Source organism: Schumannella sp. GW821-FHT10F01 (genome assembly GCF_058809295.1).
In genome coordinates, this window is record NZ_JBXASM010000013.1 from 1 (window position 1) to 55171 (window position 55171).

The following is a 55171-nucleotide window of genomic DNA, read 5'->3' on the forward strand; positions in this document are numbered from 1 at the left end:
GTGCTGCCGGCCGCGGACGAGCTGCGGGCGAACGGCATCGCCGACACGTGGCGCGCGCGGCTGGCGGACGACATCGCCGCCGCCCGCACGGCCGACCGGCGTGCGGCCCTCGCGACCGGACTCGGCGGCGCCGTCGTCGCGGCCTGCGGTGCCGTGCTCGCGGCCGCGGTGCCGGTGCTCGCACCCGGCGCCGCGCCCGAGCTCGTCGCCGTGATCGCGATGCTCGGGCTCGGCATGGCGGAGCCGCTCGGCGGCCTCGCGCAGAGCGTCCGGCGCGCACCCGCCGTGCTCGAGGCGGCCCGGCGGCTCGACCCGTTCGCGCGGCCGGAGCCGGAGCGCGACGGCGGCCGGCTCGACGAGCCGCTCGACCGGGTCGAGCTCGACGACGTGAGCCTCCGCTGGCCGGGCGCCGACGCCGATGCGGTGACCGGGATCGACGCGCGACTCGACCGGACGGCCTGGACCGTGCTCGACGGACCCTCGGGCTCGGGCAAGTCGACCGTGCTCACGGCGCTGCTCGGGGTGCTGCCCGCGCGGCGCGGCCGCATCGCGCTCGACGGCGTGCCCGCCGACCTGCTGGCCGAGGCGGCCGTGCGCGAGCACGTGTCGTGGTGCCCGCAGGACGCCCACGTCTTCGACTCGACCGTGCGGGGCAACCTGCTCGTCGCCCGGCCCCGGGACGACCGGCCGCACGACGACGAGCTGCGCGAGGCGCTCGGGCTGGCGGGGCTCGCCGGCTGGGCCGATCGGCTCGACGACCGGGTCGGACGCGACGGGTCGCGGATGTCGGGCGGCGAGCGCCAGCGCCTCGCCGTCGCACGCGCGCTGCTGCGGAGGTCGGAGCTGCTGCTGCTCGACGAGCCGACCGCGCACCTCGACGAGCCCACCGCCGACGCGGTCATCGCGGATGTGCGGGCGGCGACCGCGGACCGGATCGTCGTGCTCGTGTCGCACCGCGGTGCGGACCGGCGGGACGGGGATCGGGTCGTCGAGCTCGGCGGCGTGACCGTGACGGCACGCATCACCGAAGCCTGAGGAGGCGCGCCAGCGGGTTGAGCAGGGCTTCGACAGGCTCAGCCATCCGAAGCGGACTCAGGCGACCGGGGCGAGCTCCGCGCGGAAGCGGTCGAGCGCCCCGGCATCCGCCCCGGCGGCCTCGAGTGCCGCCAGCCCCGCGCCGACGACCGGCGGCGCCGTCACGTGCACCGGCACGGCACCCGGCGCCACCGAGCCCAGCCCCGCCGCGACCGCACCGTCGAGCGACGGCGAGCCGGCCGCGAGCACCCCGCCGCCGAGCACCACCGGGAGGTGCTCGCCGAGCATCCCGAGCCGGCGCATCGCCGTGACGGCCATCGTCACGATCTCGTCCGCCTGCTGCTGCACCGTCGTCGCGGCGACGGCGTCGCCGGCATCCGCGGCCGCGAGCAGCACCGGGCTGAGCCGATTGATCGCGTGCGACGGCAGGCGGCCGAAGTGGAACCCCTCGATCACGTCCTGCACGGAGGCGAGGCCGAGTGCGGCGGGGACGTCGGCGCTGAGCCGGGTGGCCGGTCCGCGTCCGTCGACGGCGCGGGCTGCGTGCCAGAGCGCGCGGTTGCCGAGCCACGCGCCGCCGCCCCAGTCGCCGGAGATGTCGCCGAGCGCCGCGAAGCGCGCCGTCGCCCCGTCGGCGCGGACGCCCAGCGCGTTGATGCCGGTGCCGCAGACCACGGCGACGGCGTCGCGCGAGAGGGTGCCGGCACGCAGCAGCGCGAACAGGTCGTTGTCGAGCACGTCGGGCCCGGATGCCGCGGCGCCCCAGTGCGCGAGCCGCTCGCGGGCGACGGCGATCTCGGCCGGCAGGTCCATGCCGGCGAGGTAGACGTGCGTGCGCAGCACCTCGACGTCGAGCCCGGAGAGCGCCTCCGTGCGGAGGCCGTCGAGCAGGGCCCGTGCGACCTCCCAGCCGACCGTCTGCGGGTTGCTGGCCGGTCCGCGGGCGTGCCCGAGCACGGCGCCGTCGAGGCCGACCGCGAGCACGTCGGTCTTGCTGCCGCCGCCGTCGACGGCGAGCACGATCGGGCGGGTCACGTCGCCCACGGAGCCCTCACCTCGCCCACGGCAGGAAGTCCGCGTTCGCCGCCAGCAGCAGATCCGTGAGCCGCTCGGCGCGGTCCACCTGCTGCACGAGCGGATGCGCCCACATCGCGCGGAGCACCCGGTCGCGGCCGCCGTGCACCGCGGCCTCGAGCGCAAGCCGCTCGTAGCCGGCCACGGCGGAGACGAGTCCTGCCTGGTCCGCGTCGAGCGGCGAGGTCAGCGGCTCCGCGACGATCGACCCGGCCGTCACGCGAGCGGGCACCTCGATCACGTGGTCGTCGGGCAGGAACGGCATCCGGCCGTCGTTGCGCACGTTGAGCACCTGCACGTCGCCCGCGTCGCCGAGGATCGACGAGATCACCTGGATCGCCGCGTCCGAGTAGTAGGCGCCGCCGCGCTGCTCGAGCTCGGCCGGCTTCTCCACGGTCGCCGGATCGGCGTACCGCTGCAGCAGCGCGGCCTCCGTCTCCATGACCGCCTCCGCGCGCGTGCGCTCGTGCAGCTGCTCGTCGAGCACGACGTCGTGGGAGTAGAAGTAGCGCAGATAGTACGAGGGCACCGCGCGCTGCAGCCGCAGCAGGTCGGCGGGCATGTGCACGCTCTCGGCGAGCGCGTCCAGCCCCGAGTCGAGCATCCCGGGCAGCACGTCGCGCTCGGAGCCGTCCGCGTCGCGCACGAGCACCCCGCGTTCCCAGGTGAGGTGGTTGAGCCCCACGTGATCGAGGCGCACGGCGCGGTGGTCGACGCCGAGCTCGGCGGCGAACCGGCGCTGGAAGCCGATCGCCACGTTGCAGAGCCCCACCGCGCGGTGCCCGGCCTCGAGCAGCGCGCGGGTCACGATCCCGACCGGGTTCGTGAAGTCGACGATCCAGGCGTCCGGCTTCGCGTGCCGGCGCACGATCTCCGCGGCGTCGAGGATGACGGGCACCGTGCGGAGCGCCTTCGCGAAGCCGCCCGGACCGGTCGTCTCCTGCCCGATGCAGTGCACCTCGTGCGGCCAGGTCTCGTCCTGCTGCCGCGCGGCCTGCCCGCCGATCCGCAGCTGGAACATGACCGCGTCGGCATCCGCGACGCCCGCGACGAGGTCGTCGGTGACGTGGACGGTGCCCGGATGCCCGGCGTGCGCGAACATCCGCTGCGCCACCCCGCCGACGAGCTCGCGGCGCACCGGGTCGGGGTCGATGAGCCAGAGCTCGTCGACCGGGAGCCGGTCGCGGAGGCGGGCGAACCCGTCCACGAGCTCGGGCGTGTAGGTCGAGCCGCCGCCGACGACGGAGAGTTTCATGTCAGCCTTTCACTCCGGTGAGCGCGATGCCCTCGACGAGGGCCTTCTGCGCGAAGAAGAACAGCACGACGACGGGCACCATGATCACGACGGTCATCGCCATCGTGATGCTCCAGTCGGTGCCGTGCTGGCCGCGGAACGTCGCGAGCCCGTACGCCACCGGCCACGACGCGTCGTTCTCCGACGTGTAGAGCAGCGGCCCGTAGTAGTCGTTCCACGAGTTGAAGAAGAGGAACAGCGCCGCGGAGGCGATGCCCGGCCGCGCCATCGGCACGATCACGCGCCACAGCACGCCGAGCTCGCCGCAGCCGTCCATCCGCGCCGCGTCGGCATACTCCTTCGGGATGGTGAGGAAGAACTGCCGCAGCAGGAAGATGCTGAAGGCGTCGCCGAGCAGGTTCGGCAGGATCAGCGGCCAGAGCGTGCCCGTGAGGTGGAGCTGGCTCCAGAGCACGTACACCGGCACCGCGGTGACCTGCGGCGGGAGCAGCATGGCCACGATGAGCGCCGTGAAGATGAGGCCGGAGCCGCGGAACCGGATCTGCGCGAGGGCGTAGGCGGCCGGCACGCTCGACACGAGCATGAACGCCGTCGCGAGCACCGCGTAGAGCGCGGAGTTGCCGAACCAGCGCGCGAGCGGCAGCTCCGTGAAGACGCGCAGGTAGTTGCCCCATTCCCAGGTCGTCGGCACGATCGACGCCGTCAGCGCCTGCGTGCTCGACATGAACGACGTGAGCACGACGAACACGATCGGCAGGATGATCAGCACCCCGATGACGGCGAGCGCGGTGTGCTCCGCGATCCAGACGACGAGGCGCGACGGCCCGCGGCCCGTGTCGCGACGGCGTCCCCTGGTACCCGACGAGCCGGCGCGGCGCGCGACCGCCGGCTCCGAGACCGCGGTCATGACGGCTCCGCCCGGAAGACGCTGATGCGGCGGATGGTGAACACGAGCACGACCGCGGTGATGACGAACAGCACGACCGCCATCGCGGAGGCGTAGCCGAACTGGTAGTTCGCGAAGCCGCGCACGTAGAGCCACTGCGTGTAGGTGAGCAGCGACGTGCCCGGATAGCCGAGGTTCGCCGCGGTGCCGCCGCCGACCGTCGCCTTGCCGGAGGCGACGCCGGAGGCGACCGCCGCCTCCGTGAAGTACTGCAGCGCGGCGATCACCCCGGTCACGACCGCGAAGCCGAGCACCGGCGCGATGCCGGGCAGCGTGACGTGGCGCACCTGCTGGGGCCCGTTCGCCCCGTCGAGGGACGCGGCCTCGTAGAGCTCCCGCGGCACGTCGAGGAGGGCCGCCAGGAAGATGATCATGATGTCGCCCATCACCCAGACGCCGAGGATGACGAGCGAGGGCTTCGACCAGTCCGGGTCGTTGAACCAGAGCGGCCCCCTGATCCCGAGGAACCCGAGCACCTGGTTCACCGGGCCGGTACCCGGGTTGAACAGGAACACGAAGGCCACCACGCTCGCCACGGGCGGCACGAGCGCGGGCAGGTAGAACAGCGTGCGCCAGAAGCCCGCGCCGGAGCGCACTCGGGACAGCAGGCCGGCGACGAGCAGCGCCGTCACGATCTTGATCGGCACGAGGACGACGACGAACCAGAGCGTGTTGAGGGCGGCGTCCGCGATCTGCGGATCCTGCGTGAACAGGAACTCGTAGTTGCGCAGCCCGATCCACTCGGGCGCCTGCAGCTGGTTGTAGCGGGTGAATGAGTAGTAGATCGACGCGAGCAGCGGGTACACGAAGAACACCGCGAGCCCGAGCAGCGCCGGCGTGAGCAGCAGGAGCGCCACCCGGCGGCGATGCGCCTCCGCCGAGCGGCGCCGCCGCGCCGGGGCGGGGCGGGAGGGCCCCGCCCCGGCGAGCGCCGTCGCCGGTCCGGCCGTCGGCGTGCCGACCGTCATCAGGGGCCCGCCAGCGCGTTGGCGTTGTCGATGTCGGTGTCGAGCTTCTTCAGGAGCTTGTCGAGATCGCCGCCGTCCTCCTGCCAGCTCACCCAGGTCTTGCCGAACAGGCCGAGGTAGCTCGCGCCGTCCGACGTGCCCGGCGAGGTGATGGTGTGCTCGTCCTTCGCCCCGTCGATGAAGACCTGGTAGTTCTGGTCCACCTCGAGGTCGGGCGACGACAGCGCCGACGTGATCGTCGGCACGTTCTTCAGGCCGTTCGCGAGCTTCACCTGCGCGCCGGTGTCGGTCGCCAGGTACTTCAGCAGCGCCCAGGCGAGCTCCGGATGCTGCGAGCCCTTCGCGATGCCCGCCACGTTGCCCGCGATGTAGGTCGAGCCGTAGTGGCCGTAGCCGTCGAGCACGGGCGTCGGCGCGACGCCGTAGGAGAAGTCGGGCACCTGATCGGCCAGGAACGCGGTGCGGTACTCGCCGTCGATCTCCATCGCGACCTGCCCGGTCTGGAACGCGTTGTCGGCGGAGAACTCCTGGCCGAGGCCGGAGGTGAAGGTCTTCAGCTTGTCGTAGCCGATGGCGTCGACGAAGTCCTTCTGCCACTGGAACAGCTTCTTCCAGCCCTCGGACGAGCCGATCACCGACTTCTGGTCCTGATCGAGCCATTCGCCGTCGATCATCGGCGCGAAGTGCTCCGGCGAGTTCTCGTAGAAGTCGATCAGGGGGTTGAAGCCGAGCGTCTTGATCGAGCCGTCGGCGTTGTAGGTCGTGAGCTTGAGGCCGTCCGCCTTGAGCTCGTCGAGGTTCTTCGGCGGCGACGTGATGCCGGCCGCGGCGAACGCGTCGGTGTTGTACATCAGCGCGCTGACGTCGGCCAGCGCCGGCAGCGTGCACCGGGTGCCCTGGTACTCCGTGTACTCGCGCACGGCCTTCGGGATGTCGTTCACATCGACCTTGTCGCGCGTGATGTACGGCCCGAGGTCGCGGAACGCGCCCGACGAGCAGAACGAGCCGACGATGGCGGTCGAGTACGAGAGTCCGACGTCGATGTTCTGCCCCGACGAGATGGCCTTCTGCAGCTTCTCGTCGTCCTGGCCGTCGTGGATCTCGACCTTCAGCCCGGGGTTTGCCTTCTCGAAGTCGTCGACGACGCCCTTGATCACGCCGGCCTCGCGGCCGGTGAAGAAGTGCCAGAGGCTCACCGTGCCCTCGAGCTTCGCGGGGGCCTTGTCGGCGATCGCGTCGCCGCCGCCTCCGCCGCTGCAGCCGGCGAGCACGAGCGAGGCGGTGATACCGGCCGCGAGCACGGCGCCGAGGCGCCGCACCCGGGTGCGCTGATGGACGTTTCTCATGGGGACTCCTGGAGTGGCGAGGTGCTGCGTGGGAGGTGGGGTGGTGCAGGAGCGGATCGGGAGGTCAGGGGGCGGGCGATGCGGCGGCCGCGGCGGGATCCGCGGACGGGTCGGCCGCGTCGAGCGCGCTCACCGTGTCGGCGAGGCGCTCGCGGAGGCGGTCGATGAGCAGGCCGCCCGCACCGCGGAGCACCGGGGCGTCGACGACGCCGGGGGCGACGGCCTCCGTCGTCCAGCGCGTCGCGGTGCGGAGCCAGCGGGTGGTCGCGCGGGCGAGCGCGGCGCCGCCGGCGATGCCGGTGGGGCCGTGGAGGATCACGAAGTCCGGGTCGGCGACTGCGAGCACGGGCAGCGCCGTGTGCCCGACGCGCTCCCCCAGCTCCGTCATGAGCGGATGCTCCGAGTCGAGCCCGCCGAGGGCGGCGAGCACGTCGGTCCACGTCCCCGCGATCCCGTGGCGCGCCGCGAGGGCCACGAGCGCGTCCTCGGACACGAGGTCGGCGATCACATCGGCATCCGGCTCGAGCTCGCGGGCGTCGGCGGGCACGGCGAGGTAGCCGGTCTCGCCGGCGGCGCCGGACGCGCCGGAGTGCACCCGGCCGCCGATGTCGAGCGCCATGCCGAGGCCCTCCGCGAGCCACAGCAGCGCGAACGACTGGGCGTCGCGCCCCGCGCCGGCGCGGCGCTCCGCCACCGCCGCGAGGTTCGCGTCGTTCTCGACCTCCACGCGCATCCCGAGCCGGTCGGAGAGCGTCTCGGCGACCTGCTCGCGCGGCCAGCCGGCGAGGCCGTCGGTGAAGATGAGCCGATCCGAGCCGTGGTCGACGGAGGCCTGCACGCCGACCGCGACCGACGTGATGTCATCCGCGTCGAGGCCCGCGGCGCGGGCGGCCCGCTCGACGGCGGCGCCGATGATGCCGACGGCGTCGGAGACGACCTCGTCGGGCGTCATGCGGTACTCGACGGCGGGGTACTCGCGACCGAGCGCATCGACGACGCGGGACCGGACGTCGACGAGCTGCACGTCGACCGCGACCGCGAGGTGGCCGTCGACGATCGCCTCGTAGACCACGGCGCTGGGACCGCGGCGTCCGGTCGACTCCACGCCCCGCTCGCGCAGCAGGCCGGCGCTCTCGAGCCGGCGGATGATCTCCGCGGCGGTCGGCTTGCTCAGGCCCGTACGGCGCGCGATCTCGTTGCGCGTCATGGGGCCGGAGTCGAGCAGCAGCGCGAGCGCCGCCCGGTCGTTGAGCACGCGGAGGTGCGCCGGGCGGCCGCGCCAGCTGTCGCTCATCGGGTGCCTCTCGGTCGTCGCGGGTGGTAGTTCCGGGACCCTACGCGAGCCGCGACGGAATAGGAAGGGTTGTTTTCTGTTTCTGTTACGGTTCTGTAAACAAACCTTCCCGATGGCGGTGGGCGGAGTACCGTGCTGGCGATGTCGATGACGATGGACGCCGGCGGCCGCGCGCGGCGGCAGCCCCTGACCGCGCTGGTCGCCGTGCTCGGGCTCGCCGTCCTGTGCGGATGCGCGGTGGCGCCCGCGGACTCGACGACCCCCGTGCGCACGGCCTCCCCCACGGCGCGCGCCGGAGCGCCCGGCCTCGACGACCCGGCCGAGAAGGACATCGCGATGCGGCTCGTGTCGAGCGCCGAGAACTCCTCGCTCGACTGGCAGGCCCAGTACGGCTACATCGAGGACATCGGCGACGGCCGCGGCTACACCGGCGGCATCATCGGGTTCACCTCCGGCACGCACGACATGCTCGAGCTCGTGCGGGCGTTCACGGCCGACCACCCCGGCAACGTGCTCGAGCCGTTCCTGCCCGCCCTCGAGGCCGTCGACGGCACCGACTCGCACGAGGGGCTCGGCGACCCCTACGTCGCCGCGTGGCAGTCGCTCGAGGACGACGCCGGCTTCCGCGCCGCGCAGGACTCCGAGCGCGATCGTGTCTACTTCGACCCGGCGGTGTCGCAGGCGAAGGCGGACGGGCTGCGCGCGCTCGGGCAGTTCGCGTACTACGACGCGATCGTGGTGCACGGGCCGGGCGACGACTGGCCGAGCTTCGGCGCGATCCGCGCCCGCGCGCTCGCGCACGCGACGCCGCCGGCGCAGGGCGGCGACGAGACCGCCTACCTCGATGCGTTCCTCGACGCCCGCGTCGCGGCGATGAAGGTGGAGGCGGCGCACGAGGACACGACCCGCATCGACACCGCGCAGCGGGTGTTCCTGCGCGCCGGCAACCTCGACCTCACGCCGCCGCTGGAGTGGAGCGTGTACGGCGACCCGTACCGCATCGGCTGATCGACGCCTGCCTGACCGACACCGTGCCTGAACGCGCGCCGTGCCGGCCCGACCCGCGGCTGAGCGCCCTCACCGGCTCGAGGCCGCCGCGCTGAGGTGATCCGAGGCTTCGTCGCCTAGCTTGTCAGGGTGCGCCTCCGCCGCCTCGCCGCCGCCGTCCTCGGTGCGCTGGTCGCCTCCGCCGTGCTGGCGGGGTGCGCGACTACCGGCGCGCCGGCGCCCTCGACGACCCCGACGGATCCCGCCGCCGACACCGTCGACCGGGGTCGCCTGCTGCAGTTCCGCCTGCCGTCGCTGGAGGGGCTCAAGGGCAACCCGAACGCGCTGAACCTCGCGCGGCACGGCGAGCCCGGCTCCCCGCTGCTGCTGTTCCTGCCCGCCACGAACGCCGTGCCGGCCGACTACCGCGCGTTCCTCGACACCGCCTCCGACGAGGACTACACGGTGCTCGGGCTGGACTACTGGAACATCGGCACCTCGCTCACGAACACCTGCGGACCGGACGCGGACTGCTACGACCAGTTCCAGCGCAACCGGTTCGACGGCACCCACGGCTCGAAGTTCTCCCGCATCACGGCGAACAACTCCGTGCTGTCGCGACTCAAGGAGGCGCTCGGCTACCTCACCCAGCACGACAAGCGCGGCGACTGGAGCACGTTCCTCGACGACACGTCGGAGACCGGCATCCGCTGGAGCGACATCGTGCTCGCCGGGCACTCGCAGGGCGGTGGGATGTCGGCGTTCATCTCGCACCACCACCGCGTGCAGGGCGTGCTGATGTTCTCCTCCCCCGTGGAGACCTACCAGGACGTCTCGGCGCGCTGGATGGACGAGCCGGGGAAGACCCCGCCGTCGCGGATGTACGGCTTCTGCCTCACGACCGACATGTACGCCGGGCGCATCCTGCCGTCGTGGTCGAAGCTCGGCATGGGCGACGCGGACCGGAACACGGCGACCCGCGCGCCGATCGGGTCGCATACGCTGCTGAGCTCGCGGGAGGTCGGCAGCCCGCGCGAGGCGCACGGCCAGTCCGTCAGCGACGGCGTGCCGCGCGGCGAGGGCGGCCTGCCGGTGTTCGAGCGCACCTGGAAGTGGATGCTGAAGCAGGTGCGCGAGCCGGCCTAGCCGCCGCCCGATCAGTTGAGCGCCGGAGTGTCCTCCGGGATGACGCCCGAGCCGTAGAGGTCGCCGGCGAGGTCGCGCAGCGCGCGCAGCGCCACGCGCTGCGTCAGCGGCCCGTACGAGATGCGGGCGACGCCGAGCGCCTCGTACTCCGCGGCGGCGAGATTGCCGGGCAGGCCGATCACGCTGAGCTTGTTGCGGCCGAGCCCCTCCACGAGCCGCTCGGCGGTCTCGCGGCTGATCGGGCCGGGAACGAAGACGAGCGAGGCGCCCTCGGCGAGGAACGCGCGGCCGCGCTCGATCGCGTCGGCGATGCTGTCGTCGAGCGGGCGGTCGCCGCCGCGCGCGATGGCGTCGGTGCGCGCGTTGAGCTGGAAGTCGACGCCCTCGGCGCGTGCCGCCGCGACGATGCTGCGCACGCGCGCGACCGACTCGTCGAACGGACGGAGGCGGTCCTCCACGTTGGCGCCGACGATGCCGAGCCCGATGGCGCGGCGGATGGTCTCCCCCGGCTCGTCGTAGCCGTCGTCGAGGTCCGCGGTGACCGGCAGGTCGACGGCGTCGACGACGGTCTTCGCGCCGGCGAGAGCGAGGTCGAGGGGCATGCCGCCATCGGCATATCCATGGCTGGCGGCGATCGAGTGCCCCGCCGTCGCGATGGCCTTCGTGCCCGGGAGGTCGGCGACGGCCTTCGCGGAGACCGCGTCCCAGACGTTGACGACACGGAGGATCTCGGGGGCCTCGTGGAGGGCCTTGAGGGCGGTTGCCTTCTCTGCAGTGCTCATGCCCCGACGCTAGCGAGGGTCGCCGACGCTCCGCCGGAACGCCGCTGGAAGGCTCAGCGAACGATCAGAGCACGCGGTCCGGGCACCGGTCGAAGCACTCGTCGGAGCACGGGTCAGGACGCCGCATCGGCCGCCGCCGCGCGCCACACCACCGACGCCGCGAGCCCGCCGCCGTCGGCCGGGTCCAGCCGCGCGGTCGCGCCGGAGGCTCGGGCGAGCTGCGCCACGATCGCGAGCCCGAGTCCCGTGCCGAGGTCGTCGTTGCGGCCGCGCCAGAACCGGTCGAACGCCCGCGCACGCTGCTCCGCCGTCATCCCGGGCCCGTCGTCGACCACGCGCGTCGCGATGCCGGCGCCGTCCGCCGCGACCACGACGCGGATGCGGTGCGCGCCCGCCGCGATCGCGTTGTCGACGAGGTTGTCGATCACCTGCTCGAGCGCGGTCGGCACGGCGAGCACGATCGCGCTCCGCGGCGCATCGGCCTCCACCACGACGCCGCGCTCCTCAGCGAGGGCGCCCCAGGCGGCGACGCGCTCCTCGGCGAGCGCCGCGGCGTCGACGGGCGAGGGGTCGGCGGCGTCCTCGGCGCGGCTCAGCACCAGCAGCCCCTCGACGAGCTCGTCGAGCCGGTCGAGCTCGGCCTCCGCGACCTCGAGCCGGTCGGCGGCGCCCTCGGGATCGACGCCGACGAGCTCGCGCGCCCGCTCGAGGCGCAGCCGCACCGACGTCAGCGGCGACCGCAGCTGGTGCGACGCATCCCCGGCGAACGAGCGCTGCTGCTGGAGCAGCCCGTCGATCCGCTCCGCCATGCCGTTGAACGAGCCGGCGAGCGAGCGCAGCTCCGGCGCACCGGAGCCGGCATCCGCCCGCACCGCACGATCGCCGCGCGCGAACCGCTCGGTGGCGTCGCGGAGCAGCCGGAGCCGCCGGGTGATGGAGCGCGACAGGATGAAGCCGATCGCGGCGGCGAGCAGCGCCGTCGTGACGCCCACGATCCCGAGGCTCCAGAGCTTGCCCGTCACCGCCTGCGTGATCTGGCGGTCGTCGTAGGTGACCCGCACCGCGCCGACCGTCGTGTTGCCGGAGATCACCGGCACGGCCGCGAACAGCAGCTCGCCGCCGAGCGTCTCGGAGAACCGCTCCCCCGAGGCCGGATCGCCGCCGAGCGCGGTCTCGAACTCCGGACGGGTGGCGAAGTCGTCGCCGACCGCGGCGTCGCCCTCGTCGCTCGTCGCGACCGCGACGCCGCTCGCGTCGACGATGACGAGGCGCGCGCCGCTCTCCGCGCTGTAGTTCTCCGCGAGGTCGCGCACCGTCGCGACGTCCGCGTCCGTCCCGGCCTCGAGCGCGGAGGCGGACCGCCCGGCGAGCACGAACGCGTCGCGCTCGAGCGTCGCGGTGAGCCGCTGCTCCTCCGTCTCGCGCAGGTAGGAGGCGAGCGGGATGTCCTGCACGAGCAGCGCGATGACCACCACGGCGATGAGCGCGGCCATGATCCGCCAGATCACGGCGCCGACCCCGCGCCCGCGGTCGCGCCCGGCTGCTGCACCTCGAAGCGGAAGCCGACGCCCCGCACCGACTGGATCCAGTCGGCCCCGCCGAGCTTGCGGCGCAGCGCGGCGACGTGCGCGTCGAGCGTCTTCGTGGCGCCGAACCACTCGGTGTTCCAGACGTCGCGGAGGATGTCCGCCCGCCGTCGGACGGCTCCCGGATCGGACGCGAAGTACCGCAGCAGCTCGAACTCGGTCGGAGTGAGGTGCAGCTCCTCGCCGGCAAGGGTCACCCGCCGGGCGCGGTCGTCGACCGCGAGCGCGCCGAGATCGGGGCCGTCCGGCTCCTCCGCCGCGCCCGCCGCGGCGGTGCGCCGCGTGACCGCGCGGATGCGCGCGAGCAGCTCGCGCATGCCGAACGGCTTCACGAGGTAGTCGTCGGCGCCGAGCTCGAGGGCGAGCACACGGTCGAGCTCCTCGCTGCGTGCGCTGATGACGATGATCGGCACGCCGCCCTCCGCGCGCAGCGCCCGGGCGACCTCCGTGCCGTCCATGTCGGGCAGGCCGAGGTCGAGCAGCACGATGTCGGGCGCGCCGCCCGCGGCCGCGGCGAGCGCGTCCGCGCCCGTCCCGACGCGCGTCACCTCGATGGCGGCCGACTGGAGGGCGTCGGCGATGCCGGCGGCGAGGGAGGAGTCGTCCTCCACGAGCAGGGCGTGCATGGGACTCATCATCCGGGGTCGGCGGCGTGCACCCCCGCGATCTTGGACGTTTCTTGGATATCCGAGGGGCCCGTCTTCGACGCCGGGTGCCTAGCGTCGGAGACATGAAGAAGCAGCTCGCCATCGCAGCCGGCATCGCCGGTGTGCTCGCCCTCGCCGCGGGCGGCGTCGCCGTCAACGCCGCCACGCTCAACGCCACCCAGACCAGCGACCTCGGCCGGGTGCCGGGCGTCGTCGTCGACGACCGCGGCACCGACTCGCCGACCTCGTCGCCCTCCGCCTCCTCCGACCCGAGCTCCTCTCCGACCGCGGAGCCCGGCGACGACAACCTGCCCCGCCACTCCGGCCAGGACGACGGCGCCGGCCACGACGTCGGCGACGACAACCTCCCGCGCCACTCCGGCCAGGACGACGGCGCCGGCCACGACGTCGGCGACGACCACGGCGGACAGTCCGGCAGCTCGGGCTCCGGCAGCTCGGGCTCCGGCAGCTCCGGATCGGGCTCCTCGCACTCCGGCGGATCGGACGACTCCGGTCACGGCGGCGGACACGGCGGCTCCGGTCGGGACGACTGAGCGCCGTCGCCCTCCGATCGCTCTGGGACGGCGATCGGGAGGCACTTCAGGAACGGCCGGACGCAGGGGCGTCCGGCCGTTCCGTCTGTCCGGAGCGGGGACGGTTCAGGCGTAGAGCCGGAGATCCGCCACGCTCCACCAGCTGCCCGACGCCGAGGTGGTGGTCACCCGCAGCCAGCGGGCGCTCGTCGTCGGGACGTCGACCCGGGTCAGCTGCCCGGCCCCGGTGCCCGAGGACAGCGACGTCCACGTCGTCCCGTCCGAGGACGCCTCCAGGCTCCAGCCGCGGGCGAAGTCGCCCGTGCTGTCGCCGCTGTCGATGGCGACCTGCCGGAAGCCCCGCGTCGCGCCGAGGTCGACCGTGAGCGACTGACCGGGCTCCTGCGAAGCACCCGTCGAGAACCGGGTCGAGGCGTCGCCGTCGACCGCGAGCGCCGCATCGGTGCCGATCGACGACGTCGCGGTCGCGCCGGCGATCGACACCGGGTGGAGGTCGTCGACCAGCGCCGCGGACGCCGCCCAGGTGAAGGTGGCGAGCGATCCGCCGGGCAGCGTGTACTCGAACGAGCGCCCGCCCTGGGCGACCGCGAAGGTGCGCGGGGCGTCGTTCTCGTTGTGCACGACGAGCGCGGTCGAGCCGTCCGGGTTGCGGAACGCGACATCCGTGATCTGCCCGTTCCAGCCCGTCGTGCCGAAGCTCGAGCTCGCGATGCGCACCGCTCCCGGCTTCACGAACTTCGACAGGTGCCCGATCGTGTAGTACTCCGCGTCCCTGCGCACCGAGCCGTCCGCCAGGGTCGTCACGACGCCGCTGCAGGTGTCGCAGCCGCCGAGGTGCGGCCCGCCCTGCTCGTCGAGCGCGAGGTTCCAGTTCGCGGTCGACTTGGCCCAGTTGCGGGTCACGCCGACGGTGATGGTACGGGCGTGCCACTTCAGCGTGTCCGAGAACACCTGCTCGGGCGGGTCGCCGGCGCCGTGCGAGCCGGAGCACTCGGTGAACCAGATGCCCTTCTGCGGGAACCGGTCGTGCAGCGCCGTCTGCGCACTCGGGTCGCCCGAGTAGCAGTGGTACGCGGTGCCGGCGATCCACTTCGCGGCGGACGACCGCAGCAGCTTCGCCGGGTAGTCGGTCTCCGGATCCTGCCCGGCGGGCGTCGTCGCGATGTCGCCGGGGTGCGTCGACCAGTTGTGGTCGTAGCCGAGGATCTTCGTGCGCGGGCTCGCGAGCTTCAGCAGCGGGCCGAGGTACGAGATGACCCGCGCCTCCGTCGCGACCGGCATGTCGGTGCCCGGGTACGCGGACGGCGCGCGGTTCTGCGGCTCGTTCTGCACGGTGATGAAGTCGACCGGCACGCCCTCCTTCGCATACGCCTGCGCGAACTTCGTGAGGTAGAGCGCGTAGGAGGCGGCGTAGGCCGGCGAGTCCTTGAGCTGCCCGCCGACGAGCGAGCCGGAGGTCTTCATCCAGGCGGGCGGGCTCCACGGGCTCGCCACGATCTTGAGCTGCGGGTTGAGCTGCTTCGCCTGCCGCAGCAGCGGGAGGATCTGCGCGCGGTCGTGCTGGATGCTGAAGTGCCGCTGCAGGAAGTCGGTCGACCCGGCCGGCACGTCGTCGTAGGTGTAGTGCTGCGCCGCGGCCGTGAAGTCGCTCGATCCGATCGGCTGGCGCAGCAGGCTCATGCCGATGCCGGTCGTCGGGTCGAACACGTCGCGCATGGTCGCGTCGCGCGTGGCCGTGTCGAGGCCCATGAGCACGGCGGCGGAGGAGTCGGTCAGCGCCGCCCCGAAGCCGTCCATGCTCTGGTACGAGGTCTCCGGATCGACGACGATGGTGGCCGCCGTCGAGCCGGACGTGGTGAAGGCGACGGGCGCCTGCTCGGTGAGCGCCTGGCTCCGATCGAGCGTGGTCAGCCAGACGCGGGCCTGGGGCGCGGTGGCCGGGGAGGACGGTGCCGACGGGGTCGCCAGCGCGGGTGCGGCGGCCAGCGCGCCGGACACCGCGAGGGCGGCGGCGGCGAGCGCCGCGACGGTCCGCGGACGGCGCGCGCGGTGCGGGGATGCGGGGTGCGGAGCGGTCATCATCGTCGACGCCTTCCGGGCCGCGCGCCGGTGCGCGGCCTCTACTCTGGGGAGACCGCGGGGCGAGGTCGCACCGCGGCGAGGTGGCCCCATGGTGCCACACTTGCTTACTGGATTGTAAGTATTCGGGCGGACCTCCGCGCGGATCGACGGCGGCAGGCGACCGCAGGAGGAGGCCCGCGTGAGCTCAGCGTCCGGCCGCGTGCCCGCCGCGGCCCAGGTGCGGCGCCCGCGCGCCCGCACGGCCGAGCGCCGCGAGGAGATCCTCCGCGCCGCGATGACCGTGTTCGGCGACCGCGGCTTCCGCAACGGCTCGCTCGCCGAGATCGCCGAGATCGCCGGCATGACGCACGCGGGCGTGCTGCACCACTTCGGGTCGAAGGAGGGGCTGCTGCTCGCACTCCTGGACTACCGCGACGCGAGCGGCGTCGCCGACCTCGAGGGCGGAGCCCCGCAGGGGGCGGCGTTCCTCGACCACCTCGTGTCGACCGTCGCGCGCAACGAGGGACGGCCCGGCATCGTGCAGACCTACGCGGTGCTCTCCGGCGAGGCCGTCACGGACGACCACCCGGGCCGCGACTACTTCCGCGGGCGCTACGAGGGGCTGCGCGGCATGGTCGAGCGCGCGCTGGCGGATGCGGCCGGCGCGCCCGCCGATCGCGAGGACGTGCGCGAGGGCGCGGCCGCGATCATCGCGGTGATGGACGGCCTCCAGGTGCAGTGGCTGCTCTCCGACGGCGCGGTCGGGATGACCGGCGCCGTCGAGCTCGTCATCGAGTCCATCGTCGAGCGGATCCGGTCGCGGTGAGGGTACTGGTGGCGTCGTCCGCGCTGCGGGGCGCCATGCCGACCGCCGTGCAGGACGAGGTCGCCGGCTGGTTCGAGTCCGCCGGCCCCGTGATCTTCTACCTCTCGGTGTGGGGCCTCGTCTTCGTCGGCACGGCGCTGCTGGTCGGCATCGTGCTGCCGTTCCTCAGCGGCGACTCCCTCCTCTTCGCCGCCGGGATCGTGGCCGCCTCGAGCGACCGGCTCTCGATCGTCGTGCTCGCCGCCGGCGTCGGCATCGCCGCCGTCGCCGGCGATCAGGTCGGCTACGCGCTCGGCCGGCGGCTCGGGCGCCCGTACCTGACGCGGCGGCGCGGGCGGTTCGCGCGGGCCGCGATCGCGCGGACGGAGCGGTTCTACGCGCTGTTCGGCTGGTGGTCGGTGGTCATCGGTCGGTACATGCCGTGGGTGCGCGTCGTCGTGCCGCCGGTGGCGGGCATCGCGGGGATGAGCTGGCTGCGCTTCGCGACCGCCAACGTCGTGGGGGCGCTGACCTGGGGCGTGCTCATCACCGTCGCGGGCTATCTCGTCGGCACGCTGCCGGTCGCGCGTCCCGCCGTCTACGCGGTGGCCGGCGTCGTCATCCTCGCGTCGCTCATCGCGGGCGTGCGCGCCTGGCGGCTCGACCGCCGGACTCGCCCCGCCTCGATGGCTGAGTAGCGCCGAGGGACGAGGGACGAGGGCGCGTCGAAGCCGGAGGACTCCGCGCCTACCGCCGCCGCCCGGTCCACTCCAGCAGGCGCTCCACGGGCCAGGTCGTGACGATCCGCTCGTCCGCGATGCCCGCGGCCTCCGCCCGGCGTGCCCCGTAGTCGATGAGCCCGAGCTGCCCGGGCGCGTGCGCATCCGAGTCGATCGAGAACAGGCAGCCCGCCTCGAGTGCGAGGGCGATGAGCTCGTCCGGCGGATCCTCGCGCTCCGGCCGCGAGTTGATCTCCACCGCGACGCCGGCCTCGGCGCAGGCGGCGAACACCGCCTCCGCGTCGAATTCTGACGGCGGGCGGGTGCCCCGGTCCCCGGAGACGAGCCGGCCGGTCACGTGGCCGAGCACGTCGACGTGCGGGTCGGCGATGCCCCCGAGCATGCGCCGGGTCATCGTGCGCCGGTCCGCGCGGAGCTTCGAGTGCACGCTCGCGACCACCACATCGAGGCGGTCGAGCATCCCGGGCTCCTGGTCGAGCACGCCGTCCTCGAGGATGTCCACCTCGATGCCCGCGAGCAGCCGCAGCCCGTCGTCGCCGCGGCCGGCGAGCTCGTCGAGCTGCTCGCCGAGCCGCTCGGCGCTGAGCCCGCGGGCGACCCGGAGGCGCGGCGAGTGGTCGGTGATGGCGAGGTACTCGTGGCCGAGCGATCGCGCCGCGTCGACCATCGCGGCGATCGGCGTCGTGCCGTCCGACCACTCGGTGTGCGCGTGCAGGTCGCCGCGCAGCCGCGCGCGGAGTCCCGTCGGCGCGGTGACGCCGGCGCGCTCGCGCAGGTCGGCGAGGTAGTCGGGCACGCGGCCCTCGAGCGCCTGCCCGATGACCGTCGCGGAGGTGTCGCCCACCCCGGCGATCGACCGCAGCCGGGACGGATCGCGGAGCGCGGCATCCGGTCGTCCCTCGATCGCCGCGGCCGCCGTGCGGAACGCCTTGGCGCGGTAGCGCGACGCCCGCTCGCGCTCGAGCAGGCTCGCGATCTCGAGCAGCGCCTCGCGCGGGTCCATGCGCCGACGGTACCCCGCCGCGCGACCGTGTCTCGCGCCCTTCTGTGCATTCCGCACCCGTTCGAAAGGGTGCGGAACGCACGGACGGGCGCGGAGCGGAGGCCGGGGTCAGGGCGTGCGCTGCGTCTCCGGGGTCGCGCCACGGCTCGTCGCCGCGAACCAGCCGACCAGCCCGCCGTCGGCGCGGATCACCTCGTACGGCCCGCAGCGCCAGACGGTCGGCTGCCAGAGGCCGCCCCCGGCGTTCGCGGGCTCGGGCACCCAGTCGGCGGTGAGCGACGGCATCCCGTGGCGCTGCCCGGTCGTGCAGCCGACCGGCTCGGTCGCGGGCGTGTCGACCCGGATGACGGCGTTCGTCTCGTCCGTGGTCGCGAGGTTGCGCAGGTCGGTCGCGTCGTCGGGGATCCACGACGGCATCGGGACGCCCGACCAGCCGCGCTCGGCGTCGGCGCGCGTCGCGAACGACTCGCGGTGCTGCTTGTGGAGCGCGTCCATGACCGGCGTGGCGAGCACGAGGGCGGCGACGGCGAGGCCGATCGCGACGAGCGCCGCGACGATGGCGATGAGACGGCCGCGACGGCTCGCGGGGCGCGCGTCCGAGGAGGGACGGAGGGGTGCTGAGGTCATGCGACCAGTCCAGTGCGCCGCAGGACGGACGGCGTCGGCCGCCCGCGCGATCCGGCTCCCCCGGCAGGATGATCCGGGCCGGGTACCGGCGCCACGACGCCGGTCGGCGAGCCGTCCGGAAGCCCGTCCGCGACCCGTCCCCGACTGGCGATCCGGGCTCGCGAAATGATACGTTTCAACCGCGCGGGCCGCCGCCGGCGCATCCCTCGACGGAGAGGCTGCGATGGAGCACCACGAGCGCGCGCTGGCGGCGTACGCCGACCGTGCGTCGCGGCGCCCCGAGGTGCTCGGCGTGCTGGCCACCGGCTCCGTCGGCCGCGGCACCGAGCGGCCCGACTCCGACATCGACCTCTACCTCGTCGTCACCGAGGACGCCTTCGCCCGCGCCGTCGCCGAGCACCGGATCATCTACGTCGATGAGGAGGGCGCCGACTGGGATCACGGCTACTTCGACATCAAGGTGATCACCCCGGCCCTGCTCGACGACGCGGCCGACCGCGGCGACGAGCCGATGCGCGACTCCCTCCGCATCTCCCGCGTCATCTGGGACCGCGGCGAGCGCCTCGCCGAGCGGATCGCGGCCGCCGCCGTGCTCTCCGACCGGGAGTGGGAGGGCCGCGTCGCCGCGCAGGTGCCCCAGGTCTGGCTGCACGCCGGCTACTTCCTCGAGTGCGCCGCGCGCGACGGCGACCCGTTCCTCGCCGCGTCGTCCGCCGTGCACGCCGTGACGGCCGCGCACCGCGCGATGCTCGCGCTGCACCGCACGCTCTACACCGGGCCGAAGCGCCTCCGGGCGGACGCCGCCGCGCTGCCCGGCCTGCCCGACGGCTGGCTCGCGCTGACCGACCGGGTGCTCGCCGAGCAGACGCCCGAGGCCGGCGCCGAGCTCATCGCCGTCGTGAACGACGCCGTGCGCGACGCAATCGGCGGCGAGCCCGACTTCGACGCCGCCCTGTCCGACTTCGTGCTCGACAACGAGCTCGCCTGGCGCACCCGCGCCGCCGTCCCCGAATACCGCTAGGAGAGCGATGGACACCGTCACCGCGACCGGCCTGCGAGCCGACCGCCGCACCGACTCCCCGTACACCTCGTCGACGACCCCGTCGCTGAGCTGGCGCGCCGAGACCGACGCCGCCGGATGGCGCCAGTCGCGCGCCGAGCTGCAGCTGACGACGCCGGCCGGCACCGCGACCGCGGAGGTCGACGGCGACGCGTCGGTGCAGGTGCCGTGGCCGTTCGCCCCGATCGCGCCGCGGGCCCGGGTGAGCGTCCGGGTGCGTGTGGAGGGCGCCGACGGCAGCGCCTCCGAGTGGTCAGCCCCGCTCGAGCTCGTCGGCGGCACGCTCGCCGACGGCGAGTGGAGGGCCGCGTTCATCGGACTCGACGACCCGGAGCCGAAGAAGCCGGCCGAGCTGCGCAGCACCGTGACGGTGCGCGACGGCCTGCGCGCGGCGACGCTCTACACCACCGCGCACGGCGCGGCGCAGGTGCGGATCGGCGGCGCCGCGGTCGACGACCTGCTGCTGAAGCCGGGCTGGACGAGCTACCCCTGGCGGCTGCTGCACGAGACGCAGGACGTGACCGCGCTCCTCTCCCCCGGCGAGCACGAGCTGCGGATCGAGCTGGCCGGCGCCTGGTGGACGGAGTCGTTCGGCTGGACCGGGCAGGACGCCGGCTTCTACGGCGACCGCCCCGCCGCCGCGCTGCAGCTGGTGCTCGACTACGACGACGGCTCGAGCGAGACGGTCGTCACCGACGCGAGCTGGGAGGCCGCGGGCGACGGTCCGCGCACCGCCAGCGGGATCTACCACGGCGAGGACGCGGATGCGCGCCGCACCGCCTCCGACTGGCGCGCGGTGCGCGTCGACGAGTCGGACCTCGTGCCGGTGCCGCGCAGCGGCCCGCCGGTGCGCGTGACCGAGACCGTCGCCGTGCGCGACGTGATCACCACGCCCGCCGGGAAGACCGTGCTCGACTTCGGCCAGAACCTCGTCGGACGACTGCGCATCCGCGTCGCCGGACCGGCCGGCACCGAGATCACCCTGCGCCACGCGGAGGTGCTCGAGCACGGCGAGCTCGGCACCCGGCCGCTGCGCGCGGCCCGGGCGACCGACCACTTCACGCTCGCGGGCACCGGCGACGTCGAGGACTGGGCGCCGGAGTTCACGTTCCACGGCTTCCGCTACGCCGAGGTGTCGGGCTGGCCCGGCGCGTTCGACCCGGCCGCCGTCACGGCGGAGGTCATCGGCAGCGACATGGAGCGCACCGGCTGGTTCTCGTCGTCCGATCCGCTGCTCGACCGACTCCACGAGAACGTGGTGTGGGGCATGCGCGGCAACTTCCTCTCCGTGCCGACCGACTGCCCGCAGCGCGACGAGCGCCTCGGCTGGACCGGCGACATCCAGGTCTTCTCGCCGACCGCGAGCTTCCTCTTCGACTGCGACGGCTTCCTCGCGAGCTGGCTGGAGGACGTCGCGCTCGAGCAGGCCTCCGACGGCGGCATCGTGCCGTTCGTCGTGCCGAACGTGATCGACCGGGGCGTGCCGGCCGCGGCCTGGGGCGACGCCACCTGCGTCGTGCCGACGGTGCTCTACGAGCGCTTCGGCGACCTCGAGGCCCTCCGCCGTCAGCTGCCGTGGATGGAGGCCTGGACCTCCGTGCTCGTCGAGCGCGCCGGCGACCGGATGCTGTGGGAGGACTCGTTCCAGTTCGGCGACTGGCTCGACCCGGACGCCTCGCCGCACTTCCCGGCCGACGCGAAGACCGACAAGGACATCGTGGCGAGCGGGTACCTCTACCGCTCGGCCGACCTCACCGCCCGCGCGGCGGCGACGCTCGGCGAGACGGCGATCGCGGAGCGCTGGGCCGACGTCGCCCGGCGCGTGAAGGCCTCCTTCCTGCGCGAGTACGTCACCGACGCGGGCCGGATGCTCTCGGACGCGCAGACCGGCTACGCGATGGCGATCCACTTCGGCCTGTACCGCGACGACGCGCAGCTCCAGGCGATGGGCGACCGGCTCGCCGCGCTCGTGCGCGCCGCCGGCTACCGCATCGGCACGGGCTTCGTCGGCACGCCGGTGATCGCCGACGCGCTGACCGTCACCGGCCACGTCGCGGAGGCCGGGCGCCTGCTCACGCAGACCGAGAACCCGTCGTGGCTCTACCCGGTCACGATGGGCGCCACGACGGTATGGGAGCGCTGGGACTCGATGCTCGAGGACGGCACCATCAACCCCGGCGAGATGACCTCGTTCAACCACTACGCCCTCGGCGCCGTGGCGGACTGGATGCACCGCTCGCTCGCGGGCCTCGCCCCGGCGGAGCCCGGCTACCGCGTGCTCGAGATCGCGCCGCATCCGATCTCCGGCCTCGATTCGGCGCGTGCCGAGCACGTGACGCCGTACGGCCGCGCGAGCGTCTCGTGGCGCATCGAGGGCGGGCGGATGACCGTCGGCGCGGTCGTGCCGCCGAACTCCTCGGCGCGCGTGACGCTGCCGGGGCGGGAGACCGTGGAGGTCGCCGCCGGCACGCACGAGTGGACGGTCGACGCGCCGGACCTCGGCGGCGTCCCGGCGGCGCCGACCCTGCAGTCGTCGCTGGCGGACGTGATCGACGACCGCGAGGCGTACGAGCTGGTCCGCGACACCGTGCTCGAGCTGTCGCCCGACGCCGTCGCCCACTGGAAGCACGTGAAGTGGACGCCGGGACGCCCGTTCCGCGACGCGCTGCCGATGCACCGCCACTCGGACGTGGTCGAGCGGGTCGAGGCCGTGCTCGGCGACCTGGCGGAGCGCCGCGGCCGCTGAGCGCCGCGCGCGCCGAGGGCCGCAGCACGAGGAGGGCCGGGACGCCGAGCGTCCCGGCCCTCCTCTCTGTCCGCCGGACACGACGCAGACGCAGACGGCGCCCCGAGGGAGTGCTTCCCTCGGGGCGCCGTCGGCGTCCGCGTCGTGCGCGCTCAGCCCTTCACGGCGCCGCTCGTCAGGCCCGCCACGATCTGCCGGTTGAAGAAGATGTAGAGGATCAGGGGCGGGATCGTGATGAGCAGGATGTCGGTGAACAGCAGGTTGTACTGGTTCACCGATCTGCTCTGGAATTGATACAGCGTGAGCTGCACGGTCGCGTTGTCGTCGCCGGGCAGGAAGTACAGCGGCCCCGCGAAGTCGTTGAACACCGCCACCGACTGCACGACGATCACCGTCACGATCACCGGACGCAGCAGCGGCAGCACGACGGTGAAGAAGAGCCGGAGCACGCCGGCGCCGTCGATCACGGCCGCCTCGTCGAGCTCCTTCGGGATGGTCGCCACGAACGCCCGGAACAGCAGGATGCAGAACGAGAGCCCGAACGTCGCCTCGATGAGGATCATGCCGGGCAGCGTCTTGAACAGGTGCAGCCCCTGCAGCACCCAGACCGTCGGCACCACGGCCGGAGGCACGATGAGCCCCGCGAGCACGAAGAAGTTGACGATCGGGTTGAGCCGCGACGGACGCCGCTGCAGCACGTAGCCCACCATCGCGGCGAACACGACCATGAGCGTCACGCTGAACACGGTGAGGATCGCGCTGTTGACGAACGCCCGCCCGATGATGCCGTCGTTCGTCTGGATGACGGTGACGAGATTGTCGACGAAGGCGAACTCCGTCGGCCAGGAGAACCCGAGGAGGTTCGCCTCCGTCGACGTCTTGAACGACTGCAGCAGGATGAAGACGAACGGCACGAGGAACACGACGACCGAGACGACGATCGCGATCGTGCCGACGACGACGCGTCGGATGGCGAGGGCCCTCACAGGTCCACCTCCCGGCGGTTGAGCAGCCGCGTGACGGGGATCATGATCGCCGTCACGACGATGAACAGGATCACGTTGCCGGCGGTGGAGAGGCCGTAGAACCCGGCTTGGTACTGCTTGTAGATCACCGACGCGATGACGTCGCTCGTGAACCCGGGACCGCCGTTCGTCGTCGCCCAGATGAGGTCGAACGACCGCAGGCCGCCGATGAGCGACAGGATGATCACGGTGCCGGTCGCGGGCATCGACAGCGGCAGCGTGATGCGCCGGAAGATGTTCCAGCTGCTGGCGCCGTCGACGCGCGCCGCCTCGAAGTACTCGGTGGGGATCGCGACGATGCCGGCCATGAAGATGAGGGTCGCGATGCCGACGCCCTTCCAGACGTCGATCGCCGCGACGGTGAGCAGCGCCATCTTCGGGTCGGTCAGCCAGCCGGGTCCGGCGATGCCGATCGTCTCGAGGAAGCCGTTGATCACGCCGTGGAACGGGTCGAGCAGCGACTTGAACGTCAGGCCGACGCCGATCGTGGAGACGAGCACCGGGAAGAACACGACGGCCCTGAGATACCCGCGGCCGATGATCGGCGAGGTGAGCAGCAGCGCGAGCGCCATGCCGATCACGACCTTCGCCGCCGACGTCACGAAGCCGTAGATGAACGTGTTGATGAAGCCCTGGTAGAGCTGCTGCTCCTGGAAGAACTGCACGAAGTTGTCGAACCCGATGAAGGTGACGTCGAACAGGGTCCAGCGGGTCAGGGCGAAGTAGAAGCCGGCGAACGTCGGCACCGCGAAGAACACGATGTAGAGCGCCGCCGCGGGGATGTAGAACCACGACGGGTAGAACGTGCGCAGCCCGCTCCGGGACGGCTTCCCGGGGCGTCGCGCGGCCGCGACCGGCACGGTCGCGGCGGTGGTCGTTGCAGTCACAGCGGAGGATCCTCCTCGGGTCGGGAGAGGGGCCGGCGGGTTCGTCCCGCCGGCCCCTCGGTCAGCGTCGGGGGCGGGCTACCAGCCCTTGAGCCCCAGCTGCTGGGCCTGCTTCTTCACGTCGTCGTCGTAGAGCTTCGCGCCCTGCTCCGCCGTGCTGATGCCGGATCCGACCTGGACCGTGATGGCCGGGAGGCCCGGGCCCTTCACGGGCGAGAGGAACTCGAGCGCCGGGCTCGTCTTCTTCTCGTCGAAGTACTTCTGCAGATCATCGATGAGCGCGGGCGAGTCGTCCGGCACGGTGCAGGCGCTCGTCACGAACGGACCCGACGGCACGCCGGTCTGGCTCTGGGCCTTGCAGCCCTCCGGGGTGAAGAGGAACGCGACGAACTTCTTCGCGGCGGTCAGCTTGTCGCCCGTCGTGGTCTGCGGGATGTACCAGGCGCCCGGCTCCCAGATGGTCGCCGCGGTGTCCTTGGCGTCGTCGGCCGGCAGCGCGAAGAAGCCGATGTCGTCGACCTTCTCGGGCTGGTCCTGGAACACCGAGCCGATGGACGCCGAGAGCATCGGGTACTGCACCGCGTCGCCGTCGGCGAGCAGCTTCATGCCCTGGGCGTTCGTGACCGAGGCGAAGTCGGCGTTGAAGTACGGACGCGCCTCCTCCTGGTGCTTGAAGCCCGCGAGCGCGGGCTCGTCGGAGTACTTCTCCTTGTTCGCCGTGTAGTTGTCGGCCCACTTCGGGTCCTGCGTCGCGACGTTGGCGAAGTCGCCGAGCACGAAGAGCTGCGCGGTCCAGTCGTCGCCGTAGGTCTGCAGGATCGCGGTCTTGCCGGCCGCCTTGATCTTCTTGCTGTTGTCGATGAACTCCGACCACGAGGTCGGCACCGACAGTCCGAGGTCGGCGTAGACCTTCTTGTTGTAGAGCACGCCGCCGCCGAACGAGGTGCCGGTCGGTGCGCCGTAGACGCCCTTGTCGGTCTTCACCGTGGCCTTGAAGTCGTCGGTGACCGTGGACTGCCACTTCTCGTCGGACAGGTCGACGAGGGTCTGGTCGGGCTTCAGCACCTGGAACAGCGATCCGGTGTTGTAGTTGAAGACGTCGGCCATCTCGCCGGTGGCGAGCTTGGTCTTGGTGAGGTTGTCGCCGTCGGTGCCGGCGGGCTGCGTGTCGAGCTTGACCGTGATGTCGGGGTTCTTCTTCTCGAACGCCGCGATCATGTTCTTCGCGCCCTTGACGGTCGCGTCGTCGTTCTGGGTCAGGAACGTGATGGTGACCTTGCCGTCAGTGCTGCCGCCACCGGAGCAGCCGGTGAGCGCCGCAGCGGCGAGCGCCATCCCGCCGGCGACAGCGGCCACGCGGATCAGGGTGGTGCGAGGGAGCATGCTTTACCTCCTTGTAAAGCCCCGGGCAGGGGTGGACCGCCTCGAAATTGAAACGGTTCAATGCCCTGAAGATAGGTCCGCGCGGGAGCCGTGTCAAACCTCCGAGCGACAACGATCGGATAACGCGTCGCGCACGGGATCGCTGGAGCAGAGACATCCGACAGACGCCGGATCCGCAGCGGATCAGCGGCGCGAGCGGGCGAGCAGCAGCACGAAGTACGGGGCGCCGATCAGCGCGACGAGCAGTCCGGCCGGGATCTGCGACGGCGAGATGACCGTGCGGCCGATGAGATCCGCACCGGCGAGGAGGGCCGCGCCGCCGATCATCGCGACCGGGATGCTGCGGCCGTGCCGCGCGCCGACGAGCGCCCGGGCGGCGTGCGGCGCCACCAGGCCGACGAAGCCGACGACGCCGACGGCCGAGACGCTCACCGCGGAGAGCACGGCAGCGGCGGTGAGCAGCACCAGCCGGGTGCGCTCGACGCGCACGCCGAGACCGGAGGCGAGGTCGTCGTCGACCGCCACGAGGTCGAGCTCGCGGCGCAGCACCATCACGAGCGGCACGGCCACCGCGACCGCCACGAGCACCGGGATCACCTCGGGCCAGCTGCGGCCGTAGGTGGTGCCGGAGAGCCAGGTGGCGATCTTCGGGGTGTCGAACGGGCTGGACCGCACGAGCAGGAAGCCCGAGACGGCTCCCGTGGCCGCCGCGACGCCGACGCCGACGAGCACCAGCCGGTCGGCCTGCAGCCCCCCGCGGCGCGCGAGCAGGTAGACGACGGCGGCGCTGACGAGGGCGCCGGCGATCGCGGCCCCGATCATGGCCGGCGTGCCCCCGCCGGTCGAGGTCACGACGATGACGGCGCCCAGGCCGGCGCCGCCGGTGATGCCGAGCAGGCCGGGCTCGGCGAGCGGATTGCGCGTCGAGGCCTGCACGAGCGAGCCGGCGAGGGCGAGCGCGGCGCCGGCCACGAGCGCGGCCGCGACCCGCGGCGTCCGCTCGTCGAGCGCGAACCGCACGACGGGCGCGCCCTGGTCCTGCAGCCACAGCACGACGTCGCCGAGCAGCAGCGGCGTGCTGCCGAGCAGCAGCCCGCCGACGGCCACGCCCCCAGCGAGCAGCACGGAGAGCACGAGCACGACCGTGAAGCGCGCGCCCGACCGCGGGCCGGCGGGCAGGCCCGGCGGGCGGCGGGTCGGCCCCGCGTCGCGGCTGCGGGCGGCGAGCGCGATGAGCACGCCGGCGCCGACGAGGGTGGTGGCGATGCCGGTGGGGATCTGGATGGCGCGGTCGGCGCCGAGCAGCCCGCGCAGCAGGGCATCCGCGCCGATCACCGCGAGGGCGCCGAGCAGGGCCGCGGCGGGGATGAGCACGACGTGCCGCGACAGCGCGGGCACGAACCTGCCGAGGAGCCGGGCGACGACCGGGGCGAGCAGCCCGACGAAGCCGATCGGGCCGGCCACCGTGACCGCGGCCGCGGTGAGCAGCACGGCGAGCAGCACGCCGATCACGCGGGTGGAGCGCACCGGCACGCCGAGTGAGGCGGCCGCATCGTCGCCGACGGCGAGCAGGTCGAGCCGACGGGAGAGCAGCAGCGCGGCGACGACGGCGAGCACGACGAGCGGGCCGGCGAGCAGCACCGCGTCGGGGCCGAGCTGGCTCAGCGAGCCGCTCCCCCACGCGTAGAGGCCGATGGTGCGCTGCGAGAACAGGATGAGCAGGGTCGTCGTGCCCGCCTGCAGCGCCAGCGCGACGGCCGATCCGGCGAGGATGAGCCGCGTCGTCGATCCCCCGGCACCGCCGGCGAGCGCGAGCACGAGACCCGCGGCGAGCAGTCCGCCCGCGAAGGCGACGGCACCCGAGGCCCAGACCGGGATGGCGAGCCCGAACGCCGCGACGGCCGTCACGGCGAAGTAGGAGCCGCCCGTGACCGCGAGGGTGTCCGGCGAGGCGAGCGCGTTCCGCGCGATGGACTGGAAGACGGCGCCGGCGACACCCAGGGCGGCGCCGACGAGCAGCCCGGCGCCGAGCCGCGGCAGCCGCGACTGGGTCAGCACGTCGAGCGCGTGGGCGTCCGACCCGGTGAGCGCGCGGAGCAGGTCGGCCGGTCCGATCGCCGAGGTGCCCTGGCCGAGGTGCACGAGGGCGACGGCCCCGAGCACGACGGCGAGCCCGAGCAGGAGCGCGAGCGCGCCCGGCCGCCGGGGTCGCGTCGCCGCGGCGGGCCGCGCGACGCGGTCCTCCGTGGCGGCGTCCTCGCGGAGGCCGGGCGCGCCCACGCTCACTTCGTCAGGACGTCGACGTAGGCGTCGATGATCTGCGCGGCCGAGCGGGGGCCGCCGAACGTCCAGATGCCGGTCGGGAAGCCGTCGACGCGGCCCTCCTTCACGGCGGGGAGCGACTGCCAGACGGCGTTCGCCTCGAGCTGCGGCATGATGTCGCTGTCCGCGTCGGTCGTCGTCGTGTGCAGCAGGGTCGCGTCGCCGACGGCGAGCAGCCCCTCGAGGTCGGTCTGGCCGAGGCCGTAGGCCGCATCCGTCTCGCCGGTCCACGCGTTGCGCAGGCCCAGCTCCTCGCCGAGCGCGCCGATCAGCGATCCGGAGCCGAACGGGCGGATCGTGATGTTGCCGCCCTGGATCCAGCCGTCGAAGTAGACGTAGTCGGTGACGGACGGTGAGGCCGACTCGATCTCGGCGGTCGCGTCCGAGACCTTCTGCTCGAACTCGGCTCGCAGGTCCGCGGCGCGGTCCTCGCGGCCGAGGGCCTTGCCGATGAGGTCGACGGTGTCGAGCATGTTGCCGACCGGGTCGGCCGCGTCGGCGCCGGACGTGACGAGCACCGGCACCTTGTACTTCTCGAGCTGCTTCAGCGCCTCGTCCTGGTCGCTCGCGGCCTCGACGATCACGAGGTCGGGGTTCGTGGCGAACAGCGTGTCGAGGTTCGGCTCGCCGCGCGTGCCGACGTCCTTCACGCCCTTCGGCAGGGTCTCCGCGGTGTCCCAGGTGCCGAAGCCCTCGACGTCGGAGACGGCGACGGGCGTCGTGCAGAGCGCGAGCACGTCCTCCGTCTGCTGCCACTCGAGCACGGCGACGCGCTTCGCCGGGGCGTCGAGCTCCACGGTGCGGCCGGCGGCGTCGGTCAGGGTCACGGCGCCGGTGCTCGGCTCGCCGGCGGTGTCGCAGCCGGCGGAGCCGCTCGTGGTGAGCGCCGCCACGTCATCGGCCGCGGCCGTCGTCGAGGTGGTGCCGCACGCGGTGAGCGCGCCGAGCAGCAGGGTGGCGCCGAGGGCGGCGGCCACGACGGATCTCCGGGTCATGTGTCCTCTTCCAGGGGATGGTGGTGCCGCGCGCTCAGCGCGACGCGGCGATGCGGCGGCCGCGCGCCTCGAGGCGCAGACGGCCGGTGGCCGGGTCGGTCCCGGCCTCGATCGGGATGCCGTACACCTCGGTGAGGTGCGCGCCGGTCAGCACGTCGGCGGGCTCCCCCGCGGCGCGGACGCGCCCCTCGGAGAGCAGCACGACGCGGTCGGCGACGTCGGCGGCATGGCCGAGGTCGTGCAGCACGACGCCGACGGCCGTGCCGTGGTCCTCGGCCAGCTCGCGGAGCAGGTCGAGGGTCTCGACCTGGTAGCGCAGGTCGAGGTGGTTGGTGGGCTCGTCGAGCAGGAGCACGCCGGTGTCCTGCGCGAGGCAGGTGGCGAGCCAGACGCGCTGGAGCTCGCCGCCCGAGAGCCGGTCGACCGGCCGGTCGGCCATCCGCCCGATGCCCGTGAGCGACATGGCGCGGTCGATGGCCGTGCGGTCGTCCGGCGTCAGTGGGGAGAACCGCCGACGGTGCGGATGGCGGCCGAACGCGACGACGTCGTGCACGTCGAGACCCGAGGGCTGCGGGCGGGACTGGGCGAGCAGCGCCACGCGGCGGGCGAAGCCGCGAGCCGTGAGCAGCGCGGCATCCTCCGCCTCGGCGGCATCGTCGTCGGCGAGGGTGACCGAGCCGGACTCGACCCGGTGCAGCCGGGCGAGCGCGCGCAGCACGGTCGACTTGCCGCTGCCGTTCGGTCCGAGCAGCGCGGTGACGCGCCCCGGCTCGATGGCGAGCGAGACCCCGTGCACCACGCGCGTCGAGCCGTAGCCGATCACGAGATCGGCGCCGGCGAGTCGGGTCGAAGTCACATAGGCAAGCCTAACCTCACTGAGGGCGGCCTAACCAAATCGAGCGCCGTCGGGGCACAGCCGTGTACCCCTCGAGGGCGAGCGATGGGCGGGCGAGATGCGCCTGCGAAGCGGATCCCCCGCCGAGACGAGAAGGGGCAGGGCCCTCCGACCCGAACGGAGGAGCCCTGCCCGAAGTGGCGTCTGCGCTCTCGTATCCGAGAGTGCCAAGAGGTCGGTGTCGCAACCCGAATGCCACATCGGCCTCTGCCGTTATCGACTCTAGGACACATGTGCCGACATGAGAGGCCCGAATTCGGGGGACATGCCACCGCACCGCCTGGGGTACAGCCGTTTCCGTTCGGGTGGCTTCGGAACCACTCGGACATGCCGCCCACGTCAGGGTGTCGGCGCACCGCCGTCGACGTGCAGCGTCGAGCCGGCCACGAAGCTCGACTCCGCCGACGTGAGGAACACGTAGGCGGGCGCGACCTCCGACGGCTGCCCCCAGCGCCCGAGCCCGAATCCCTCCGGCGAGGTGGCCAGATCCTCGAGCGGCTGCCCGGTCGACACCTGCAGCGGGCTCCAGATCGGACCCGGCGCCACCGCGTTGACGCGGATGCCCTTCGGGGCCAGCTGCGAGGCGAGCCCCTTCGCGAGGTTGTTCACCGCCGCCTTGCTCGCCGCGTAGTCGACCATCGCGCCGGACGGGAAGTACGCCTGCACGGACGTCGTGGTCACGATGGTCGAGCCGGGGCCGAGATGCGGCAGCGCGGCCCGCACGATCCGGATCGCGGACAGCACGTTGACCGCGAACACCCGCTCGAGCTGCTCGTCGTCGACGTCGGCGAGCGACTCCCGCCAGCGCTGCGTCCCGGCGACGAGCACGATCGCGTCGAGCCCGCCCAGCCCGGCCAGCGCCTCCTGCACCAGCCGCTCGCAGTAGGCGGGATCGGACAGGTCGCCCGGCAGCAGCACGGCCGAGCGCCCGGCGCGGCGCACCTGCTCGGCGATGTGCTCGGCGTCCTCCTGCTCGTCCGGCAGGTACGACAGCGCGACATCGGCGCCCTCGCGCGCGAAGGCGATCGCGGTCGCACCGCCGATGCCCGAGTCGCCGCCCGTGATGAGCGCGCGGCGGCCCGTCAGGCGACCGGTGCCCCGGTAGGTCTCCTCCCCCAGGTCCGGTTGCGAGTCCATGCTCGCGCCGAGCCCGGTGCCGGCCTGATCGCGGACGGTCTGGACCCGGCCGGCGTGCATCCGCGTGGGGTCCTGGAAGGTGTACTGATCGGCCATGAGGGCACGCTAGGGGCGGGATGCCCCGCGGCGCATCCCCTTCTCCGGCGACACCCGGCTCAGGCCGTCAGCGCGGCGTCGATGAATGCGACGTCGTCCGCTCCGAGCGGCAGCCCCGAGGTCGCGGCGTTGGCCTCGACCTGGGTCGGGTTCTTGAACCCCGGGATCACGACGGCCCGCTCCGACTGCGCGAGGCAGTACTGCAGCGCCATGCGCAGCAGGTCCTGGGTCGACGAGCCGAAGCGCTCCTCGAGGGGGCGCAGCCGCTCGCGCAGCGCGAGCAGCCCCTCGCGCGTGAACTGGCGGTTGCCGGCGCGGATGTCGCCCTCGCCGAACGCCGGCGGATTCTCGGGATCGAACTTGCCGATCACCAGACCCTGGGCGATCGGGCTGAACATCACGAGGCCGAGGTCGTGCTCGTCGGCGTAGCGGATGACGTCCGCGCGCTCCGGCCCGTCCTGCGCGCTGAGCGCGTTGTACTGGAACTGGATCACCTCGGCCTGCGTCGTCGGGAGCGTCCGCTCCAGCTCGTCGACCCGGCCGGCGGACTGGCCGATGACCCGGATCTCGCCCGCCTGCTTCGCCGCGAGCAGCACCTCCGCCGCGCCCTCCAGGTAGCGGTCGTCGGCGCCGAAGTCGGGGTTGTGGAAGTAGTAGAGGTCGATGTGGTCGGTGCCGAGATTGGCGAGCGACTGCTCGAGCTGGTTGCGGAGATGACGCGCCTCCATCGGATGCGCCGCCGTGCCTTTGTGGTAGCCGGCCTTGCTCGCGATGACGACCGACTCGCGCGGCACGTCCTGCAGCAGCCGGCCGATCAGGCGCTCGGAGTGGCCGTCGCCGTACACGTCGGCGCTGTCGAGGTGGCTGATGCCGAGCTCGACGCCGCGGCGGAGACCGGCGAGCGAGAGCTCGTCGTCGTTGCCGCTCCAGCCGACCGGGTTGCCGTCGCGGAACGACGGCCCGCCGATCGCCCAGCAGCCGAGGCCGATGTCGCTGACGCTGAGGCCGGATCGGCCGAGGGTGCGGTACTCCATGTGCGGCTCCTTCGCCGGGTGGTGCTCGTCGTCCGAGTGCGGATCGCCGCGTCATTGCTACGTGGCAATCCGAGTGCCACCCTAGCGATCGGCGACCCGCCGCGCTGGCCGGACCGTCGGATCAGAGCGTGCCGGACCGGGCCCGCTTCCACTGGTCGACATCGACGAGGCCGTCGACGAGCTCGTCGATTCGCGCGAGCTCGGCGTCGCTGAAGTCGAGGCGGTCGAGCGCCCCGACGTTCTGCTCGAGCTGCTCGACGGACGAGGCGCCGACGACGAGCGACGTGACGCGCGGGTCGCGCAGCGCCCACGCGAGCGCGAGCTGCGCGAGGCTCTGCTCGCGCTCCTGGGCGATGCCGTTCAGCTCGCGCAGCCGCTCGATCACGTCGTCGGTGAGCCACCGGGTGCGGAACGAGGTGCCTCGGCTCGCGCGCGAGCCCTCCGGGATGCCGTCGAGGTACTTGTCGGTCAGCAGGCCCTGGGCGAGGGCGGTGAAGCCGATCACGCCCGCGCCGGCCTCGGCGGCGGCGTCGAGCAGCCCCTCCGTCTCGATCCAGCGGTTCAGCATCGAATAGGAGGGCTGGTGGATGAGCAGGGGCGTGCCCTCCGCGCGCAGCAGCTCCGCCATCCGCGCGGTCCGCTCCGCATCGTAGGAGGAGATGCCGACGTAGAGCGCCTTGCCCTGCCGCACGGCGGTCGCGAGCGCCGCCGCCGTCTCCTCGAGCGGGGTGTCGGGGTCGAAGCGGTGCGAGTAGAAGATGTCGACGTAGTCGAGCTGCAGCCGGCGGAGCGACTGGTCGAGCGAGGCGAGCACGTATTTGCGCGAGCCGCCGCCGGCGCCGTACGGGCCGGGCCACATGTCCCAGCCGGCCTTCGTCGACACGACGATCTCGTCGCGGTACGGCGCGAGGTCGTGCGAGACCAGCCGCCCGAAGTTCTCCTCCGCCGACCCGAACGGCGGACCGTAGTTGTTCGCCAGGTCGAAGTGCGTGATGCCGAGGTCGAACGCGCGCCGGGTGATCGCCCGCTGCGTCTCGAACGGCCGGTCGTCGCCGAAGTTGTGCCAGTAGCCGAGGCTCAGCAGGGGGAGCTTCAGCCCGGACGAGCCGGTCCTCCGGTACTCCATCGTTCCGTCGTAGCGGGCGGGATCGGCGGCGTAGGCGTCCATGCACCCAGCCTGCCCGATCCCGGGGACGCGCCGCCGAGCTCGGAGGGCGTTCCCGGGCTGGCGCGACCGCCGACGGCCCGGCTCAGTCCTCGTACCCCGCAGGGCCGGGGTGCGCCAGCACGACCGGCAGCTCGGCGACCCGCAGGCGCGCGGAGCCGTACGGCACCAGCTCGTGGTGGTCGAGCACCGACGGGATGAGCACCGGGCCGTCCGGCGGCGGCGCGGCCTGCGCGCCGTCCCAGCCCCACGCGTCGACGCGGCCGGTGCGCACGCGCAGTCGCACGGGCGCCGAGTCGCGCTCCCAGGGCACCTCGCCCGACGGCGTCCGCTCGATGGTCCAGGTGTCGCGGGTGCCGCGCGGGTCGACGACGCCGATGTTCCAGACGCCGCGCGGATGCACCTCCCAGTCGCCGAGCCCGCGGGACGGCAGCTCGCGCCACTCCTCCTTCACGGGCAGCACCAGCGAGAGCGGGCCGAGGCGCACGCCGATCGCCTGCCGCGGACGCCGGATGATGCGGGGCGCCATCGGCAGCACCAGTTCGAGCACCTGGCCGTCGCGCCAGTCGCGCTCGACCGTCACGTACCCGTCGACCGGCTCGACCGCGAGCTCGGCGCCGTCGAGGCGGAGGCGAGCGTCGTCGCACCAGCCCGGGATGCGGAGCGCGAGCGGCGCGGTCACGGGCTCGTCGGCGTGGATCGTCACGCGGATCGTCTCGTCGAACGGGTACTCGGTCTCGACCTCGAGCCGGAGCCGGCCGCCCGGCAGCTCCGCGTCGACCGCGCACGGAGCCCACGCGATCGCGCGGAGGCCGCCGGCCGCGGTGGCCGACCAGAGCGATGTCACGAGCTTCGGCCAGCCCTGGTGCAGGTTCGCGGTGCAGCAGCCGAAGTGCGGCTCCAGCCCGAACAGGTTCGCGTCGTCGGAGGAGTACGACCAGGGCCGGTGCGCGACGGTGCAGGAGAGCTGGGTGGCCTGCTGGTGGTACTGGTGGCCGCGCATCCGGGCGTCGCTGGACGACGGGAGCAGGTTGTAGGCGAGCGTCTCGAGGCGGTCGCCGTGCACGCCGCTCGGGAACGCTCGCGCGATCACCTCCTGGGTGAACATCGCCTCGACGACGAGGCAGGTCTCGACGCCCGCCGTCGCCTCGGTGCCGCCGAGGAACTCGTCGCCGGAGAACCAGCCGTGCACGAGCCCGTGCCAGCGGTCGAGCTCCGCCATCGAGTGCTCGAGCTCGGACCGGTGCACGTCGTCGCCGTCGCGGAGCCAGGCGACCGCACCGGTCTTGAGCCCCATCGCGACGTTGACGCCGTGCGTGCGGTGGTCGAAGAACTTCTGCTTGCCGGAGACGAGGTCGTGGCGCAGGTAGTGCTCCCAGTCCTGCGTCTGCGCGGCGACCACGTCGACGAGCTGGAGGATCCAGGCGACGTCCTCACCGCGCGCCGCGACGCGGTCGTGCAGCCACCACACCGTGAGGGCGAGGTCGGCGCCGCGCACGCGGCCCCATCCGCTCAGCGGACGACCCGGCATCTCCGCGAGCGCGTGGCGCAGGTACCGCTCCACGAGCGGCTCGACGCGGTCGTCGCCGGTCGCGTCCGCGTGCTGCGTCAGCACCTTCAGCGCGACCATGCGCGGCCACCAGTCGTCGTTCGACGTCGGGCCGAAGAAGCCGTCCTGGCGCTGCGAGCCGAGCATCCACTCGATCCACGGCGCCGCGAGCGCGCGCAGCCGGTCGTCGTCGAGCGCGTGCGCGAGCGGCACGAGGCCGTCGAGGTAGTACGGCCCGCGCTCCCAGTCCTCGCCGTCGCCGCCGAGCCAGCCGCTGTCCGGGCCGACGTCGGGCCACACCTCCTCGAGGCGTCCGGTGATGTTGTCGGCCTGCAGCCGGAGCTGCCGCTCCAACCAGCCGCGCGGGCGGATGCGTCCGGGCGCGAGCGCGCGGTCGGCGCGCTCCGAGCCGGGGGCCGATGCGGAGTCGGCGGGCTGCGGACGGGCGGCGGGCACGGAGGTGCTGTCGTCGGTGACGGTCACCCGCTCAGCCTTTCAGACCGGTGAGGGTCACGCCCTCCACGAAGTAGCGCTGGAGCACGAAGAACAGCACGATGATCGGCAGCGTCACCACGAGGGAGGCGGCCATGAGCAGCCCCCACTGGGCCGTGTAGTTGCTCTGGAACGTCGCGAGGCCGAGTGCGAGCGTGAAGTGCTCGTCGCTCGTGAGGTACAGGAGCGGCCCGAGGAAGTCGTTCCACACGCCGATGAAGGTGAAGATCGTCACCACGACGATCACGGGCTTCGACAGCGGCATGACGACCTGCCAGTACACCTGCCACGGCGTGGCGCCGTCGATGTAGGCGGCCTCGTCGAGCTCATACGGGATCGACAGGAAGAACTGACGGAACAGGAAGATGTTGAACACCCCGCCGCCCGCCCCGGCGAAGAAGGCGGGCACGATCAGCGGGATGAACGTGTCGAGCGCACCGAGTGCGCTCCACCCGACGAAGGTCGGGATCAGGGTGACCGCATACGGCAGCATCACGCCGGTGAGCAGCACGCCGAACACGACGTTGCGACCGCGCCAGCGCAGCCGCGCGAAGCTGAAGGCGGTGAGCGAGCAGGTCAGCACCGTGCCGATCACCACGAAGAACTCGATGATGAGGGTGTTCAGCAGGTAGACGCCGAAGGGGCGGCTCGTGAGCGCGTTCGGGAAGTTGTCCCAGGCGAACGGGTTCGGGATCCACTCCGGCGGGTTGATGAAGATCTGCGTGTCGGTCATGAGCGCGCTGCGGATGAGCCAGACGAACGGCGCCAGCATCACGAGCGCCCCGATCGCCAAGGCGATCGTGCGCACGGTGCGCGAGATCGGGCGCCCGCCGGTCTCCTGATCGGGCCGGCTCCTGCGGCGGCGGCGACGAGCGCGCGGGTCCATCCCCAGCACCGTGTCGAGTCCCTCACTGGTCGTCATCGGGCGTCCCCCGTCTCGTAGAAGACCCAGCTCCGCGCATTGCGGAAGAGCAGGGCCGTGATGACCAGCACGATGATGAAGAGCACCCAGGCGAGCGCGCTGGCGTACCCCATCTGCGAGTCGGTGAAGGCCTTCGTGTAGAGGTAGTAGATGTAGAACAGCGTCGAGTTGTTCGGCCCGCCGCTCGTCATCACGTAGGCCTGGTTGAAGACCTGGAAGGTGCCGATGATGCCGGTGACCAGGTTGTAGAAGATCACCGGGGTCATGAACGGCAGCGTCACGTTGCGGAACTTCGCCCACGCCCCGCCGCCGTCGAGCGCCACCGCCTCGTAGAGCTGCCGGGGCACGCCCTGGAGGCCGGCGAGGAAGATCACCATGCCGTTGCCGAAGCCCCAGGTGCTCATGATGATCAGCGACGGGATCGAGGTCGACTCGTCGTAGATCCAGTTCGATCCCGGCAGTCCCACCCCGCGCAGGATCGTGTTGAAGAGCCCGAAATCGGGGTTGAAGATCCAGATCCACAGCACGGCGCTCGCCACGGCAGGCACGAGCGTCGGCAGGTAGTACACCGTGCGCCAGAAGGACTTCAGGCGCAGGCCGCCGTTGACGAGCATCGCGACCGCGAAGCCGACGATGAGCGCGAGCGGGACCGCTGCGAGCGTGTAGTAGGTCGTCACGCCGAGCGACTTCCAGAAGAGCGGATCCTGGGAGATCTGCACGTAGTTGTCGACGCCGTTGAAGCGCGGCGAGCCGCCGACCGTCCAGTCCGTGAGGCTGAACGCGAACGACGCGACCATCGGCCCGATCGTGAAGATCAGGAACCCGAGGATCGCCGGCATCGCGAAGAGCACGCCCCAACGCGCCTCCGAACGGCCGATCCGCCGGCGGCGCGGGGCGGCGCCCGTGCCGCCGGTGACGGATTCCGCTGCGCCCGCGGAGGGGCTCGGTGCGGTCGCGGTGGAGGTCACGACACCATCGGGTTCGGGTAGAACCCCTTGAGCACGCCCGCGTTGAGCTTCTTGGCGACGTCGTTCATCACGTCCGCCACCTTCTTCTTGCCGCCCTGGATCTGCTCCATCGCCGGGGTGACGATCTTGTCGATCGCCTCGTAGTTCTTCATCCGCTCCGCGAAGTAGCGCGTGGAGTTGTTGAGCGCGTAGTCGACGACGGCCGTGCGGTACTCCGCCGGGTGCACCTTCGGGTCGACCCACTTCTCGATCTCGGCGGCGTCCGTGTAGTACTTCGAGTCGACCGGCATCCACAGCCCCGACTTGAACAGGCCGACCTTCGTGGGGTCGGACTGGTACTGGTACAGCTCGATCACCTCGTCGAGGTGCTTGGTGGTCTTGAAGATGCCGATCGCACCGCCCGTCGACGCGGTCATGGGCGTTCCGTAGCTCGGCAGCACGCCGACGCCGTAGTCGGCCTTGCTCTGGCTGATGTCGAGCAGCGCCCACTGGCCGTCGATCGCCATGCCGACCCGGTTCGATGCGAGCTGCACGCTGAGCGAGGGCGCGTTGTTGCCGAGCTGGGTCGGCGTGGGCGCGACGCGGTGCTTGTACATGAGGTCGACGAGGTTCTGGAACATCGTGAGGGCCTCGCCGGAGTTGAGCTGGGTCTTCGTGCCCGACTCGTCGACGATGTCGACGCCGCTGGAGAGGAGCAGTCCGTACCAGGCCGCCGACCACATGTTCGCGAGGGTGCCGTAGCGGGCGACGTTCTTCGGATCGAAGCCGGTCTCGTCCGGCCCCTTCCCGCTGCGGTCCTTCGTGAGCGCGGTGGCGGCCTCGACGAACGCGTCCCAGCTCCAGGCCGTGTCGGCGCTCACCGGCGGGGTGTCGATCCCGGCCTCCTGGAACGCCTTCTTGTTCGTCCAGAGCACCATGATCTCGGAGGCGGCCGGGGTGCCGAACGTCTTGTCCTCGGTCCAGAAGTTGTACGAGGTGGGCAGCCGCTCGCCCAGCGCCGGGTACTTGTCGAAGTACGGCTTCAGGTTCACGAGCCGGCCCTGCTCCGCCAGGCGGTAGGCCATCGGCGAATTGATGTAGGCGATGTCGGGCTGGCGCCCGCTGGCGACGAGTGCGTTGAGCTTCGTGTCGTAGTCGTCGGGCGTGTAGAGGCCCTTCACCGACAGGTTCTTCTGGCTCGACGCGAAGCTGTCGAGCATGCCCTGCACGGCCTTCTGCTCGCCGGTGGAGCCCCAGAACATGTACTGGATCTCGGGGCCGGACGGCGCGCAGGCGACGAGGCTGCCGCCGATGGCCGCGGTCACGGCGGCGACGCCGCCGAGGCGCAGCACGTCGCGCCTGCTGAGGAAGATGGGCTCGGACATGGTCTCTCCTTCGAGGTGTGCTGTGGAGCCGGATGGTGCGGGCGCGGCGGTGCTCCCGGGCGCGCCGGGTCGGCGGGACGTCGCACCGGGGTGCGACGCGCCGCGTCGAGGGACGCTGCTCAGCCGCGCTCGGGCAGCGGCAGCCAGACCTTCATCGGACCCACCTCGCGGTTGGCCCAGAGGAAGTAGGGGATGGCGACGGCGTCGACGTGGGCGCCGTCCGGGCCGATCGTCGCCGGCATCCGGATGACCGGGACACCGCCGAGCAGATCGGAGTCGGCGACCTCGGGGGCGAAGCCGTCGAGCTCGAGGTCGTCGACGACGGCGCCGGGCGCCTGGTCGACCTGCTCGAGCGCGTAGAGGATCGGGCCGCGGAACACGGCGACCGCACCGCGGGCGCTCTCGACCCGCGGATGCGCGCGCTCGAGGCGCGGCGCGAAGGGGAGGGACAGGTGCAGCACGTCGCCGGCGGTCCAGGCGCGGGAGACGACGGCGTACTCGCCGGCCGTCGCCGCGACGGGCTCCCCTGCCGCAGTCAGCGCGGCGCCGTCGGCCCAGCCCGGCACGCGGATGCTCAGCTCGGCCTCGCCGGCCGGAGCCGCGACCACCTCGACCGCGATCTCGCCGGACCACGGGTACTCGGTGCGCATCCGGAGGCGGAAGCCCCCGGCGTCGATCTCCGCGTCGGCGAAGTGGTGCAGCTGCACGCCCGCATCCGTCGTCGTGGCGAGGTAGGCGTGCTGCACGGCGAGCGTGCGCATGAGGTTCGTCGGGCAGCACGAGCAGCCGAACCAGTGCTGGCGGCCGGCCGCGGGCATCCGGTCGTCCGTGATGACGACGTGCTCGCGCACCTGCAGGCCGTTCACGTAGAAGAACGCGTCGCCGTCGGCGGCGACGCCGGAGAGCACGGCGTTCCAGAGCTGGCGCTCCATGAGGTCCGCGTAGCGGGCCCGGCCGGTGGCGAGCAGCATCCGCCAGCTCCACTGGGTCGACGCGATGGCCGCACAGGTCTCGCCGTAGCCGCGGTCGACGGGCAGCTCGTAGGGGTCGCCGAACGCCTCCCCCTCCCAGCGCGCGCCGAGCGAGCCGTTGACGTACATCGAGGCGCCGACCATGTTCTGCCAGAGCGTCTCGAGGTGGTCGAGCAGGGCCGTGTCGCCGGTCTCGATCGCCACATCCGCGGCGCCGCCGGCGAAGTAGACCGCGCGCACGGCGTGCCCCTCCGGGTAGACGGTCTCGCGGATCGGGATGCGATCGCTGTAGTAGGTGGACGGCCAGCGCTGGTGCGTGTAGTCGTGGATGGTCTCGTGGCCGCGGAAGTCGACGAACCAGGTGGCGAGGTCGAGGTAGCTGCGCTCCCCCGTCTCGCGGTACAGCTCGACGAGGGCCATCTCCACGAGCGGATGCCCGCACAGCTCCTCGCGCCGGCCGGGGCCGAAGGTGGCGACGAGGTGGTCGCCGGCCCGACGCGCCACCTCGAGCAGCGCGGGGTCGCCCGTCGTGCGGTGCATGGCGACGGCGGCCTGGAGCATCGTCGCCATGTTGAAGATCTCGTGGTCGTCGCTCATCCACTCGTACCGGCCGCGCAGACCCGAGTACTGGTTGAAGGTCGACAGGTAGCCGTCGTCGGCCTGGGCTGCGGCTGCGAGCCGGGCGCCCTCGACGAGCCGGTCGAGCAGCTCGGCGCGCGGGGCGCGTCCCTGCTCCCACGCGACGCCCTCGAGCCACTTGAACGCCTCCCCGTCCTCGAAGACCGGGCCGGAGTGCTTCGCCCCGATCTCGTCGGCGGCCGCCCGGCGGAAGTTGCCCCAGGCGTCGATGTCCTCCATGTGCTGCCAGCCCGCGGGGATCGAGTGGCGGCCGTTGCGCTCCTGCAGGGCGCCGAGGTGGCCGCCGAGGATGCGCGCCTCGCCGAAGCCGATCGGCCGCAGTGCGGTGGCGGCGCGAGGGCTGACGGGGCCTCCCCCGAGTCGGGCGGTGGTCGCGGACTCTGCGGGCTCGGCGATCGCGGCGTCGGGCATGGTGCTCCTCGTACTCCATCGGACGGTGCCGCCGTCGCGCCTCGATCGGCGGGCGGCTCGCGAGCATCCTCACACGATCGGGAGAGCGCGGCAACATGTTTCCGCAATTTCCGTCGATGCCGCGGCGTGTTGCCCGGTCGCAGGCTGCGACGGCTAGTGTTTCCGGAAACACCCGAGAGGCTCGCCGATGACCGATCCCGAGCGCCGCGCCACGATCCGCGACGTCGCCGCCCGCGCAGGCGTGACTCCCGGCACGGTCTCGAAGGCCCTCAACGGCACCGGGCAGGTGAGCGCGGCGACACGCGAGCGGATCGTGCGGGTCGCCGCCGAGATCGATTTCCGCCCGAACCAGCTCGCGCGCAGCGTCTTCGAGCGGCGCAGCTTCACGGTCGGCATGATCACCACCGACAGCTTCGAGCGCTTCAGCGTGCCGGTGATGATCGGCGCCGAGGACGCGCTCGGCGCCGGGCGGATGTCGGTGTTCCTCTGCGACAGCCGCGACGACCCGATCCGCGAGCAGCACTACATCGATGTGCTGCTCGGACGACGGGTGGACGGCTTCATCGTGACGGGACGCAACTTCAACGAGCGTCCACCGCTCGCCGTCGGCGCCGACGTGCCGGTCGTGTACGCGCTCACGCCGTCGTCCGACCCGCGCGACTGCTCGGTGCTCGTCGACGACGAGGAGGCCGGACGGCTGGCCGGCGAGCACCTCGTCCGGCTCGGGCGCACGCGCATCGCCCACGTCACCGGTCCGACTCGGTTCGATGCCGCCGTGCGCCGCGCCGACGGGTTCCGTGCGGCGCTCGACGCGGCAGGACTCCAGCCCGCCGCGGACATCGCGTGGGGGCAGTGGAGCGAGGCCTGGGGACGCGAGGCGGCCCGGATGCTGCTGCGTCAGGTGCCGGATCTCGACGCGGTCTACTGCGGCGCCGACCTGGTGGCGCGCGGCGTCGGCGACGGCCTGCGCGAGGCCGGCGTGGCTGTGCCCGACGACGTCGCCCTCATCGGCACCGACAACTGGGAGGTCATGGCGCTCGGCTCCCGCCCGTCGCTGACCACCGTCGACCTGCGGCTCGTCGACGTCGGCCGTCTCGCCGCGCAGCGCCTCCTCGACGCGATCGACGGCCGCCCGCACGCCGGCCGCGAGCTCGTGCCGCCGCAGCTCGTGCTGCGCGACTCGACCGCCTCGGCGCGCTGAGCCGGGTCAGTCCGCTCCGCGCGGTCGCCGCCCCAGGTGGATCCGCTCCCCCTGGGCGCTGAACAGCGCGAGCAGCTCAGCGGCCTGCGGCCCCGCCGCGACCATGCCGTGCGGCGTGCGCGTGTCGAACTCCGCGGCCTCCCCGGCGCCGACCAGCGTCTCGACGCCGTCGAGCACGAGGCGCACGGCGCCGGCGAGCACGTAGAACCACTCGTAACCGTCGTGCACGTTCTGCGGCGGCGCGCCGGCGTCGGTCGGCACCGGCAGCACGATCTTCACGGCCTGCACGTCGCCGCCGTGCCGGCTCAGCGGCACGAAGACGGATCCGTTCGCCCGTCGGACGGGGCGCGGATGGATGCGCGGGTCGCCGGTCGCCGGCGCGCCGACCAGCTCGTCGAGCGGCACCCGGTACGCGCGGGCGAGGGGCAGGAGCAGCTCGAGCGAGGCGCGCCGCGACCCGGACTCGAGCCGCGACAGGGTGCTCACGCCGATGCCGGTCTCCTCGGCGACGTCCGCGAGCCGGAGTCCGCGCCGGGTGCGGAGCGAGCGGAGCCGACCGCCGACCCGGCCGAGCGCGTGCTCGATGGGGTCCGCCTCGACGTCCGCGCCGACGATCTCTCGCTCGTGCCTGTGTCCCCGGTCGTCGCGCGGCGTCCCACCCTCGGTCATGTGGTCCTCCCCCGCGACGTGGTGAGCTTGCGGTTCTCGCAAACCAGTTTGCCATTTCTTCGGTCGGACCGCACGGTGGAGCCATGGATGAGATGCGGGACGTGGTGGTGCTCGGCGGCGGGGTCGCCGGACTGAGTGCGGCGCTGACCCTGGCGCGCTCGCGGCGCCGGGTCACCGTGGTCGACGGCGGCGAGCCGCGCAACCGCGTGACCGGACATATGCACGGGCTGCTGACGCGGGACGGGACACCGCCGCTCGAGCTGCTCGAGCTGGGTCGTGCAGAGCTGCTCGGCTACGGCGTCGAGATCGTCGGCCGTCAGGCGGCATCCGCGACTCGCGCCGAGGACGGGACGACCCGGATCATGCTCGACGACGGATCGGAGCTCCCGGCGCGGCGCCTGCTTGTCGCAACCGGGCTGCGCGACGAGCTGCCCGGCATCCCGGGCCTCGCCGAGCACTGGGGGCACGGCGTAGCGCACTGCCCGTACTGCGACGGCTGGGAGGTGCGCGACCGGCGGATCGCGGTGCTCGCGTCCGGCCCGGAGAACCTCCACCAGGCGCAGCTGCTGCGGCAGTGGTCGGCCGACCTCGTCTACCTCGCCGGCGAGGTCGGGCTGCCCGCGGATGCGGCAGCGCAGGACCACGCGCTCGGCGCGCTGGCGGCGCGCGGCGTGGCGGTCGAGACGACGCCGGTCGCGCGGGTGCTGAGCCGTGCTGACGGGCGCCTCCGCGGAGTCGAGCTCGCGGACGCGCGGGTGCTCGAGCTCGATGCGGTGTTCGCGGCGCCGCGGCCGGTGCCGAGGGACGAGGTGCTGCGGCAGCTCGGCGCCGAGCGACGCGACCTGCGCGGCCTGGACCTCGTCGCGGTCGACGAGACGTGGCGGACGAGCGTCCCGGGCGTGTGGGCGATCGGCAATGTGGTGGATCCCTGGGCGAACGTGCCGATGTCGATCGGCCAGGGCGCATGGGCCGGCGCGCATCTCAACGCCGATCTCGTGCAGGAGGAGGTCGCGACCGCCGTCGCGGCCGCCCGCTGACTCGGCGCTCGGCGGCCGAACCGCACTGCGGATCCCGAGCCCGCCGGAGGGCCGGAGGCTTCGACGGCCTCAGCCGAAATGGGCCGCGATCTGCGGCACGAGTGCGTCCAGGTCCACCGGCCGCGACGTGTCGACCCGCACGACCGGGCAGAGTCCGGTCGGGCCGGCCGCCGGGGCGAGCTCGTCCCAGTACCCCAGCACCTCGTCCGCCGTCCCGTGGACCGGGTGGCGGGCCGTCGGCGCGTCCGCGTCGTACCGCGCGCGGATCCGCTCCTCCGCCGTCGCCCGGTCGATGTCGCACCAGACCTCGACGACGCGCGGCGAGCCGGCGGTCTCGAGTCCACGGCGCAGGAACGCGCGGCTCTCCTCCGTCACCCAGACCGAGTCGATGACGACGCCGTTCTCGACGTCGCGGGCCATCGCCCAGACGGTGTCCATGGCGATGCCGCCGAGCGCGCGGCTCGTGATCATCGGCCCGACGAGGTCGGCGAGCGGCTCCTTCACGGCGTCCTTCGAGAGGAACGGGCAGCCGAGCACCGCGGCGAGCGCCGAGCCCAGCGTGCTCTTGCCGGAGGCCGGCATCCCGTTGACGAGGATCGCGACGGCCGACACGCGGTCGATCCTCGCACGTCGGCCCTGCGCGCCCCTGACATCGTCGTCCGCCCGAGGGAGAACGGTCGCATGACCGCCATCGAGATCACCCGCTTCCGCGTCGACCCCGCCCGCGCCGACGAGCTGATCGCCGCACGGCCCGCCATGGCGGCGGCGTTCCGCGCCCACCGTCCGGCCGTGCTCGCCGCCGAGCTCGTGCGCATCGACGAGGAGACCTGGGTCGACCTCGTCCACTGGGCGACGCGGGAGGACTTCGACGCGGCGCAGGATCATGCGGCCGACCCGCCGGAGATGGGCGCTTTCTTCGCGATCATCGGCGAGCTCGTCAGCATGGAGGTCGGCGACACCGCGCCCTGATGGCGCGGGCCGCCTGATGGGCGGGAGGCCAGATGGGCGGGAGGCCTGACGGGTGAGGCGACCTGACGCCGCGGACCGCCGGACCGGGCCCCGCGCCCGGACCGACCCACCCCGGTAGGCTGACCGTGGCGCGTCGGGAAGTCTGGTCGACATCCCGTCCGCCGACCCCGGAAGGCCCCGGATGCCTCGCCTCACGTTCCTGCGCTCCGAGCGCCTCGCCGCCGCTCTGCTGCTCATCGCAGCCGCCGCCGGACTGATCCTCGCGAACGGCCCTCTCGCGGATGGCGTGCTCGGACTGCGTGCGACGCACCTCGGCCCGTCCTGGCTCGATCTCTCCATCGAGCACTGGATCAGCGACGGCCTGCTGGCGATCTTCTTCTTCAGCGCGGCGGTCGAGCTGAAGCACGAGCTGATCCACGGCGAGCTCGACAGCCCGTCGAAGGCGATGCGCCCGGCGATCGCGGCCGTGCTCGGCGTGGCGGCGCCGGCGCTGATCTACCTGGCGATCGCCGGGTCGAGCGGCGCCGCCCGCGGATGGCCGATCCCGACCGCGACGGACATCGCCTTCGCGCTCGGCGTGCTCGCCCTGTTCGGCCGCGGGCTGCCCTCCCGCATCCGCGCCTTCCTGCTGGCGCTCGCCGTGATCGACGACCTCATCGCGATCGTGCTCATCGCGGTGTTCTTCACGTCGTCGCTGCAGGTCGTGCCGCTGCTCGGCGCTGCCGTGTGCATCGCGCTGGCGGCGGTGATCGCCCGGCTGGTCCGGTCGCGCTGGACGGTCGCCCCCGTCGTCGCGCTCGGGCTCGGCGCCTGGTACCTGGTGCACGAGTCCGGCGTCCACGCGACGATCGCGGGCGTCGCGCTCGGGCTCGCGCTGCCGATGAAGCCGGCCGAGCATGCACGCCACGTCATGGAGCCGGCGATCAACGGCGGGGTGCTGCCGCTGTTCGCGCTGTCCGCCGCGATGGTGGCGATCCCGTCGGTCGGCATCGGCGAGCTCGCGCCGCCGTTCTGGGGCATCGCGCTCGCGCTGCCCCTCGGCAAGATGCTCGGCATCGGCGTCGGCGGCATCCTCGGCAGCGCGCTCGATCAGCGACGGCTTCGGCCGGAGATCTCGAAGCTCGCGCTGGTCACCGTCGGAGCGCTCGGCGGCATCGGATTCACGGTGTCGCTGCTCATGAACGAGCTCGCGTTCGCCGGGCAGGACGCGATCCGCGCCGAGGGCACTCTCGCCGTGCTGGCCGGCTCGATGGTGTCCCTCGTGATCGGCTCGGTGCTGGTCACCGCGCTCGCGCGCCGGGAGCGCCGGCGCGCGAGCGCGATCATCCCCGGCTGAGCATCCGCGCAGCTGCGGGAGGTCTCCGCGGACCCGCGGCGCGTCGAGCCCGTCCGGAACCCGGGACCCGAAGCCGGGAGCTCAGTAGTCGATGCGCCCGAACCGGTTGTGGAACTCCCCCGTCGGCCCGTCCTGACCGATCGTCGCGAGCCGCACGGTCGCATCCGTGCCCTCGGTCACGGTCTGGTGGCCGCTGTGCCGGTTGAAGTCCGTGGCCGTGTAGCCCGGGTCGCTGACGTTGACGCGCATGCCCGGCAGGTTCTTCGCGTACTGCACGGTCAGCGCGATCACCGCCGCCTTCGACGCCGCATAGGGGATGCTCGGCACCGGGAACTCGTCGGTGCCCGGCGTCGTCAGGAAGCGCGGCCAGCCCACGCCGGACGCGACGTTGACGATCACCGGCGACGCGGACCGCTGCAGCAGCGGAAGCGCAGACTGCGTGACCCGCACGATGCCGAGCACGTTCGTGTCGAGCACGCGCCGCATCTCGGCGGCATCCAGGCCCTCGACCCCGAACACGCTGCCGAGCACCCCGGCGTTGTTGACGAGCACGTCGAGCGCGGGCAGCTCGGCGATCGCGGCGGCCACGGAGGCGTCGTCGGTGATGTCGACGGCGAGCGGATGCGCGCCGAGCTCCCGCGCGGCGTCGCCGGTCGCGACGTCGCGCATCCCTGCGTAGACGGTGTGGCCGGCCTCGATCAGGCGGCGGGCGGTCTCGAGCCCGAGGCTGCGGTTGGCTCCGGTGATGAATGTCGTGGTCATGTCCCGACTCTCCGCCCGCGGCGCCGTGCATGGGTCCTCCCTGTCGGTACCACCCAGCGACGCGCATGGAGGAGCACCATGGATGCCGTGGACGAGTTCTCGAGCGTGCTGCGCGCCTGGCGCGACCGAGTGCGACCGGAGCAGGCGGGGCTGCCCGCGGGCCCCGGCCGCCGCACGCCCGGACTCCGACGCGAGGAGCTCGCGGCGCTCGCCGGGCTCAGCGTCGAGTACCTCGTGCGGCTCGAGCAGGGTCGCGCGCGCAACCCGTCGCCGCAGACCCTCGGGGCGCTGGCCCGGGCGCTGCGGCTCGACGCCGACGAGCGCGACCACCTGTACCGCACGGCCGGCGCCGCGGTCCCGGGTGCGACGACGCTCCCCCGGCACATGACCCCGGGCGTGCAGCGGCTGCTCGACCGGCTCGATGACGTGCCGCTCGGGGTGTTCACGGCGTCGTGGGACGCGCTGCACTGGAATCCGCTCTGGGCCGCGATCAACGGCGACCCCTCGGCCCTCCGCGGCCGCGACCGCAACATCGCCTGGCGCCACTTCACCGGCATGGCGAGCCCGATCTGGTTCGACGACGAGCACCGCGCCGACTTCTCGTCCGATCTCGCCGCCGACCTCCGCGGTGCAGCCGGACGCTATCCGCATGACGCGGGGCTGGCGTCCCTCATCACGGATCTCCGTGCGCGATCGACGGAGTTCGAGTCGCTCTGGGGCGAGGCGCGCGTCGCCCAGCACCGCTCCAGCTCGAAGGTCGCCACGGCGACGCCGGTCGGCCCGATCGCGATCGACTGCGACGTGCTGACGGCGCCCGACGGCGACCTCCGCATCGTCGTGCTGACGGCCAGGCCGGGCACCGAGGACGCCGACCGCCTCGACCTGCTCCGGGTCGCGGGACTGCAGGCGCGGGTCTGACCGGACGCCGCGGGAACGAACCGGAGGAGGACACCATGGCCAGGATCGTCGCCACGGAGAGCATCACGCTCGACGGCGTCATGCAGGGCCTCGGACGAGCGGATGAAGACACCCGCGGCGGCTTCGCCCACGGCGGCTGGGGCGCGGGCTACACCGACGAGGTGATCGGCCGGTTCATGGGCGAGGGCATGGCCGGCAGCGGCGCGATGCTGTTCGGCCGCCGCACCTACGACGACGTGCTCACAGCCTGGACGGCCCGGTCGGATGACGACCCGGTCACCGCGCACCTGCTGGCGGCCACGAAGTACGTGGCGTCCAGGAGCCCGGATGCGGAGCTCCGATTCCCCGCGTCGACGCTGCTCGCCGGCGAGGCGGTCGACACGGTCGCGCGGCTGAAGGACGAGCTCGACGGCACGCTGTCGATCATCGGCAGCGGCGATCTGGTGCGCGCGCTCCATGCGGCCGGACTCGTCGACGGCTACACGCTGCTGATCCATCCGATCGTCATCGGATCCGGCCGCCGGCTGTTCGGCGACGGCGACCGCACGGACCTCCGCCTCGTGCGCTCGGCGACGAGCACGACCGGGGTGCTGGTCGCCGAGTACTCGGTTGCGCGCTGAAGCGGTCGGGCTCGTTCGCGAACGGCGAGGCGGTCGGCGAGTGGGTCACCTACGACGCGGAGGGCGTGCCGTACAAGGTGACGCAGCGGGGCTGACGACCGCCCGCGCACGCGACGGCTTCGAGCGTCGCGTTCGCTCCGACAGGACGACGGACCGTGCCCGTTCGGTCGGCACGGCCCGTCGCAGCGGCGGTCGGCGCCATCGGGTCGGCGCCTCGCACTGCCGGTGCGACGTTCCGCCGGCTCCAGCAGCCGTCGGACGACGCGCTCGACCGCTCGGGTGCGGCCGATATCTGGACGCTAGTCCTGCTCGCGAGCCGTGCACCGCCCCTCATTCGGGGCACACCACGGCGGTGCGTGCCGACGCCCGCCGCGCCGAGCGCCCGGATCAGCCCCGGTTGCGCAGCGGCAGCCAGTCGAGCACGAGGCGGATCTGCTCGTCCCAGTAGCCCCAGGAGTGGTCGCCGGGACCCTCGGCGTAGGTCAGCGGCAGGCCGCGTCGCTCCGCGAGGTCGCGGAACGCGACGTTCTGGTCGTAGAGGAAGTCCTCGGTGCCGCACCACGAGTAGAGCGCCGGCGACGTCGCCGGGTCGAGCGACTCCGCGAGCGCCATGAGGTCGTCGCCGTTCGCCCGCGAGCGCTCGGGAGAGCCGAACGTGGCCGCCCACTCCGGGAAGCCGTCGTGGGCGCCGGCGTCGACCGCGCCGGAGAGCGTCGCCACCGCGGCGAACCGCTCCGGGGTGCGCAGGCCGAGCTTCAGCGCGCCGTAGCCGCCCATCGACAGGCCGGCCGCGAAGGTGTCCTCGCGGGCGGTGGAGAGCGGGAAGAAGCCGTGCATGATCTGCGGCAGCTCCTCGCTGAGGAAGGTCCAGTAGTCGTAGCCGACCGCCTGATCGGTGTAGAAGCCGCGGCCGGTGGTGGGCATCACGATCGCGATCTCGTGGTCGGCGGCGTACCGCTCGACGGAGGTGCGGCGCAGCCAGATCGACTCGTCGTCCGAGAGCCCGTGCAGCAGGTAGAGCACCGGCAGCGGATCACTGCCGCGCTCGCCGCCCATCCCGATCTGGCGCTCCGTGGCCTGCGGGAGGATCACGTTCGCGTGGGTGGAGATGCCGAGCACATCGGAGAAGAACGAGCACTGGAGAAGGGCCATGAAACGTTTCTAGCGGATGGTGCCGTCCCGCCGCCGTGCGATCGCCGCGGCCTCCGCCGGATTCCCGGCGAGCACGATGGCGCGGTCGAACGCCGGGACGGCCTCCGCGGTCCGTCCGCTCCGCCGCAGCAGCTCGCCGCGGGTCGCATGGAACGGGGCGTAGGCGTCGAGCGGCTCGCCGAGCGGCGCGAGCAGGGCGAGCGCGACCTCGGGTCCATCGAGCTCGGCGATCGCCACGGCCCGGTTCAGCGCGACCACCGGCGACGGGTCGATCGCGGCGAGCTGGTCGTAGAGCGCGGCGATCTGCGCCCAGTCGGTGGCGGCGGCCGCTCGCGCGTCGGTGTGCACCGCGTTGATCGCCGCGAGCAGCTGGTAGCGGCCGGGCCGCTCCCCCGAGGCGAGCCGCTCGCGCACGAGCGCGTGGCCCTCCGCGATGCGCGGCGCGTCCCATCCGCCGCGGTCCTGCTCGTCGAGCGGCACGAGCTCGCCGCCCCCGTCCACGCGGGCGCTGCGCCGCGCATCCGTGAGCAGCAGCAGCGCGAGCAGCCCGGCGACCTCGCCGTCGGCGGGCAGCAGCGACCGCAGCAGCCGGGTGAGCCGGATGGCCTCGTCGGTGAGGTCCGGACGCAGCGGGTCGGAACCCGCGCCGCTGGCCAGGTAGCCCTCGTTGAAGACGAGGTACAGCACGGCGAGCACCCCGGACACCCGCTCGGCCAGGTCCTCGGCGCGCGGCACACGGAACGGGATGCCCGCCGCCGAGATCTTCGCCTTCGCCCGGGTGATCCGCTGCCCGACCGCCGCCTCGCTCGACAGCAGCGCGCTCGCGATCTCGGGCACGGTGAGGCCGCCGATCAGCCGCAGGGTCAGCGGCAGCCGCGCCTCCATGGCGAGCGCCGGATGGCAGCAGATGAACAGGAGCCGCAGCCGGTCGTCGTCGATCACCCCGACCGGCTCGGCCGGCTCGTCGCCGGGGTCGAGCATCATCGCCTCCCGCTGCTTCTCGTCGCGCCGGCCCTCCCGGCGCAGGCGGTCGATCGCCGTCCGCGTCGCGGTCGTGGTCAGCCACCCGCCCGGGTTGGGCGGGACGCCGTCGGCCGGCCAGCGGACGACGGCGGTCGCGAACGCCTCGGCCGCCGACTCCTCCGCCAGATCCACGTCGTGGAACCGGCGGACGAGCGCGCCGACCACCCGCGCCCACTCCTCGCGATGCGCCCGGGTGATCGCCTCCGAGGCGGCGTCGCTCACGAGTGGAACGGCCGCACCTCGATGCGCCGGTTGCACGCCTTCGAGGCGGCCGTGGCCAGCTCGAGCGCCTGGTCGAGGTCGTCGGCCTGCAGGATCCAGAGGCCGGCGATGTACTCCTTGGTCTCCGCGAACGGGCCGTCCGTGATGATCGTCCGCGCACCGCGGTCGTCGATCGTCGTCGCGGTCGACGGCTCGCCGAGCCCGTTCGCGAACACCCAGTGGCCCCCGGCGCGGAAGCGGTCGTTGACGGCGTCGATGGCCTCCGCCACCTCGGGCGGGTCGACCGTGGTGCCGTCGTCGATCACGGAGATGAGGTAGTGCATGGCGGTTCCTTCCGTCGGGCGGAGACGCTCGTCTGGCGGCTCTCGAGAACACCACGAACGCCGCACCTCCGATCCGACACCGCGGCGCGGATTTCTTCAAGATCCGCATCCGGATGCGATGGCGGGCTAGCCTCGGGCCGCATGCGGGCCGACTCGTACGACGACTTCGCCGAGGGCTACTCGGGCGAGAACGAGACCAACCTCATCAACGGGCACTACGAGCGGCCGGCCATGATCGCGCTCGCCCGCGACGTGCGCGGGCGGCGCGTGCTCGACGCGGGCTGCGGATCCGGTCCGCTCGCGGCGGCCCTGCGGGAGCGCGGTGCGCTCGTCGCCGGCTTCGACGGCAGCCCGGCGATGGTCGCACTGGCGCGCCACCGGCTCGGCGCGGACGCGGACCTCCGGGTCGCCGTCCTCGGCGAGCCGCTGCCCTACGACGACGACGCGTTCGACGACGTGGTCGCGTCGCTGGTGCTGCACTACCTCGAGGACTGGTCCGGGGCGCTCGGCGAGCTGCACCGGGTGCTGCGGCCCGGCGGCCGGCTCATCCTGTCGGTCAACCACCCGTTCGTGTACCGCCTGCTGCACCCGGAGGCCGACTACTTCGCGATCACCGAGTTCTCGGAGTCGTACGAGTTCGGCGGGCAGCCGGCGGTGCTCACCTACTGGCACCGGCCGCTGCACGCCATCACGGCGGCGTTCACGGCCGCCGGCTTCCGCGTCGTGACCGTCGACGAGCCGCCGTTCGACCCGGACACCCCGCGCGAGCTGCTGCCGGAGCGGATCGGCGAGCGGACGTCGTTCCTCAGCTTCCTGTTCTTCGTGCTCGAGGCCGCGTGAGGCGAGGCGCTCAGCCGCGGCGGAGCACGGCCTCCAGCGCGTCGGCGACGAGGTCGGGGCGCGACAGGAACGGGTGGTGTCCCGTCGGCAGGTCGACGGACGAGGTGGCGCGTGCGGCGTGCTGCCGCTGGAGCGCGAGCGAGGTGCTGCGGTCGTCGAGGCAGACGAGGTAGGTGGACTCGACCCCGCGCCACGCGGCGCGGGTGGTCGGGGTGCCGAACGCCGCCACGCCCTGCGCCGTCACCCGCGCCCACGCCCCGGTCCGGAGGTCCGGATCGGCGACGTCCTGCGCGAACCGGCCGCCGAACGAGTCCGCGTCGTAGCCGTCGACGCGGACGGCGCCGTCCGCGACCGCGACGCGCACCGGATCGGCCTCGGCGGCCATGATGTCCGCCTGCGCCTGCCCGGCGTCGGGGAGGTAGGACGAGATCGCGACGAGGTGCCGCACGGCCGGATGATCCGCCGCCTCCGCCGCCACGGTGCCGCCGTACGAGTGGGCGACCACGATCGCGCCGTCGGCCGTCTCGTCGAGCGCACGGCGGAGGGCGTCCGCGTCGTGCACGAGCCCGTGCTCCGCGGCGACCGCGCCGCCCTCGCCGCACGACGGGAGCGCGACCGCCCGGCTGGCGACGCCGGTGCGCGCCGCGATCAGCTCCGCGGCGGGGCGCCACCACCAGTCGCCGTCGCGAACCAGGGCGCCGTGCACGAACAGGATCTCCACCACGCCGCCACGCTACGGGCGGGCCGGCGGTGGATGGCCGCGATTCGCCTCAGGGCAGAGCCCCGGAGCGGAGGTTCAGTTCTGCCGGTCTCCGCCGTCCTCCGGCTCCACCTCGGTCTCGTCGACGCGGTCGCGGAGCTGATCGGCCATCGCGCCCGCGCCCAGATCGCCGTGGGACCCGGCGACCTCCTTCACCAGCTCGTGCAGGTCGTCGCCGTCCGGCTCGGCGGACGGATCGTCGGATGCGCGCTCGGGGTCGGTCATGCGGCGAACGTACGTCTCCCGCGAGGGCCGTCGTCGCAATGCCAGCGAGCACACACCTCGCCGCGAACCTGGCACTGCGGTCAGAGGGTGTTCCCGCGCGCCGCGAGTCGGCATCCCCGGCGTAGGGTCGCCCGAAGGCGCCACCCGACGGCGCCGGGAGCGAGGGCGTCATGCCCGAGAACGACGGAAGCCGCCCCATGATGGCGGGCAGCAGCGAGGCCACGGACGACGAGAAGCGCGAGGGCCTGCGAGCGCAGGTGCGCGCCGATCATCCGGAGGGCGCCGGCGACGACCGGACGGCGGACTACCGCGACCGGTCGGAGGCCATGGGGATCGGACGCTCGGACGCGCACGACATCGAGGCCGGCGACGACATCGAGCCCGCGCCCCGGAGCGAGCTCGAGTAGCGTCGGGGAGCCGGGCGGGATCCGAGCGGATCCGCGGCCGATCGAGGACGGATCATGCAGCACGAGCGCACCGCGATCGACGCCGTCGCAGCGCTGGTCGCCGCGGCCGATCGCCCCGGCATCCGCCTCGTCGCCGTGGACGGGCCGTCCGGTGCGGGCAAGAGCACGCTCGCACGGGCGCTGGTCGCCCGCCTCGACGCACCGCTCATCGAGATCGACGACTTCGTGTCGTGGTCCGACTTCGCCGGCTGGTGGCCGCGGTTCGAGCGGCAGGTGCTCGCACCGCTGCTCGCGGGCGACGACGCCGTCTACCAGCAGCGCGACTGGGCGGGCGACGAGTTCGGCACGGCACTCGGCGGCTGGCGGACGGTGCGGTGGGCTCCGGTGGTCGTGCTGGAGGGCGTGACCTGCAGTCGTCGTGCGATCGCCGACCGGCTCGCCTGCCGCGTCTGGGTCGAGGCCCCGGACGACGTGCGCCTCGCCCGCGGGATCGACCGCGACGGCGAGTCGCACCGCGAACTGTGGCTGCGGTGGATGGACGAGGAGCGCCGCTTCTTCGCCGACGACGACCCGCGGTCGCGCGCGGACGTCGTGGTCAGCGGCGCCGCGCCGCGCTGATCGGCCGCGTCAGCCCCGGTCCCGACGCACGGAGACGACGATGGCGACGGCGGCGATGGCGAGGGCCGCGATCACGACGACGCCGACGAGGATGAGCAGGTGACCGGAGATCATGACTCCTGTCTACGCCCTCCCCGGGCGCGCGGGAGGCGGGCTGACCCCCGGATCCGCGGACGATCCGCCGCCGCTCACCCGGATCCGTCCGACCCGAACCGTGCGACGCGCATCGACAGCGTGATCCGCACGACCGGGTTCCGGGCGTAGGCCGAGTCGTCGGGGAGGACGGCCCGCGGCGGCAGCACCTCCGTGATCTCGCCCGGCCCGAACCGCTGCACGGCCGCGATCGCGCCGAGCGGCCCCGACATCCCGAATCCGCGGGAGAGCCTGCTCTGCGTCGGCGACCAGCCGTCCTTCGCGAGCGCGATGCCGACGGCGTCAGCGGTGGCTCGGCCGCCCGTGGCGAGCACGAGGTACTCGAGCGGGGCGTCGACGCGATAGGCCTGCCGGATGCGGAGCACGCACGCGGCACCGAGCACCTGCGCGGTGTTCGGCTGCCCCATCTCCGACGCCGCCACGACGGCGACGTCGACCCGCTCGATCCCGGCGATCCGCTGCGACGACTCGATGCCCGGCCCGAGCGTCGGCGGGCACGCCGCGTCGCCGGCGGCGGCGGGCGCCGCGGCGCATCCGGTCAGGACGACGAGGACCGTCGCGACGCACGCGGCGACGGCGGCCCGGAGGCGCATCGCCGGCGGCTGCATGCGCTCACCGTACGCCGCGTCGGCGCTGGGATGCTCCCGACGTCGCATGCTCCTGACTCGCTGGGACGGCGGAGCGGATCGGGGACGGGCTCCTACGCTCGGGGCGTCGCGGGAGGTACCCGCCGTGAGGAGCAGCAACCATGATCGTCGGCGGAGTCATCCTGTTCGTGATCGGAGCCATCCTGGACTTCGGCGTGTCCTTCGCAGTGCCCGGCCTGGCCATCCCCACCATCGGCACGATCCTCATGGTGGCCGGCGTCGTGCTGTTCATCGTCGGTCTCGTGCTGTCGTTCCGCCGTCGCGGCGCCACGACCGTGCAGCGCACGAGCGTCGATCCTGCGACCGGCAGCAGCGTGCGGTCGACGACGACCGACGTCGACCCCGAGGTCCGCTGAGCGGAGCCCGCGGTCG

General features: G+C 73.1%; 53 protein-coding genes. 18 read left to right on the top strand and 35 right to left on the bottom strand.

Annotation, left to right across the window (positions count from 1 at the left end; translation table 11 throughout):
* A partial coding sequence (locus AC1RSJ_RS13875) for an ATP-binding cassette domain-containing protein (RefSeq protein ID WP_493119013.1) occupies positions 1-1035 on the top strand: 1035 nt, incomplete at its 5' end.
* 57 nt (positions 1036-1092) lie between these two features.
* Here AC1RSJ_RS13875 and AC1RSJ_RS13880 read toward each other — a convergent pair.
* From AC1RSJ_RS13880 to AC1RSJ_RS13905, 6 genes are all read right to left on the bottom strand, one after another.
* Positions 1093-2070, bottom strand: a complete 978-nt coding sequence (locus tag AC1RSJ_RS13880; RefSeq protein ID WP_493119014.1) for an N-acetylglucosamine kinase — start codon at positions 2068-2070, stop codon at positions 1093-1095.
* Positions 2071-2086: 16 nt separating this feature from the next.
* Positions 2087-3364, bottom strand: a complete 1278-nt coding sequence (locus AC1RSJ_RS13885; protein ID WP_493119015.1) for a 6-phospho-beta-glucosidase — start codon at positions 3362-3364, stop codon at positions 2087-2089.
* A gap of 1 nt (position 3365) precedes the next feature.
* Positions 3366-4271 carry a carbohydrate ABC transporter permease gene (locus AC1RSJ_RS13890; protein WP_493119017.1) on the bottom strand — a complete coding sequence of 302 codons (906 nt, stop codon included), beginning with the start codon at positions 4269-4271 and terminating at the stop codon, positions 3366-3368.
* A complete protein-coding gene (locus tag AC1RSJ_RS13895; RefSeq protein ID WP_493119018.1) occupies positions 4268-5278 on the bottom strand; it encodes a carbohydrate ABC transporter permease in 1011 nt (336 codons plus the stop codon). Before AC1RSJ_RS13895 ends, AC1RSJ_RS13890 begins: the two co-directional genes overlap by 4 nt.
* Positions 5278-6624, bottom strand: a complete 1347-nt coding sequence (locus tag AC1RSJ_RS13900; RefSeq protein ID WP_493119019.1) for an extracellular solute-binding protein — start codon at positions 6622-6624, stop codon at positions 5278-5280. The genes AC1RSJ_RS13895 and AC1RSJ_RS13900 overlap by 1 nt, the downstream gene beginning before the upstream one ends.
* 64 nt (positions 6625-6688) lie before the next feature.
* Positions 6689-7918 carry an ROK family transcriptional regulator gene (locus tag AC1RSJ_RS13905; RefSeq protein WP_493119021.1) on the bottom strand — a complete coding sequence of 410 codons (1230 nt, stop codon included), beginning with the start codon at positions 7916-7918 and terminating at the stop codon, positions 6689-6691.
* Positions 7919-8059: 141 nt separating this feature from the next.
* Here AC1RSJ_RS13905 and AC1RSJ_RS13910 point away from each other — a divergent pair, with 141 nt between their 5' ends.
* Positions 8060-8926, top strand: a complete 867-nt coding sequence (locus tag AC1RSJ_RS13910) for a chitosanase (protein ID WP_493119022.1) — start codon at positions 8060-8062, stop codon at positions 8924-8926.
* Positions 8927-9055: 129 nt separating this feature from the next.
* Positions 9056-10051: a BPSS1187 family protein gene (locus AC1RSJ_RS13915; RefSeq protein WP_493119023.1), complete on the top strand. Its 996-nt coding sequence runs from the start codon at positions 9056-9058 to the stop codon at positions 10049-10051.
* Between the two features lie 11 nt (positions 10052-10062).
* Here the strand turns inward: AC1RSJ_RS13915 and AC1RSJ_RS13920 are convergent, their stop codons facing one another.
* The 3 genes from AC1RSJ_RS13920 to AC1RSJ_RS13930 all read right to left on the bottom strand — a co-directional run bounded on the left by AC1RSJ_RS13920 (position 10063) and on the right by AC1RSJ_RS13930 (position 13045).
* Positions 10063-10833, bottom strand: a complete 771-nt coding sequence (locus tag AC1RSJ_RS13920) for an isocitrate lyase/PEP mutase family protein (protein ID WP_493119024.1) — start codon at positions 10831-10833, stop codon at positions 10063-10065.
* Positions 10834-10946: 113 nt separating this feature from the next.
* A complete protein-coding gene (locus AC1RSJ_RS13925; protein WP_493119025.1) occupies positions 10947-12341 on the bottom strand; it encodes a sensor histidine kinase in 1395 nt (464 codons plus the stop codon).
* Positions 12338-13045 (bottom strand): response regulator transcription factor, encoded by a 708-nt coding sequence (locus tag AC1RSJ_RS13930; RefSeq protein ID WP_493119026.1) that lies wholly within the window; start codon positions 13043-13045, stop codon positions 12338-12340. Before AC1RSJ_RS13930 ends, AC1RSJ_RS13925 begins: the two co-directional genes overlap by 4 nt.
* A 104-nt stretch (positions 13046-13149) precedes the next feature.
* Here AC1RSJ_RS13930 and AC1RSJ_RS13935 point away from each other — a divergent pair, with 104 nt between their 5' ends.
* Positions 13150-13620 (top strand): hypothetical protein, encoded by a 471-nt coding sequence (locus AC1RSJ_RS13935; protein ID WP_493119028.1) that lies wholly within the window; start codon positions 13150-13152, stop codon positions 13618-13620.
* 105 nt (positions 13621-13725) lie between these two features.
* On the opposite strand, the gene AC1RSJ_RS13940 is transcribed toward AC1RSJ_RS13935, so the two are convergent.
* A complete protein-coding gene (locus tag AC1RSJ_RS13940; RefSeq protein WP_493119029.1) occupies positions 13726-15702 on the bottom strand; it encodes a discoidin domain-containing protein in 1977 nt (658 codons plus the stop codon).
* Between the two features lie 178 nt (positions 15703-15880).
* Here AC1RSJ_RS13940 and AC1RSJ_RS13945 point away from each other — a divergent pair, with 178 nt between their 5' ends.
* Entirely contained in the window at positions 15881-16507 is a 627-nt protein-coding gene (locus AC1RSJ_RS13945; RefSeq protein WP_493119030.1) for a TetR/AcrR family transcriptional regulator, read from the top strand.
* Positions 16504-17184 carry a DedA family protein gene (locus AC1RSJ_RS13950; RefSeq protein WP_493119031.1) on the top strand — a complete coding sequence of 227 codons (681 nt, stop codon included), beginning with the start codon at positions 16504-16506 and terminating at the stop codon, positions 17182-17184. Before AC1RSJ_RS13945 ends, AC1RSJ_RS13950 begins: the two co-directional genes overlap by 4 nt.
* A gap of 49 nt (positions 17185-17233) precedes the next feature.
* Here AC1RSJ_RS13950 and AC1RSJ_RS13955 read toward each other — a convergent pair whose 3' ends face one another.
* Together AC1RSJ_RS13955 and AC1RSJ_RS13960 are read right to left on the bottom strand one after the other, a co-directional pair.
* The gene (locus AC1RSJ_RS13955) at positions 17234-18229 is read right to left on the bottom strand and encodes a PHP domain-containing protein (protein ID WP_493119032.1); all 996 of its coding nucleotides are present in this window, start codon (positions 18227-18229) and stop codon (positions 17234-17236) included.
* A 108-nt stretch (positions 18230-18337) separates the two neighbouring features.
* Positions 18338-18856, bottom strand: a complete 519-nt coding sequence (locus AC1RSJ_RS13960; protein ID WP_493119033.1) for a hypothetical protein — start codon at positions 18854-18856, stop codon at positions 18338-18340.
* Between the two features lie 223 nt (positions 18857-19079).
* On the opposite strand from AC1RSJ_RS13960, the gene AC1RSJ_RS13965 reads away from it, so the two are divergent.
* Together AC1RSJ_RS13965 and AC1RSJ_RS13970 are read left to right on the top strand one after the other, a co-directional pair.
* Positions 19080-19877: a nucleotidyltransferase domain-containing protein gene (locus AC1RSJ_RS13965; RefSeq protein WP_493119034.1), complete on the top strand. Its 798-nt coding sequence runs from the start codon at positions 19080-19082 to the stop codon at positions 19875-19877.
* Positions 19878-19884: 7 nt separating this feature from the next.
* Positions 19885-22662: an alpha-L-rhamnosidase gene (locus AC1RSJ_RS13970; RefSeq protein WP_493119035.1), complete on the top strand. Its 2778-nt coding sequence runs from the start codon at positions 19885-19887 to the stop codon at positions 22660-22662.
* 152 nt (positions 22663-22814) lie between these two features.
* On the opposite strand, the gene AC1RSJ_RS13975 is transcribed toward AC1RSJ_RS13970, so the two are convergent.
* The 14 genes from AC1RSJ_RS13975 to AC1RSJ_RS14040 all read right to left on the bottom strand — a co-directional run bounded on the left by AC1RSJ_RS13975 (position 22815) and on the right by AC1RSJ_RS14040 (position 40917).
* Positions 22815-23648, bottom strand: a complete 834-nt coding sequence (locus tag AC1RSJ_RS13975; RefSeq protein WP_493119036.1) for a carbohydrate ABC transporter permease — start codon at positions 23646-23648, stop codon at positions 22815-22817.
* Positions 23645-24574 carry a carbohydrate ABC transporter permease gene (locus AC1RSJ_RS13980; protein WP_493119037.1) on the bottom strand — a complete coding sequence of 310 codons (930 nt, stop codon included), beginning with the start codon at positions 24572-24574 and terminating at the stop codon, positions 23645-23647. Before AC1RSJ_RS13980 ends, AC1RSJ_RS13975 begins: the two co-directional genes overlap by 4 nt.
* Before the next feature lie 78 nt (positions 24575-24652).
* Positions 24653-25957 carry an ABC transporter substrate-binding protein gene (locus AC1RSJ_RS13985; protein ID WP_493119038.1) on the bottom strand — a complete coding sequence of 435 codons (1305 nt, stop codon included), beginning with the start codon at positions 25955-25957 and terminating at the stop codon, positions 24653-24655.
* A 183-nt stretch (positions 25958-26140) separates the two neighbouring features.
* A complete protein-coding gene (locus tag AC1RSJ_RS13990) occupies positions 26141-28237 on the bottom strand; it encodes an iron ABC transporter permease (RefSeq protein WP_493119039.1) in 2097 nt (698 codons plus the stop codon).
* Positions 28238-28239: 2 nt separating this feature from the next.
* A complete protein-coding gene (locus AC1RSJ_RS13995) occupies positions 28240-29274 on the bottom strand; it encodes an iron-siderophore ABC transporter substrate-binding protein (RefSeq protein ID WP_493119040.1) in 1035 nt (344 codons plus the stop codon).
* Positions 29275-29308: 34 nt separating this feature from the next.
* Positions 29309-30130, bottom strand: a complete 822-nt coding sequence (locus tag AC1RSJ_RS14000; protein WP_493119041.1) for an ABC transporter ATP-binding protein — start codon at positions 30128-30130, stop codon at positions 29309-29311.
* 378 nt (positions 30131-30508) lie between these two features.
* Complete coding sequence (locus tag AC1RSJ_RS14005) at positions 30509-31402, bottom strand: SDR family oxidoreductase (RefSeq protein ID WP_493119042.1); 894 nt, start codon at positions 31400-31402, stop codon at positions 30509-30511.
* Between the two features lie 59 nt (positions 31403-31461).
* Positions 31462-32436, bottom strand: a complete 975-nt coding sequence (locus tag AC1RSJ_RS14010; RefSeq protein ID WP_493119043.1) for an aldo/keto reductase — start codon at positions 32434-32436, stop codon at positions 31462-31464.
* Positions 32437-32557: 121 nt separating this feature from the next.
* Complete coding sequence (gene mgrA / locus AC1RSJ_RS14015; protein WP_493119044.1) at positions 32558-33604, bottom strand: L-glyceraldehyde 3-phosphate reductase; 1047 nt, start codon at positions 33602-33604, stop codon at positions 32558-32560.
* An 82-nt stretch (positions 33605-33686) separates the two neighbouring features.
* Positions 33687-35633, bottom strand: coding sequence for a glycoside hydrolase family protein (locus AC1RSJ_RS14020; RefSeq protein WP_493119045.1), 1947 nt, complete (start codon positions 35631-35633; stop codon positions 33687-33689).
* Between the two features lie 4 nt (positions 35634-35637).
* Entirely contained in the window at positions 35638-36564 is a 927-nt protein-coding gene (locus AC1RSJ_RS14025) for a carbohydrate ABC transporter permease (RefSeq protein ID WP_493119046.1), read from the bottom strand.
* Positions 36561-37532 (bottom strand): carbohydrate ABC transporter permease, encoded by a 972-nt coding sequence (locus tag AC1RSJ_RS14030; protein WP_493119047.1) that lies wholly within the window; start codon positions 37530-37532, stop codon positions 36561-36563. The genes AC1RSJ_RS14025 and AC1RSJ_RS14030 overlap by 4 nt, the downstream gene beginning before the upstream one ends.
* On the bottom strand, positions 37529-38896 hold the full coding sequence (locus AC1RSJ_RS14035; protein ID WP_493119048.1) for an extracellular solute-binding protein: 1368 nt from the start codon (positions 38894-38896) through the stop codon (positions 37529-37531). The genes AC1RSJ_RS14030 and AC1RSJ_RS14035 overlap by 4 nt, the downstream gene beginning before the upstream one ends.
* 119 nt (positions 38897-39015) lie before the next feature.
* Positions 39016-40917 (bottom strand): glycoside hydrolase family 127 protein, encoded by a 1902-nt coding sequence (locus AC1RSJ_RS14040; RefSeq protein WP_493119049.1) that lies wholly within the window; start codon positions 40915-40917, stop codon positions 39016-39018.
* Between the two features lie 187 nt (positions 40918-41104).
* Here AC1RSJ_RS14040 and AC1RSJ_RS14045 point away from each other — a divergent pair, with 187 nt between their 5' ends.
* Positions 41105-42118, top strand: coding sequence for a LacI family DNA-binding transcriptional regulator (locus AC1RSJ_RS14045; protein ID WP_493119051.1), 1014 nt, complete (start codon positions 41105-41107; stop codon positions 42116-42118).
* 6 nt (positions 42119-42124) lie between these two features.
* Here the strand turns inward: AC1RSJ_RS14045 and AC1RSJ_RS14050 are convergent, their stop codons facing one another.
* A complete protein-coding gene (locus AC1RSJ_RS14050) occupies positions 42125-42787 on the bottom strand; it encodes a helix-turn-helix domain-containing protein (protein ID WP_493119052.1) in 663 nt (220 codons plus the stop codon).
* An 83-nt stretch (positions 42788-42870) separates the two neighbouring features.
* On the opposite strand from AC1RSJ_RS14050, the gene AC1RSJ_RS14055 reads away from it, so the two are divergent.
* Positions 42871-43824, top strand: coding sequence for an NAD(P)/FAD-dependent oxidoreductase (locus tag AC1RSJ_RS14055; protein ID WP_493119053.1), 954 nt, complete (start codon positions 42871-42873; stop codon positions 43822-43824).
* Positions 43825-43893: 69 nt separating this feature from the next.
* Here AC1RSJ_RS14055 and AC1RSJ_RS14060 read toward each other — a convergent pair whose 3' ends face one another.
* Entirely contained in the window at positions 43894-44436 is a 543-nt protein-coding gene (locus AC1RSJ_RS14060; protein ID WP_493119054.1) for a P-loop nucleotide/nucleoside kinase family protein, read from the bottom strand.
* Between the two features lie 69 nt (positions 44437-44505).
* Between AC1RSJ_RS14060 and AC1RSJ_RS14065 the strand changes: the two genes are divergently transcribed.
* Positions 44506-44793 carry an antibiotic biosynthesis monooxygenase gene (locus tag AC1RSJ_RS14065; RefSeq protein ID WP_493119055.1) on the top strand — a complete coding sequence of 96 codons (288 nt, stop codon included), beginning with the start codon at positions 44506-44508 and terminating at the stop codon, positions 44791-44793.
* A gap of 181 nt (positions 44794-44974) precedes the next feature.
* Positions 44975-46129 carry a Na+/H+ antiporter NhaA gene (locus AC1RSJ_RS14070; protein ID WP_493119056.1) on the top strand — a complete coding sequence of 385 codons (1155 nt, stop codon included), beginning with the start codon at positions 44975-44977 and terminating at the stop codon, positions 46127-46129.
* An 81-nt stretch (positions 46130-46210) separates the two neighbouring features.
* On the opposite strand, the gene AC1RSJ_RS14075 is transcribed toward AC1RSJ_RS14070, so the two are convergent.
* Positions 46211-46891: an SDR family NAD(P)-dependent oxidoreductase gene (locus AC1RSJ_RS14075; protein WP_493119057.1), complete on the bottom strand. Its 681-nt coding sequence runs from the start codon at positions 46889-46891 to the stop codon at positions 46211-46213.
* 78 nt (positions 46892-46969) lie between these two features.
* Here AC1RSJ_RS14075 and AC1RSJ_RS14080 point away from each other — a divergent pair, with 78 nt between their 5' ends.
* Both AC1RSJ_RS14080 and AC1RSJ_RS14085 read left to right on the top strand, forming a co-directional pair.
* The gene (locus AC1RSJ_RS14080) at positions 46970-47809 is read left to right on the top strand and encodes a helix-turn-helix domain-containing protein (protein WP_493119058.1); all 840 of its coding nucleotides are present in this window, start codon (positions 46970-46972) and stop codon (positions 47807-47809) included.
* A gap of 35 nt (positions 47810-47844) precedes the next feature.
* A complete protein-coding gene (locus tag AC1RSJ_RS14085) occupies positions 47845-48429 on the top strand; it encodes a dihydrofolate reductase family protein (RefSeq protein WP_493119059.1) in 585 nt (194 codons plus the stop codon).
* A gap of 387 nt (positions 48430-48816) precedes the next feature.
* Here the strand turns inward: AC1RSJ_RS14085 and AC1RSJ_RS14090 are convergent, their stop codons facing one another.
* The 3 genes from AC1RSJ_RS14090 to AC1RSJ_RS14100 are packed head-to-tail and all read right to left on the bottom strand — an operon-like array spanning position 48817 to position 51149.
* Positions 48817-49581: an alpha/beta hydrolase gene (locus AC1RSJ_RS14090; protein ID WP_493119060.1), complete on the bottom strand. Its 765-nt coding sequence runs from the start codon at positions 49579-49581 to the stop codon at positions 48817-48819.
* Between the two features lie 9 nt (positions 49582-49590).
* Positions 49591-50826, bottom strand: coding sequence for an RNA polymerase sigma factor (locus tag AC1RSJ_RS14095; RefSeq protein WP_493119061.1), 1236 nt, complete (start codon positions 50824-50826; stop codon positions 49591-49593).
* Positions 50823-51149 (bottom strand): YciI family protein, encoded by a 327-nt coding sequence (locus AC1RSJ_RS14100; protein ID WP_493119062.1) that lies wholly within the window; start codon positions 51147-51149, stop codon positions 50823-50825. The genes AC1RSJ_RS14095 and AC1RSJ_RS14100 overlap by 4 nt, the downstream gene beginning before the upstream one ends.
* A gap of 141 nt (positions 51150-51290) precedes the next feature.
* Between AC1RSJ_RS14100 and AC1RSJ_RS14105 the strand changes: the two genes are divergently transcribed.
* The gene (locus AC1RSJ_RS14105) at positions 51291-51989 is read left to right on the top strand and encodes a class I SAM-dependent methyltransferase (protein ID WP_493119063.1); all 699 of its coding nucleotides are present in this window, start codon (positions 51291-51293) and stop codon (positions 51987-51989) included.
* Positions 51990-51999: 10 nt separating this feature from the next.
* Here AC1RSJ_RS14105 and AC1RSJ_RS14110 read toward each other — a convergent pair whose 3' ends face one another.
* Positions 52000-52713, bottom strand: a complete 714-nt coding sequence (locus AC1RSJ_RS14110) for an alpha/beta hydrolase (RefSeq protein ID WP_493119064.1) — start codon at positions 52711-52713, stop codon at positions 52000-52002.
* Positions 52714-52785: 72 nt separating this feature from the next.
* Positions 52786-52974 carry a hypothetical protein gene (locus AC1RSJ_RS14115; protein WP_493119065.1) on the bottom strand — a complete coding sequence of 63 codons (189 nt, stop codon included), beginning with the start codon at positions 52972-52974 and terminating at the stop codon, positions 52786-52788.
* Positions 52975-53144: 170 nt separating this feature from the next.
* Between AC1RSJ_RS14115 and AC1RSJ_RS14120 the strand changes: the two genes are divergently transcribed.
* Positions 53145-53381 carry a hypothetical protein gene (locus AC1RSJ_RS14120; protein ID WP_493119066.1) on the top strand — a complete coding sequence of 79 codons (237 nt, stop codon included), beginning with the start codon at positions 53145-53147 and terminating at the stop codon, positions 53379-53381.
* Between the two features lie 54 nt (positions 53382-53435).
* Complete coding sequence (locus tag AC1RSJ_RS14125) at positions 53436-53999, top strand: uridine kinase family protein (protein ID WP_493119067.1); 564 nt, start codon at positions 53436-53438, stop codon at positions 53997-53999.
* A 188-nt stretch (positions 54000-54187) separates the two neighbouring features.
* Here AC1RSJ_RS14125 and AC1RSJ_RS14130 read toward each other — a convergent pair whose 3' ends face one another.
* Positions 54188-54760, bottom strand: coding sequence for a hypothetical protein (locus tag AC1RSJ_RS14130; RefSeq protein WP_493119068.1), 573 nt, complete (start codon positions 54758-54760; stop codon positions 54188-54190).
* A 140-nt stretch (positions 54761-54900) separates the two neighbouring features.
* On the opposite strand from AC1RSJ_RS14130, the gene AC1RSJ_RS14135 reads away from it, so the two are divergent.
* On the top strand, positions 54901-55155 hold the full coding sequence (locus AC1RSJ_RS14135; protein WP_493119069.1) for a DUF6458 family protein: 255 nt from the start codon (positions 54901-54903) through the stop codon (positions 55153-55155).
* Positions 55156-55171: the final 16 nt, after the last annotated feature.

Bases quoted from the DNA above. Each gene is read 5' to 3' on its own strand.
- AC1RSJ_RS13885 (WP_493119015.1), bottom strand. From the start codon at position 3,364: ATGAAACTCTCCGTCGTCGGCGGCGGCTCGACCTACACGCCCGAGCTC.
- AC1RSJ_RS13890 (WP_493119017.1), bottom strand. From the start codon at position 4,271: ATGACCGCGGTCTCGGAGCCGGCGGTCGCGCGCCGCGCCGGCTCGTCG.
- AC1RSJ_RS13895 (WP_493119018.1), bottom strand. From the start codon at position 5,278: ATGACGGTCGGCACGCCGACGGCCGGACCGGCGACGGCGCTCGCCGGG.
- AC1RSJ_RS13900 (WP_493119019.1), bottom strand. From the start codon at position 6,624: ATGAGAAACGTCCATCAGCGCACCCGGGTGCGGCGCCTCGGCGCCGTG.
- AC1RSJ_RS13905 (WP_493119021.1), bottom strand. From the start codon at position 7,918: ATGAGCGACAGCTGGCGCGGCCGCCCGGCGCACCTCCGCGTGCTCAAC.
- AC1RSJ_RS13910 (WP_493119022.1), top strand. From the start codon at position 8,060: ATGTCGATGACGATGGACGCCGGCGGCCGCGCGCGGCGGCAGCCCCTG.
- AC1RSJ_RS13920 (WP_493119024.1), bottom strand. From the start codon at position 10,833: ATGAGCACTGCAGAGAAGGCAACCGCCCTCAAGGCCCTCCACGAGGCC.
- AC1RSJ_RS13930 (WP_493119026.1), bottom strand. From the start codon at position 13,045: ATGCACGCCCTGCTCGTGGAGGACGACTCCTCCCTCGCCGCCGGCATC.
- AC1RSJ_RS13935 (WP_493119028.1), top strand. From the start codon at position 13,150: ATGAAGAAGCAGCTCGCCATCGCAGCCGGCATCGCCGGTGTGCTCGCC.
- AC1RSJ_RS13940 (WP_493119029.1), bottom strand. From the start codon at position 15,702: ATGATGACCGCTCCGCACCCCGCATCCCCGCACCGCGCGCGCCGTCCG.
- AC1RSJ_RS13955 (WP_493119032.1), bottom strand. From the start codon at position 18,229: ATGGACCCGCGCGAGGCGCTGCTCGAGATCGCGAGCCTGCTCGAGCGC.
- AC1RSJ_RS13960 (WP_493119033.1), bottom strand. From the start codon at position 18,856: ATGACCTCAGCACCCCTCCGTCCCTCCTCGGACGCGCGCCCCGCGAGC.
- AC1RSJ_RS13965 (WP_493119034.1), top strand. From the start codon at position 19,080: ATGGAGCACCACGAGCGCGCGCTGGCGGCGTACGCCGACCGTGCGTCG.
- AC1RSJ_RS13970 (WP_493119035.1), top strand. From the start codon at position 19,885: ATGGACACCGTCACCGCGACCGGCCTGCGAGCCGACCGCCGCACCGAC.
- AC1RSJ_RS13985 (WP_493119038.1), bottom strand. From the start codon at position 25,957: ATGCTCCCTCGCACCACCCTGATCCGCGTGGCCGCTGTCGCCGGCGGG.
- AC1RSJ_RS13995 (WP_493119040.1), bottom strand. From the start codon at position 29,274: ATGACCCGGAGATCCGTCGTGGCCGCCGCCCTCGGCGCCACCCTGCTG.
- AC1RSJ_RS14005 (WP_493119042.1), bottom strand. From the start codon at position 31,402: ATGGCCGATCAGTACACCTTCCAGGACCCCACGCGGATGCACGCCGGC.
- AC1RSJ_RS14010 (WP_493119043.1), bottom strand. From the start codon at position 32,436: ATGGAGTACCGCACCCTCGGCCGATCCGGCCTCAGCGTCAGCGACATC.
- mgrA (WP_493119044.1), bottom strand. From the start codon at position 33,604: ATGGACGCCTACGCCGCCGATCCCGCCCGCTACGACGGAACGATGGAG.
- AC1RSJ_RS14025 (WP_493119046.1), bottom strand. From the start codon at position 36,564: ATGACGACCAGTGAGGGACTCGACACGGTGCTGGGGATGGACCCGCGC.
- AC1RSJ_RS14035 (WP_493119048.1), bottom strand. From the start codon at position 38,896: ATGTCCGAGCCCATCTTCCTCAGCAGGCGCGACGTGCTGCGCCTCGGC.
- AC1RSJ_RS14040 (WP_493119049.1), bottom strand. From the start codon at position 40,917: ATGCCCGACGCCGCGATCGCCGAGCCCGCAGAGTCCGCGACCACCGCC.
- AC1RSJ_RS14045 (WP_493119051.1), top strand. From the start codon at position 41,105: ATGACCGATCCCGAGCGCCGCGCCACGATCCGCGACGTCGCCGCCCGC.
- AC1RSJ_RS14050 (WP_493119052.1), bottom strand. From the start codon at position 42,787: ATGACCGAGGGTGGGACGCCGCGCGACGACCGGGGACACAGGCACGAG.
- AC1RSJ_RS14055 (WP_493119053.1), top strand. From the start codon at position 42,871: ATGGATGAGATGCGGGACGTGGTGGTGCTCGGCGGCGGGGTCGCCGGA.
- AC1RSJ_RS14065 (WP_493119055.1), top strand. From the start codon at position 44,506: ATGACCGCCATCGAGATCACCCGCTTCCGCGTCGACCCCGCCCGCGCC.
- AC1RSJ_RS14070 (WP_493119056.1), top strand. From the start codon at position 44,975: ATGCCTCGCCTCACGTTCCTGCGCTCCGAGCGCCTCGCCGCCGCTCTG.
- AC1RSJ_RS14075 (WP_493119057.1), bottom strand. From the start codon at position 46,891: ATGACCACGACATTCATCACCGGAGCCAACCGCAGCCTCGGGCTCGAG.
- AC1RSJ_RS14080 (WP_493119058.1), top strand. From the start codon at position 46,970: ATGGATGCCGTGGACGAGTTCTCGAGCGTGCTGCGCGCCTGGCGCGAC.
- AC1RSJ_RS14085 (WP_493119059.1), top strand. From the start codon at position 47,845: ATGGCCAGGATCGTCGCCACGGAGAGCATCACGCTCGACGGCGTCATG.
- AC1RSJ_RS14090 (WP_493119060.1), bottom strand. From the start codon at position 49,581: ATGGCCCTTCTCCAGTGCTCGTTCTTCTCCGATGTGCTCGGCATCTCC.
- AC1RSJ_RS14100 (WP_493119062.1), bottom strand. From the start codon at position 51,149: ATGCACTACCTCATCTCCGTGATCGACGACGGCACCACGGTCGACCCG.
- AC1RSJ_RS14105 (WP_493119063.1), top strand. From the start codon at position 51,291: ATGCGGGCCGACTCGTACGACGACTTCGCCGAGGGCTACTCGGGCGAG.
- AC1RSJ_RS14115 (WP_493119065.1), bottom strand. From the start codon at position 52,974: ATGACCGACCCCGAGCGCGCATCCGACGATCCGTCCGCCGAGCCGGAC.
- AC1RSJ_RS14120 (WP_493119066.1), top strand. From the start codon at position 53,145: ATGCCCGAGAACGACGGAAGCCGCCCCATGATGGCGGGCAGCAGCGAG.
- AC1RSJ_RS14125 (WP_493119067.1), top strand. From the start codon at position 53,436: ATGCAGCACGAGCGCACCGCGATCGACGCCGTCGCAGCGCTGGTCGCC.
- AC1RSJ_RS14130 (WP_493119068.1), bottom strand. From the start codon at position 54,760: ATGCAGCCGCCGGCGATGCGCCTCCGGGCCGCCGTCGCCGCGTGCGTC.
- AC1RSJ_RS14135 (WP_493119069.1), top strand. From the start codon at position 54,901: ATGATCGTCGGCGGAGTCATCCTGTTCGTGATCGGAGCCATCCTGGAC.